This window comes from Nocardia sp. NPDC050712, from assembly GCF_040654295.1.
In the GTDB taxonomy this organism is placed as follows: Bacteria; Actinomycetota; Actinomycetes; order Mycobacteriales; family Mycobacteriaceae; genus Nocardia.
Map to the genome: position 1 here is coordinate 115343 of NZ_JBFAHT010000004.1, position 56418 is coordinate 171760.

The following is a 56418-nucleotide window of genomic DNA, read 5'->3' on the forward strand; positions in this document are numbered from 1 at the left end:
CGGGCGCTGGCCGTGGACGCGCCGGACCCCGACGGCACGGTGCGCCTGGACTTCAACCGGTCGGCGAACCTGCCCTGCGCCTTCACCGATTTCGCGACCTGCCCGATCGCGCCCGAGGAGAACCGGCTGCGGGTCGCCATCGAAGCCGGTGAGCAGCATCCCGGGCTCGGGCGGGGTGATCGGGCGTGAACGTCCCGCTATCGATCCTGGATCTGGCCCCGATCAGCGCCGGTTCCAGCGCGCAGCAGGCGCTGCGCAACACCGTCGATCTGGCCCGGCACGCCGAACAGTGGGGTTACCAGCGGTATTGGCTGGCCGAGCACCACTTCGTCGCGGTGGCCAGCTCGTCCTCGATCACCCTGCTCGGCCTGGTCGCCGCGGCCACCTCGCGGATCCGGGTCGGAACGGCCGCCGTGCAGGTCGGCCACCACACCTCGGCCTCGATCGTGGAGGCGTTCGGTACCGTCGACGCGCTCTACCCGGGCCGGCTCGACCTCGGGCTGGGGCGCTCGGGACACCGCAGGTCCCAGTTCGGCGCGGAGCCGTCGCATCCGAAGCGGGAGCGGCCGGTGGTCGACACCGCGACCGGACGCACCGAGGTGCGCGACGGCGTGGTGATCCCCCCGCCGTTCGACCACGGCCGGATCACCGATCGCTCGCGCTACCTCGCGGGACTGCACGCGCTGCACCAGGAGGGCGCGCAACCGCAGGACTACGCCGAGCAGGTGGACGACATCCGCGCGCTGCTGGCCGGTACCTACACCACGCCGGACGGGCATGCGCTGCACGCGGTTCCGGGTGAGGGCGCGCAGGTGGAGCTGTGGCTGTTCGGCAGCTCGGGCGGCGACAGCGCGCAGATCGCCGGGCGCCTGGGGCTGCCGTTCGCGGCGGCCTATCACGTCGCCCCGGGGACGGCGCTGGACGCGGTCGACTCCTACCGGGCGGCCTTCCGGCCCTCCGCGACGTTGTCCGAGCCCTACGTGGTGCTCTCGGCCGACGTGGTGGTGGCCGAAACCGACGCCGCCGCACAGCGGCTGGCCGCCACCTACGGGCACTGGGTGCACGGCATCCGGGCCGGCGGCGGCGCGCCCCCGTATCCCGACCCGGACGACACCGCTCCGCTCACCGCCGACCAGACCCGCCTGGTCGCCGACCGGACCGCGACCCAGTTCGTCGGCGCGCCCGCCACGGTGACCGAACGCCTGGCCGCCTTGCAGCGGGTCAGCGGAGCGGACGAACTGCTGATCACCAGCGTCACCCACGACCACGCCGACCGGCTGGAGTCGCATCGGCTGCTGGCCGAGGCGTGGGGCGCCCGCGCCGCGCGCGCGGCCTGACGCCGAATGCCCGGGCTCGCCGAGCCCGGGCATTTTGCGTTCAGCTGGGACTGTATCTGACGCCTTGAAAAGGCTGTACACATTCACAATTCTCGCTGTGCACGTTGCCGATCGAGACAAGTACATACATTTGTGCATGTAATATTCGACGCGTGACGACATCTTCCCTCCGGCGCTGGTCGATCGCGGTGCTGGTCATCGCCGCGCTGACCAGCGCCGCACCGGCCCAGGCCACCCCCGCGGGGGAACCGCGGTGGGCCGCACTGCACGACGGCCCGCAGCAGTATCCGGCGATCCACATCGACTGGGACGTCCCCGTCACGATGAGCGACGGCACGGTCCTGAAGGCCAACGTCTTCCGGCCCGCCGACGCCGGCGGGCCGATCAGCACCCCGCTGCCGACGATCCTGAATCTCACGCCCTACACCAAGCTGGTCTCGATGATCGCCCAGACGGCGCAGTCGATTCCCGTGGTCTCCGACGCGGTGACCGGCGTGCTGCGCGACTTCAGCCTGAACGGCACCCCGCTGGAAGGGCTGACCGACCAGACCCGCACCCTCGGCGGCGGTTTCGGGCGCGCCTTCGCGGCGGACGCGAACCTGATCCGCAGCGGGTACGTCCAGGTCGTCGTCGATGTCCGCGGCACCGGCTTCTCCCAGGGCGAATGGGAACCCTGGGGCCCCGCGGACCAGGCCGACACCCCCGAGGTGATCGCCTGGGCGGCGGCCCAGCCGTGGTCGGACGGCCAGGTCGGGATGACGGGCGCCTCCTACTCCGGCATCAACCAGGTGCAGGCCGCGGCCAAGCAACCACCCGCGCTCAAGGCCATCGTCCCCACCGTGCCCGGCAATGACCTGGTGCACGACATGATCGCGCCCGGCGGCGGCGCCATCGGCATCCTCGCGCCGTACCTGCTGGCGGTGAACCTGCTCAAGCTCACCCCGGACCTGGTGGCGCTGGCGCTGGGCCGGTTCGACACGCAGTGGCTGGCCGACCGCCTGCGCGACCCGATGTCGTTCCTGGACATCGCGATCGCGACGCTGGCCACCACCTCCTTCGACGCGATCCCGCCGGAACTGGCACAGGTGCTGGACCCGGCCAGCCCGATCCGGCAGGCCTGGCTCGGGCATCCGGATCGAATCACGGTGCCCACCTTGGTAATCGGCGGCTGGCACGACAACTTCGCCAACGGCGAACCTCGCATCTACCGCGACATCCCGCTACCGCCCGGGCAGAAGCAGCTGATCATGGGCAACAGCTACCACGTCAGCGCCGGGTTCGACATGCGCGGGCGCGACGGCGAACCGCCACGCATCGACGTGCTCACCCGCGCCTGGTTCGACAAGTGGCTCAAGGGCATCGACAACGGCATCGATCGCTACGGCCCGGTCACGATGTGGCAGCAGGGCGGCGGCTGGACCACCGCCGCGGAGTTCCCGCGGCCCGGCCACCCGCATCGCCGGATGTACCTGTCCGCGGCCGCGAGCGGCACCACGGCCACCAGCGTGCACGACGGAAGCCTCACCGCCGCAGCACCTTCGGAGAGCACCCGACTGACCGTCGCGCCCGGCCTTGCGAGCCTGTGCTCCGCCGACGCGGCCCAGGGCACCGCGGGCATCCTGGTGTTCACCGGCTGCGGCAAGGACGCGAGAGTGCAAGAGCTGCAAGGACTTACCTTCACCAGCGCGCCGGTGACCGAAGCCACCACCCTGTCCGGGCCGATCGCGGTGCGCCTGAACACCGTCCACGACGCCACCGACGGCTTCTGGACGGTGACCGTCAACGATGTCGCGCCGGACGGGCGTTCGACCACACTGAGCACCGGGCAGCTGGTGGCCTCGCTGCGCGCCCTGGACGAGAACCGCAGTGCCCGTTCGGACAACGGCGACTACACCGACCCGTACCCGCTCATGTCGCTGGCCCAGCGGCTCCCCGTGGAGCCCGGTCAGGCCACCCGGCTCGACCTCGGACTGGCGCCCACCGACGCCGTGCTGCGCCCCGGACACCGGCTGCGCGTGAACGTCTTCGCGAGCAATTACCCCAAGGGACTGCCGATCCGGCCGTTCCTGGACGCGACCGAGCTGAAACCGCAACACCTGCAACTCGATCCGGCGGAGCCGAGCTACGTCAACGTGCCGATCGCCGGGAACCCCGGCTGGTGACGGCGGTCAGGCGCTGAGCGGCGTCGCCTTGACGCCGTAACCGAGATTGGTGAGCACCTCGCTGGTCGCCTTGGCGAAGTTCAGCGTGATGAAGTGCAGGCACGGCGCGCCCTCGTCGATCAGACGCTGCCCCATCTCGGTGGCGATCTCGATACCGACCTCGCGCACGGCGGCCCGGTTCTCCTCCGGGCCGTCACCGGCTGCCCGGCGCAACCGCTCCAGCACCTGGCCGGGCAGCGGCCGCCCGCACAGCTCCTCGGCGCGCGCGACCGTGCGCAGCGAGGTGACCGGCATCAGCTCGGGAATGATCGGCTTCTCCGCCTCGACCGGATCGAACGCGGCCAGCCGATCGCGCAGCCGCAGATAGTGCTCGACGTCGAAGAACATCTGGGTGATCGAGTACTCCGCGCCCGCACGCAGTTTCGCGGCCAGGAACTCGGTGTCGTGATCCAGGCTCGGAGACCGGTGATGGCCCTGCGGGAACGAGGCCACACCGACGTGGAAATCACCCAGATCGCGCACGATGCGCACCAGCTCCTCGGCATAGGCGACGCCCTGCGGATGCCGCTGCCACTCGCCGAGCGGATCACCCGGCGGATCGCCGCGCAGCACCAGGATGTTCTTGATCCCCGAGTCGGCGTAAGCCCCGACCAGGGACCGCAACTCGGCGACGCTGTGCCCGACCGCGGTCAGGTGCGCCACCGGCAGCAGGATCGTCTCCTGCGCCAGCTGACCGGTCACCCGCACGGTGCGATCGCGAGTGGAACCGCCCGCACCGTAGGTCATGGACACGAAGGCCGGGTGCATGCGTTCGAACTCGCGCACCGCGCGCCACAGCCGGGCCTCGGCGGCGGCGTCGCGCGGCGGATTGAACTCCACCGAGAACGGCACCGCGCGGCCGCCGTGCGCCCGCAGGCTCTGGACGACCGAGGGGGTGCCGGAGACGACCGAACGGCCCCGTGAGTCATCGAAAGTCACCGGTCCAGTGTAGGTGGACCTGCACGTTCGGCCTATTTCCTCCCACATTGCGGGAAAAAGGGATAACCCGGGCGACGGTCGCTCGCGGGTGCGCGCGTATCCTTTTACTGGGCAGTACCCTCGCGGTGACCTGGTCGATATCACGCCTCGACCCCAGCCCGAAAACACCGACTTCCGCCGCGCCGGCACAGCGCGGCCCGTGATCCATTTTGGAGGATGCCCTGTCCGCCGGACCAGGTACCCCGACCCGAACCCTGCCCTCGGCGAACGGATCCGCCGCAGCGACCGGGGCGGGCTTCGTCACCGCGGTGGAAACGGCCCTCACCGAATTCTTCGCCGCCAAGCGCGGCACCGTCGAACCGCTGGGCGCCCCGTTCGTCGAAGCCGCCGAAGCGCTCGAGCAGTTCGTGCTGCGCGGCGGCAAGCGCACCCGCCCGTCCTTCGCCTGGACCGGCTGGCTGGGCGCGGGCGGCGACCCCGCCGGCCCGGAGGCCACCGCGGTGCTCAGCGCCTGCGCCGCACTCGAACTGGTGCAGGCCTGCGCGCTCATCCACGACGACATCATCGACTCCTCGCGCACCCGGCGCCGGTTCCCGACCGTGCACGTCGACTTCGAATCGCGGCACCGCGAGCGCGACTGGGCCGGCGACGCCGCGCACTTCGGCACCAGCGTCGCCATCCTGATCGGCGATCTGGCGCTGGCCTGGGCCGATGACATGGTGCACGCGTCCGGTTTGGACGCCGCCGCCCTCTCCCGCTTCGCCCCGATCTGGGGGCTGATGCGCACCGAGGTGCTGGGCGGGCAGCTGCTCGACATCAACGGCGAGGCCGGCGGTGACGACTCGGTCGAGGCGGCGCTGCGCATCAACCGCTACAAGACCGCCGCCTACACCGTGGAACGCCCGCTGCACCTGGGCGCCGCCCTCGCCGACGCCGACCCCGGGCTGTTCGCCGCCTACCGCGCCTTCGGCACCGATATCGGCATCGCCTTCCAGCTGCGCGACGACCTGCTCGGTGTCTTCGGCGACCCGGCCGTGACGGGCAAGCCCTCCGGCGACGACCTGCGCGAAGGCAAGCGCACCGTGCTGCTGGCCGAGGCCCTGCGCCGCGCCGACGCCACCGACCTGGCCGCCGCCAAGCTGCTGCGCACCAGCATCGGCACCGATCTGAGCGCCGACGAGGTGGAGCGGCTGCGCGCCGTGCTCACCGAACTCGGCGCCGTCGACGATGTGGAATCCCGCATCGCCGACTTGACCGAACGCGGCCTGGCCGCGATCGAAACATCCACCGCAACCACCACCGCGAAACAGTCATTGCGTGCGATGGCACTCGCCGCAACCAGGAGGACCGCATGAAAGCCGTTGTGGGACCAGCCGATCGAGTAATTACCGTCGGCTCGGGCCCCGCCCCGCGCACGACACCCAAGCGCCGCGGTAAGAGCTTCGTGCTCACCGAGCGCCGGATCATGATGGGCGCGGCGCTGCCGGCCCGTCGTGCCATCCGACTACCGAAGTCCTGCGCCGCCCCGGCCTCCGCCGACGAGTAGCGGCCTCTCCCGTCATCCCGGCACGTTCGGCCGGGATCCGGACGCCCACCACCACGGAACCGTCCGGGTCCCGGCTACAGCCATGCCGCGACGACGGCGGATCGCTGAGGAGATTTCGATGAAAACCGTTGCGGGACCGACCGATCGGGTCGTCGTGGTGGGTGCGGGCTTGTCCGGGCTCGCGGCGGCGCTGTACCTGACCGGAGCCGGGCGCACCGTCACCCTGCTCGAGCGCGCCGACCACGTCGGCGGGCGGGTCGGGGTGTATCGCGGGCCTGATTACGAGATCGACTCCGGCGCAACGGTTTTGACCCTGCCGGAACTGGTCGACGACGCGCTCGCGGCGGTCGGCCGCACCGCCGAGTCGTGCGGGCTGCGGATCCAGCAGCTGGCACCGAGCTATCACGCGCGCTTCGCCGACGGCGCCGACCTGCGGGTATACGCCGATGCCGAGACGATGGCCACCGAGGTCGCCCGGGTCTGCGGGCCGGACGAGGCGCGCCGCTACCGGCGGCTGCGGGACTGGCTGGCTCGGATCTACGCGGCCGAATTCACCGAGTTCATGGACACCAACTTCGATTCGCCGCTGGACATGGTGCGGCTGCCGCGCAAGCGGGCCGCGCTGCTGGAGCTGGTGCGGCTCGGCGGTTTCGGCCGCCTCGGCGCGCGGGTCGGGCGGTTCCTGCGGGATCCGCGGCTGGCCCGGCTGTTCACCTTCCAGGCGCTCTACGCCGGAATGCCGCCCAGCGCGGCGCTGGCGGTCTACGGCGCGATCCCGCACATGGACACCTCGCTCGGGGTGTACTTCCCCGAGGGCGGCATGCGCGCCGTCGCCGCGGCGATGGCCCGGGCGTTCACCGAGGCAGGCGGCACGCTGGAGCTGAACACCGAGGTGGTCGGCATCGACTACGCGGGCGGGCGGGCCAGGCGGGTCTGCCTCGCCGACGGCCGCGCCCTGGACTGCGACGCCGTCGTGCTGACCGCCGACCTCGGCTCGATCGAGCGCTTCGGCGTACCCCGCCGCCGGTGGCTGCGCGCCGCGCCGTCCGCGGTGGTCGCGCACGGCACGATTCCGGCCGAGGTAGCCGAGCGCTGGCCGGTGCAGGCACACCACACCATCGACTTCGGCGCGGCCTGGGATCAGACCTTCGCCGAGATCGCCGCCCGCCCGGGTCGCGGCCGGCTGATGAGCGATCCCTCGCTGCTGCTGACCCGGCCCGCGCTCACCGACCCCGGCCTCTACATCGCCCGCGCGGACGGCCGGCACGAGCCGTTCTCGCTGCTCGCGCCCTGCCCGAATCTGGCTGCCGCGGACCTCGATTGGGACCGGCTCGGACCGTCCTATCTGCGCGAGCTGCTGGACCTGCTGGAGCGGCGCGGGTACACCGGCATCGCCGCGCACTTCACCGTCGACCACCTCGACACACCGCGCACCTGGCAGGCGCAGGGCCTGCTGGCGGGCACGCCGTTCTCCGCCGCGCACCTGTTCCGGCAGACCGGTCCGTTCCGTTCGCGCAACCTTCCGCGCTCCAGCGACAACGTGGTTATCGCAGGTTGCGGCACCACGCCGGGCGTGGGCGTGCCCACCGTGCTGCTTTCGGGAAAACTAGCGGCAACCCGGATCACCGGCGCTGCCTGGCCCGCTCCGGATGAAACCGCACCTACCATGGCGCTAGGGTTCGCAGCGAAGCATTAAACTGATCGCCGACCTATTCGCTCGCGGTTGCGACCGCTGACCTTGCCGGGGGGACCGACACCACATGCCATCCCCGGACATGCGCGTCAGCATCGACACCCCGAGCATCCACACCAGCACCGGTCAGACCGTCGCGGCCCCGCGCCCCACGCGGTCCCGGATGCAGACCTACGCCGATTTCGTCCGCAGCCCCGAGGGGCACGCGGCCCTGATGGGTTTCGTCGGCGCCATCATGATCACCTTCGGCGGCTTCGGCGCGGGCAGCGTCCGCAAGGTCGACCCGCTGCTGGAGTCCTGGCACCTGTCCTGGCTGCGCTTCGGGCACGGGCTGGTGCTGTCGAGCATGTTCGTCTGGATCGGCGTGCTGCTCATGATCACCGCGTGGGTACGGCTGGGCCGCACCACCATCGGCACCGGCGACCGGCCCGGCGCCGAGGTCACGCTGAACGAGCTGCGCGCCATCGTCGGCATCTGGGTCTTCCCACTGCTGTTCGCGGCGCCCATGTTCAGCCGCGACGCCTACTCCTACCTGGCCCAGGGCGCGCTGCTGCGCGACGGCTTCGACCCCTACGCGGTCGGCCCGGTCGCCAATCCCGGTGTGCTGCTGGACAATGTGAGCCCGGTCTGGACCACCACCACCGCGCCCTACGGCCCGATCTTCCTGCTGCTCGCCCGCGGCATCACCGCCATCACCGGCGACAACGTCGTCGCGGGCACCATCGGACTGCGCCTGGTCATGCTGCCCGGGCTCGCGCTGATGATGTGGGCGGTGCCGTACATGACCAAGCACCTCGGCGGTAAGCCGACGGTCGCGCTGTGGCTGGCGGTGCTCAACCCACTGGTGCTGATCCACCTGATGGGCGGCGTGCACAACGAGATGCTGATGGTCGGCCTGATGTGCGCGGGCATCGCGCTGGTGCTGGAACGCCACCACGTGGCAGGCATCGTGGTGGTCGCCATCGGCGTCGCGATCAAGGCGACGGCGGGTATCGCGCTGCCCTTCCTGGTGTGGATCTGGATGCTGCACGAGAAGGAGAAGCGGGCCGCCGAACGCCTGGGCAAGGACGAGGACGACCCGGACCTCGTGGATTCGGACGCGGCCCGGCCCTCACCCGACATGCCGCACCCGGCGTTCGTCTTCGCCAAGATCGCGGGCCTGGGCCTGCTGGTCTTCGCGGCCGTCTTCGCCGCCGCCTCGCTGCTCGCCGGTGTCGGCATCGGCTGGCTGCAGGCGTTGCAGGGCTCCAACAAGATCGTCAACTGGCTCTCGCTGCCGACCATCCTGGCGCACATGGTCACCTGGGTGACCCCGCTGGACCGGGCGCCCGTGCTCGAGGTGACCCGCATGATGTGCGCGCTCGCGCTCGCGCTGGCGCTGCTGGTCACCTGGTGGCGGTTCCGGCACAGCGAACGCGAAGCCGTCCTGGGCATCATGATCGCGTTCGTGGCCATCGTCATCCTGTCCCCCGCGGCGCTGCCCTGGTACTACTCCTGGCCGCTGGCGCTGGCCGCCGGCTTCGCGCTGTCGACCACGACGCTGATGGTGCTGGTCGGCCTGTGCACCTGGCTGATGCTGGTCTTCCAGCCGGACGGTTCGATCGGGCTCTACAACGTCTGGCACGTCGCCGCCGCGACCTTCGCCGCCGTGGTGGCCGCGCTGTCGCTGCGCAAGGTGGACCCGCTGCGGTTGCGTGCCACCCCACCGCCCGCGGAAGATCCCGCCCCGCGGCCATGAGCCCGGGCCTCCTCGACACCGCCTACCAGGACTGCCGGCGGATCGCCGCCGCGCACGGGCGCACCTATTTCCTGGCCACCCGGCTGCTGGCGGCACCGCGCCGACCGGCCGTGCACGCGCTGTACGCGTTCGCCCGGCTGGTGGACGACCTCGTCGACGACGCCGGGCAGGTCACCGCCGACCACGGGGCCGCGGGGGAACTCGACCTGATCGAAAAGCGGCTGCGCACGGCCCTGGAGCAGGGCCCGGCCACGGTGTCGGATACGCCGGTGCTGTTCGCGCTGACCGACACGATCACGCGCTATGACATCGCGCCCCAGCACTTCTGGACGTTCCTGGATTCCATGCGCATGGACATCCCCGGCTCGGCGCACTACCGCGACCGCTACGCCGACCTGGCCGAACTACGCGAATACATGCGGGGTTCCGCGGCCGCGATCGGCCTGCAACTGCTGCCGGTGCTCGGCACCGTCGTTCCCCGCGCCGAGGCCGAACCGGCGGCCGCCGCTCTCGGCGAGGCCTTCCAGCTGACGAATTTCCTGCGCGATGTGGCCGAAGACCTGGATCGCGGGCGGGTCTACCTGCCCGCCGAGGATCTCACCGCGTTCGGCGTCGACCGCGAACTGCTCGCGCACTGCCGCCGCACCGGCCGGACCGATCAGCGGGTCCGGCGCGCGCTGGCGCATCTGATCGCGGTCAACCGCGACATCTATCGCCGCGCCGACCCCGGCATCGACCTGCTCGACCCGCGCGTGCGCCCCGCCATCCGCACCGCGAGCGTCCTCTACGCGGGGATACTCACCGAGATCGAACGCCGGGACTACGCCGTCTTCGAGAGCCGGGCCGTGGTCGGGGTGCCCAAGCGCCTGCGGGTCGCGGCGACCCAGCTCGTCCTGCGCTGATCAGAACGGGTCGGCGGCGGCCCGGCGGATGACCTCGCGGGCCAGCGGCCCGTGCAGGGCTTCGATGGGCTTACCGGGCAGGCTGTCGTCCTCGGTGAAGATCCATTCCAGGATCTCCTCGTCGGTGTACTTCGAGTCCCGCATCACGGTGATCAAGCCGGGCAGATGCTTGGTGACGCCGCCGTGCGGGTCGAAGAAGATCTCGGGAACACCGGCGACGCCGCCGCGCCGCAGCGCGATCAGTTCATGATCGCGCAGCATCTGGTGCACTCGGGTCACCGCGACGCCGAGCTTGTCGGCCACTTCGGGCAGTGGCAGCAGGGTCACCGACTCCGGAAGAACATCATCGCTGCAGGGAAAGGCACTCACCCCGATAACGGTAGCCGGTGCTCCCGAGCAGCTTGCGAGACACCCGGCAGTTGCCGAGAAACTGCTCGCGGCAGCCGCGGCTTCCCGCTCGAACACAGTTACCATCGTGGTGGCCGCACGGCGCGGACGATTGTTTTTGGAGGACATCACTTGATCGGGCAGATCCTGGAGGGGCGCTACCGGATTGACGCGCCGATCGCGCGGGGCGGGATGTCGACGGTCTTCCGCGGGGTGGATACCCGGCTGGACCGCCCGGTGGCGATCAAGGTGATGGATCCGAAGTTCGCGGGGGATCCGCAGTTCCTGTCGCGTTTCGAATTCGAGGCCCGCGCGGTCGCGAAACTCAAGCATCCGTCCCTGGTCGCGGTATACGACCAGGGCGTAGACGGCGATTACCCGTTCCTGATCATGGAACTGGTCGTCGGCGGGACCCTGCGGGAACTGCTGCGCGAACGCGGGCCGATGCCCCCGCACGCGGCGCGCGCGGTCGCCGAGCCGGTGCTCGAGGCGATCGGCGTCGCGCACGCGGCGGGGCTGGTGCACCGCGACATCAAGCCGGAGAACGTGCTGATCTCCGACGCCGGTGATGTCAAGATCGCCGATTTCGGTCTGGTCCGGGCCGTCGCGGCCGCCAACACCACCTCGGCGAGCGTGATCCTGGGTACCGCGGCGTATTTATCGCCGGAACAGGTCACCTCCGGGTCGGCCGACGCGCGCAGCGATGTCTACTCCTTCGGCGTGCTGATCTTCGAGCTGCTCACCGGGCGGGTGCCGTTCACCGGGGACACCTCGATCTCGGTGGCCTACCAGCGCATCGAGAAGGACGTGCCGCCGCCGAGCGAGTTCATCGCGGGCGTGCCGCCGGAGTTCGACGATCTGGTCGCCCGGGCCACCGCCCGCGATCCGCTGCATCGGTTCGCCGACGCGCGCGAGATGGCCGCCGAGCTGCGGGCCATCGCCGCCGATCTCGAGCTACCCCCGTATCGCGTGCCCGCGCCGCGGGAGTCGGCCGAGCACCTCAGTGCCGGATTCACCGCCGCCACCGATCTCGGTGGCCGCCAGGCCACCCCACCACCCGCGCCGCAGCCCCGGTACACGCCGGAACCGCAGCACCACACCAAGGTCGTCACCGCGGCGCGCTCGCGGGTGCCCGATTACGGGCCCGACAGCTACGACGACGGCTACGGCGCACCCGACAACGGCTACGACCGCACCGAGGTGCACGAGTACGCGCCGCCGCGCCGCGACGCCCAGCCCTACGGGGCCGGCCCGGTGAAGTCGCGGCGCACCGCCCTGGTGTGGGCCGCGATCGTGGTGGCCCTGACCCTGCTCGTCGGCATCGGCGGCTGGTGGCTCGGCGTCGGCCGGTACTCGCCGGTCCCGCCGGTCGCCGGCATGAACGTCGAGCAGGCGACCGCCGCGCTGCAGGACGCCGGATTCGACACCGAGACCAGGCAGAAGGCCTCCGACACGATTCCGGTCGGCGGCGTCGTCGGCACCGACCCCTCCGCCGGAGCCAAGGTGACCAAGGGGTCGCTGGTGTCGGTGCTGATCTCCAACGGCAAGCCGCGGGTGCCCGAGGTGGAACCCGGCGCCGAGGTCAAGAAGGTCAACCAGCTGATCCGCGACGCGGGCCTGCAACCCATCGACGCGGGCGAGGTCGGCAGCCCGCTGCCCAAGGGCAGCCTGGCGCGGGTCGAGCCCGGCCCCGGCACCGTTCTGCCGATGGGCGCGCAGGTGAAGGTCTACCGCAGCAACGGCGCCCCGCCGGTCAAGCTGCCCGACGTGCGCGGCAAGACCACCGAAGAGGCGACGACCGTGCTGACCAAGGCCGGCCTCAAGGTCAAGAACCAGCGCACCGAGTTCGACAAGTCGATCGAGGCCGGTCAGGTCATCGGGACCGATCCCGAGGCGGGCACCACGATCAACTCCGGTGAGTCGGTGACGTTGATCGTGTCCGACGCGGTGAAGATCCCGTTCCTGGTCGGCTCCAGCGTCGGCGACGCCCGCCAGAAGCTGGTCGCGCTCGGCTTCAAGGTGCAGGTGCAGTCGCTGACCGATTCCGACAGCTCGGTGGTCATCGGCCAGGCGCCCGGTGCGGGCAGCCGGGTCGAGCCGGGCAGCACGATCACCCTGACCGCGCTCCCCTGACAACGAAAGAAGCGGGGCACCTCGGTGCCCCGCTTCGTCGAATACTGGTGTCAGCGCAGCATTTCCGCGACCAAGAACGCGAGCTCCAGCGACTGCTGGGTGTTCAGGCGTGGGTCGCAGGCCGTCTCGTAGCGGTCGTTGAGATCCAGATCCGAGATGTCCTGCGCGCCACCGAGGCATTCGGTGACGTCCTCGCCGGTCAGCTCGATGTGCAGGCCGCCCGGGTGGGTGCCCAGCGCGTGGTGCACCTCGAAGAAGCCCTGCACCTCGTCGACGATGCGGTCGAAGTGGCGGGTCTTGAAACCGGTGGACGCCTCGTGGGTGTTGCCGTGCATCGGGTCGCACTGCCAGATCACCTGGTGGCCGGTGGCCTGTACCTTCTCGATGATCGGCGGCAGGGCGTCGCGCACCTTGCCGTTGCCCATCCGCGAGACGATGGTCAAGCGGCCCGGCTCGTTGTTCGGGTCCAGCCGCTCCACGTACTCCACCGCCTGCTCGGGGGTGGTGCTCGGGCCGATCTTCAGGCCGATCGGGTTCGCCAGCAGCTCCGCGAAGGCGATGTGCGCGCCGTCGAGCTGGCGGGTGCGCTCACCGATCCACAGGAAGTGCGCGGACAGGTCGTAGAGGGTCGGCTCGCCGGTGGCCGGGTTCTCGCCCAGGCGCAGCATCGCGCGCTCGTAATCGAGCACCAGCGCCTCGTGGCTGGCGTAGATGCGCGCGGACTGCAGGCTCGGGTCGTTGACCCGGCAGGCGTTCATGAAGGCCAGGCCGCGGTCGATCTCCTCGGCCAGGGCCTCGTAGCGGGCACCGGCCGGGGACTGGGCGACGAAATCGCGGTTCCAGTCGTGCACCTTGTGCAGGTCGGCCATGCCGGCGCTGGTCAGCGCGCGCACCAGGTTCATCGCGGCGCTGGCGTTGGCGTAGGCGCGGACCAGGCGCGACGGGTCGTGCGCCCGCAGCTTCTGGTCGGCGACCAGCGAGTTGACCATGTCGCCGCGGTAGGAGGTCAGGCCGAGCGCGTCGGTGTCGGAGGACCGCGGCTTGGCGTACTGGCCGGCGATCCGCGCCACCTTCACCACCGGCAGGCTGGCGCCGTAGGTCAGCACCACCGCCATCTGCAGCAGGGTGCGGATATTGCCGCGGATGTGCGGCTCGGTGTTGTCGGCGAAGGTTTCCGCGCAGTCACCACCCTGCAGCAGGAACGCCTCACCGCGCGCCACCTCGGCCAGCCGCGCGCGCAGCTCCTCCACCTCGGCGGGCACACAGATCGGCGGCACGCTCTCCAGCACAGTGCGCATCTTCGCCGCCTGTTCCGGATCCCACGACGGCTGCTGTAGCGCGGGGCGGGCCAACGCGTCGTCCAGCCGCCTGCGCAGTTCCACGGGCAGCGGCGGGAGTTCCGGCAAGCGGTCGATGGGTACGTCGACGGTCCAGTTCACGAGATTCAGAATACGGACCCCTCGGGGGGTGGAGATACCCGGAGGTGGTGCTGGATCGACGCACCTTGGTGTGGGGAATCCGCACCTGGGTGGGGCTTGCGGCAAACGGCGGGCACATCCCGCATAGGGTTGGGGCCAACCGGCACAGGCCACTGTCGACGTGATCCAGGAGAGAGGCGATCTCGCTGAGGTATTTTTATGATTGCGAGTTCATCGAGGACGGCCAGACGATCGACCTGGTGTCGATCGGCGTCGTCTGCGAGGACGGCCGCGAATACTACGCGGTATCAACCGAATTCGATTCGGGGCGGGCCGGGCCGTGGGTGCGCAAGCATGTGTTGCCGCTGTTGCCGCCGCCCGCGTCGCCGCTGTGGCGCAGTCGTGCGCAGATTCGCGACGAGCTCTACAAGTTCCTGGTGCCGCGCTCTACTGTGCAGCCCGAGTTGTGGGCGTGGGTTTCGGCGTATGACCATGTGGCGCTGTGCCAGCTGTGGGGGTCGATGATCGATCTGCCGACCACGTTGCCGCGCTACACCAATGAGTTGCGTCAGCATTGGGAGGCGCATGGTCGCGTGGAGTTGCCGCCGATTCCGCCGGACGCGCACGATGCCCTCGCCGACGCGCGCCACAATCTGGCGAAGTTCGAGGCGATCGAGGCGGCTCGGCGCCGCTGAGCGAGTGCGTGGCGAGGCCCCGAGCCGGTTCCTGCTCGGGGCCTCGTGTTCAGACAGCCGCGGGTGATTCGAGGTCGGCCGGGTGTGGATCGGGGCGGGGCAGCAACAGCGCCGGCAGCAGGGCGGCGAGCGGCACCGCGCACAGGACGGTCAGCACGGCCTGCGGTCCGTGCCGATCGGCGAGTGCGCCGAGCAGCGGCACGAACAACCCGCCCGCGCTGACCGCGAGCCCGAGGGTCACGCCCGCGGCGGTGCCGGGCCGGGCGGGCAGATAGTCCTGGCCGAGTTTGACCACGACGGCGAACGGCAGATTCACGGCCACCCCGGCCAGCACCGCGAACGCCACCGCCGGCTCCGGGTCCGGCACCAGGCGGAGCGCGATCAGCACGGGAACCGCCGCGGCGCAACCGATCCGGATCGTGGGCAGCATCCCGATCCGATCCGCCAGCCGCCCGCCGGCCAGCGTGCCCAGCACGCCGCCGACCAGGAACGCGGTCAGCGCGACACCACCGAGGAAGGGCGTGGCGTCCAGCTGCACGATCCAGTACAGGGCGAGGAACGTGGTGATCCCGATCCCGACGACCGAACGAATAACCGCCACCGCGGTCAGCAGCAGGAACGGCGACCAGCGGTCCCGGCCCAGCGCCTCGGCCCCGATCTCCGGGTACACGCCCCGCCGCTGCTGATGCCGCCACAGGACGAAGGCCATCAGTACCGCGGGCGGGATGAACAGCGCCCCGGCCTCCGCACCCCACGCGAGGAGCGCGGGAGTGATCAGCGCCGGCGCCAGGAAGAAGCCGATGCTGCCGCCCGCGGCGAACAGGCTCATGGCACCGGCACTTCCGCCCGCCGCGCGGCGGGCGTCCCGTCCGGCGGCGGGGTGGAAGGCCGCCACGCCCACCCCCGAAATCAGCAGCAGTGCCCAGACCAGCGGGTACCCGGGTGCCGAACCCGCGAGACCGGCTCCGGTTCCGGCGATCAGCAACCCGGCGGGAGCCAGCCAGAGCAACCGCCGGCGATCGACCAGGATCCCCAGAAACGGCTGCGGCAGCGAGCTTCCCAGCGTCGCCGCCAGCGCGAGACCGGACGCGGCGGCATAGCTGTAGTCCCGCTCCAGCACGAAGAACGGGATGCTCGCGGGCACCAGCCCCTGATAGAAATCGCAGACCACATGCGCGGAAACCCAGTACCGCATACGTTTCCACGCCGACTCGACTTTCAGCATGGAGCCAGCGTAGGAAGCCGAGCGGGTTGCGGGCTTCCGATAAAATGCCAATCTATGTCGGAACTCCGCCACACCATTCCGGCACCGACCACGGTGCGGAGACTCGACCGGGGATCACACATCGCCCGCCACCGGCATACCGAGCATCAACTCGTCTACGCCAGCTCGGGCGCGGCCGAGGTCCGGACCGATAGCGGCCGCTGGATCGCGCCACCGGATCGAGCGATCTGGATTCCCGCCGGGTCCTGGCACGAGCATCAGTTCTACGGCCCCACCCGGTTCCACCTGGTCGCGTTCCCGTCCGAGCGGTCGCGGGACTGGGCTGTGCCGACAGTCGTCGCCACCACCCCGCTGATGCGCGAACTGGTGATCGCCTGCTCGGTGTCCCAGGAACTGCCCGCCGCGGAACACGAACGCATGCAACAGGTCCTGCTCGACCAGTTGCGCCGCAGCCCGCGGCAACAGTTACAGCTGCCCGCCGCCCGCGACGAACGGTTGCGGCAGGCCTGCGCACAGGTGGAACAGGATCTCTCCGTCACGTGGACCCTCGCCGAGCTGGCGCGCCGGGCCGGCGCCGGGGAACGCACCCTGACCAGACTGTTCCGCACCGAACTCGGCATGACCTACCCGCAGTGGCGTACGCAGCTGCGCCTGCACAACGCGGTCCGGTTGCTCGCGGAGGGGCTGCCGGTCACCACCGTCGCCCACCGCTGCGGCTGGGCCACGGCCAGCGCGTTCATCGACGTCTATCGAGCCACCCTCGGTCACACGCCGGGGCGCTCACACCCGCGGACCTGAACGCGCGGGCTCAGAGCAGGAAGGGGAAGACCGTCAGATCGTTGGCGGCGATTCCGGCACCGGCCGCCGCGCCGATTCCGGCGCCCGCACCCGCACCCGCCGTGCTGCCGAGCACCGCGCCGATGACGCCACCGGCGGCCGCGCCGATCAGGACGCCCGGCACCGCACCGACGCCCGCACCGGCACCCGCGCCGATCAGACCGCCGGCGACCGCGCCTACCCCGATGCCGACGACCGCGCCGCCCACACCGCCCAGCCCGGTGCCGAGCGCGGTGCCGATACCGGCGCCCACGGCGGCGCCGTTCTCCTGGGGCGTGTAATACCGGATCGGCTGCGCCGCAACCGGCTGCGCGACCTCGGCGATCGGCTCGCCGACCTCCGGCAGATAGTGCGCGAGCGCCTGAATGACCGGCGGCTGCCGCACTTCGCCGGCAACGGCGTCCAGAACGGGCACGGCCGGCGCGGGCTGCACGGTGCCCGTCGCGGCGACCGGCTGCGCCGACGCGGTGCCAGCCGCGCACACCAGCGTCATCGCCGAGGGCACCGCGACCGCGGCCATCGTCCGAAGCACGGTGGAACCCTCGGACACTCGTCTATGGCGGCCAGAAGTGGTCATCGGAACAGATTAATGAAGCCGACCGCCCGCGGAATCGAAGTATGCGCACCGTCACGAAACCGCGGGATCGTGCGCGAATATGCCTGCCATCACACCTCGGCGCCCCTACCCGCGAACGACGAAGGCCCCGAGTCGTTTCCGACTCGGGGCCTTACGTCTACCGGCCGATCAGTGGCCGGACTTGCCTTCGAGCGCCTTCTGCTGCGCCTTCGCCAGGGCGGCGAGCTGCTTGTGCTCCTCGGCCTCCTCGGCCTCGAAGTGCGCTTCGCTCTCCTGCCACGGATCCGGCCGCAGGAACGAACCGGTGCCCGGCTTGCCGGCGGCACCCAGCTTGTTCATCTTCTTGGGCACCTGCGCGCCCTGGTACTCCAGCGGGAGCGGGTGGCCGTGGTCGTCGACCGGGCCCAGCGGCTGGTGCACCTCGATGTACTCGCCGTGCGGCAGTCGCTTGATCACGCCGGTCTCGATGCCGTGCTCGAGCACCGCGCGGTCGCTGCGCTGCAGACCCAGGCAGAACCGGTAGGCGATGTAGTACGCCAGCGGCGGCACCACCAGCAGGCCGATGCGGCCGGCCCAGGTGGTCGCGTTCAGCGAGATGTCGAACTTCAACGCCAGGATGTCGTTGACGCAGGACAGGGTCAGCACCAGGTAGAACGCGATGGCCATGGAGCCGATCGCGGTCCGCACCGGCACGTCGCGCGGACGCTGCAGCAGGTTGTGCGCCGCGGTGTCGCCGGTGAGCCGCTTCTCGATCCACGGGTAGGCGATCAGCAGCGTGAACACCAGGCCCATGATCATCGCGACCCAGAACACGGCCGGAACCGTGTACCTGCCGAGGTAGAGCTCCCACGGTGGCATCAGACGCGCCATACCGTCGGTCCACATCATGTAGAAGTCGGGCTGTGAACCCGCCGAGACCTGGGATGGGTTGTACGGACCCAGGTTCCAGATCGGGTTGATCTGCAGCACACCGCCCATGATGCCGATGACGCCGAGGGTGAAGGCGAAGAACGCGCCCTGATCGGCGGCGAACACCGGGATGATGCGGGCGCCGACCACGTTGTTCTCGGTGCGGCCCGGTCCGGGGAACTGGGTGTGCTTCTGGTACCAGACCAGCGCCACGTGCGCGGCGATCAGCGCGAGGATGATGCCGGGCAGCAGCAGCACGTGCGCGATGAACAGGCGCGGGATGATGATGGTGCCGGGGAAATCGCCACCGAAGATCAGCCAGTGCATCCAGGTGCCGACGATCGGGATACCCATGGTGATACCGCCGAACGCGGCGCGCAGGCCGGTACCGGAGAGCAGATCGTCGGGCAGCGAGTAACCGAAGAAGCCTTCGAACATCGCCAGGATCAGCAGCAGCGAGCCGATCACCCAGTTCGCCTCACGCGGCTTGCGGAACGCGCCGGTGAAGAAGATGCGGAACAGGTGCACGATGATCGACGCCGCGAACAGCAGCGCGGCCCAGTGATGCACCTGGCGGACGAACAGGCCGCCACGCACCTCGAAGGAGATCTCCAGCGAGGTCTCGTAGGCGCGCGACATGGTGACGCCGCGCAGCGGCTGGTAGGCGCCGTTGTAGACGACCTCGCTCATCGACGGATCGAAGAACAGGGTCAGGTACACACCCGACAGCAGCAGGATGATGAAGCAGTACAGCGCGATCTCACCCAGCAGGAACGACCAGTGCGTCGGGAAGACCTTGTTGATCGACCGCTTCGCGAACGCCGCGGCGCGATACCGCTCGTCCATCTCGTTGGCTTGGGCTCCAGCAGCAGGACTCATGAACGACGCTCCCAGAAGGCCGGTCCGAGCGGCTCGATGAAGTCGCCGGCAGCGACCAGGTAGCCCTCGGAGTTGACGGTGATCGGCAGCTGCGGCAGCGCGCGAGCGGCAGGACCGAAGACCGGCTTGCCCCACTCGGTCGCCAGGAACTGCGACTGGTGGCAGGGGCACAGAATCCGGTTGGTCTGCTGCTCGAACAGCGAGGTGGGGCAGCCGAGATGGGTGCAGATCTTCGAGTAGGCGAAGTAGTCGCCGTAGTTGAAGCTCTCCTGGCCCTTGCGCTTGATCGCCTTCTCGGCGTCCGCGGTGCGCAGCCGGATCAGCATGACCGAGTTGCGGATACCGCGCAGCGACTGCAGCGTCGCGTGCTCGTCACCGCGCCACTTCTCTTTCCACGGGAACACCGTCTCCATGGAGCCCGCGTCCAGATCCTCCGGGCGCACCAGGACGATGTCCTCGGGGCGGCCGGTGTCGCGGCGGATGTAGATGGTCTCGCCCTCGTGGTCCGGGGTCCAGCCGGAGACCCACAGCGGCGACTTGTCGCCCTTGGCCCACGGGTTCTTGATCAGACCACCGGCGAAGACCAGCAGCGAACCGACGCCGAGGATGCCGAGACCGGCGCCCGCGGTTCGGGTGATCATCTTGCGGCGGGCCAGCGTGGAGGTTTCCAGCGAGTCGCTGAGCTGGGCCACCAGGGTGCGGCGCTCGACCTCGGGCGACGGCCCGTCGTGCCGGTCCTGGATGGACAGCTCGGCGGGGATGAACTTCTTGCGGATCAGCACCACCGCGACGCCGATGACCAGCACCGCGATACCGAAGGTGAGACCGACCAGCGGGGTGAACAGCGCGTAGGTGGAGTGACCCTCCTCGTTCTTGCCCTTGAATTCCCAAGGCCAGAACAGGAACACGCCCACCAGGGCGGCCGCGGAGATCGCGGAGACGGCGAACCAGAAGCTCACCTCGCGCTCGGCGCGCTTCTCGGCCCGGGTGCCCGGGATCGGGAAACGCTCGCGGCGGTAGGCGACGTCGACGCCGTCGCGCAGGGTGCCGAGCTTGACCAGCTCGTCCCGCGACATCGCGTCGAGTTCGGCCTCGGTGTAATCACGATTGACATCGAGCTCGTGCGTCACTGCCGCCAGCTCGTTGTCATGGCCCTCATCCGGCCGACCCATGTCGTTTGGCTCCTTGTCGGTCATGATCGGGATCCGATCCACATCGCGGCACCGACGATCGCGACGATGCCGATCACCCACGCGGCCAGACCCTCGGTCGCGGGACCGAAACCACCCAGGTCCCAGCCGCCGGGCGCGGATTCCTCGTCGGCGTTGCGGACGTAGGCGACGATGTCGCGCTTCTCCTCCGGCGTCAGCTGCCGGTCGGAGAACTTCGGCATGTTCTCGGGGCCGGTGAGCATCGCGGCGTAGATCTGCTGCTCGTTGGCCTCGTTCAACGGCGGCGCGTACTTACCGGAGGACAGCGCGCCGCCCCGGCCGGTGAAGTTGTGGCAGGAGGCGCAGTTCATCCGGAACAGCTCCGAACCGCGGGCGACGTCGGGGCCGCGCAGCGATTCCTGCGCGATCTCGCCGTTGGCGTCGCGCACGACGCTCGGGCCGCCGCCGTTGGCGGCGATGTAGGCCATCAGCGCGTCGGTCTGCGCGGCGTCGAACTTCTCCGGCTTGCGCGGGGCCTGAGCCTGGTTGGCGGCCAGCGGCATACGGCCGGTCGACACCTGGAAGTACACCGCCGCGTCGCCGACGCCGATGAGGCTCGGACCGCGGTCGTTGATGCCCTGCAGGTTGGCGCCGTGGCAGGTGATGCAGGACGTGTCGTAGAGCTGCTTGCCCTCGCGGATCAGCGCCGACTGGTCTTCGTGGGCCGTGGCGACCTGCGGCTCCGGCGTGAGGGCCGTGGCCAGGAAACCGGCTCCGACGAGACCGATCAGCAGCGCGAGTCCGCCAGCGATGCGCCTACGGAGCCGCCGCTGCTTACGGACCTTGGAAGCATTGCCATTCCCGGGGCTGGCGGGCTCTGGCGCTGACGGGGGAGATGAACTCATCTGTGTCCCTTTGGAGTAGACGGAACCGACGTGTACGAAGCTGGGGTCTCGCCCGCTCAGCGGACGAAGTAGATCGTGGCGAACAGCCCGATCCAGACGATGTCGACGAAGTGCCAGTAGTACGAGACCACGATCGCGGCGGTCGCCTGCGCGGGAGTGAACTTACTGACCTTGGTACGCAGCAGCAGGAACACGAACGCGATCAGGCCGCCGATCACGTGCAGGCCGTGGAAGCCGGTGGTCATGTAGAAGACCGAACCGTAGGCGCTGCTGGAGATCGAGGTGCCCTCGTGGACCAGGTGGTAGTACTCGTAGCCCTGACCGGCCACGAAGAACGCGCCCATCGCCAGGGTGATGACGTACCAGCGGCGCAGGCCGAACACGTCGCCGCGCTCGGCCGCGAACACGCCCATCTGGCAGGTGAACGAGGAAGCGACCAGCACCGCCGTGACCGGCACGGCGAGGGTCAGATTCAGCTCGGTCGGCTCCGGCGGCCAGTTGCCGTGTGCCTGCGCGCGCGCGACGAAATACATGGCGAACAGGCCGGCAAAGAACATCAGCTCGCTGGACAGCCAGATGATGGTACCGACGCTGACCATGTTGGGCCGGTTCAGCGAATGCACACGCTGAGTAATGGCCGATCCTGGGGTGCCTACTGCGGTCGTCACGCCGGTAAGTATGACTCGTCGTAGTACGACACAAGTACCCGGGTGCGAAACTTGTCGGTCCGTGTCGGAAAACGCACGGACAGAGCGGCTCTCACCCCGGCGTCGGCGTGTCTGTGTTTACGCAGGACGCGCGGGTGTTTGCGCAGGATGAACGCGCCAAGCATGACAGGCTGCGCTGAGGAATTGCTGAGATGGAGGTCTCTGTGGCTGGACTGTTTCGACGGCTGTTCGGACGGGCCGCACCGGCCGCGTTGGATCCGGACCGGTCGGATCTGGTGGTCGTCGTCGCGAGTTTCGATGACGCGGAGGCGTGTTCGGCGGCGCTGGGACGCGCGACCGGGTGGGTCCCGGAGGCGCCCGCGGTCCTGCGTCATCATCTGCGAATTCCCGCCGACCAGGTCGGGCGTGTCCGGGAGATCGCCGCGCAGGACGGATACCGGCCCGGGGTCACCGAGCCGACCGGCGACGACGACCTCGAAGCCCTGGTCCTGCAGCGGGTCCAGGTGCTCGACGCCCTGCATTGCGCACAGGAGAAATCCCGGATGGCCGGGCTCGCGCAGCGCCACGACGGCAGCGCCGACGGCTGGGACGCGCTGCAGCCCAGCGCCGAACCCGGGGAATAAGGGCTGGCCCGATAGGCTGCATCGGGACAGACTGGTGGGTGTACCAGTAATAGGAGTAAAGGACATGAGCGTGCGCAGCTGGCCACAGGTATTGGGGACCCTCGCCGATGGCGATGACCTGGCGGCCGACGACACGACCTGGGCGATGAACGAGATCATGTCCGACAACGCGACCTCGGCGCAGATCGCCGCGTTCGGTGTCGCGATGAAGATCAAGGGCCCGACGCCCGCCGAGCTCGGCGGCCTGGCCTCGGGGATGCTCTCGCACGCGCGCCTGGTGCACGTCGACGGTGACGCCGTCGACATCGTCGGCACCGGCGGGGACCGCTCCGGCTCGGTGAACATCTCCACCATGTCCTCGATCGTGGTCGCCGCGGCGGGTGTGCCCGTGGTCAAGCACGGCAACCGCGCCGCCTCGTCCAAGAGCGGCGGCGCCGACGTCCTCGAAGCGCTCGGCGTGAAGCTGAATCTCGGCCCCGAGGCCGTAGCCACCTGTGTGCGCGAGGCCGGCATCGGCTTCTGTTTCGCCCCGGTGTTTCATCCGGCCCTGCGCTTCGCGGGTGCGGCCCGTAAAGAAATAGGCATCCCCACCGTCTTCAACATCCTCGGCCCGCTGACCAACCCGGCGCAGCCGCGCGCGGGCCTGGTCGGCTGCGCCTTCGCCGACCTGATCCCGGTGATCGCCGGTGTCTTCGCCGAACGCGGCGCCAGCGCCCTGGTGGTGCGCGGCAACGACGGCCTGGACGAGATCACCACCTCCGACACCACCGCCGCCTGGATCGTCTCCGGCGGCAGCCTGCGCGAAACCGTCATCGACCCGACCCGCCTCGGCATCCCGCGCGTCCACCTGGATGCCCTGCGCGGCGGCGACGCCGAGACCAACGCGGGTATCGCCCGCGCGGTCTTCGCCGGCGAGGCCGGTCCGGTCCGCGACGCGGTGCTGGTCAACTCCGCCGCCGCGATCGTCGCCTACGACTGGTCACGCGGTGACGGCGATCCCGGCGCCGATATCCACGCGGCCCTCGCCGCCGGCCTCGAACGCGCCGCCGCCGCCATCGACACCGGGAAATCGGCCGCGCTGCTGGACAGCTGGGCCAAGCTCACCAACACCCTCGGCGAGAACTGAACTCGCACAGGTACTTCCAGGGGTTCGGCGCCTGCGCACGCCGGACGAGTTCCGAGCCCGGGGCTACTCCCCCAGCGAGAAACCGGCCTCTACATCGCGCTGGAGTAGGACTTGAAGGCGATGTGGGTGGTGGTGCGCAGGACGCCGGGGACCTTGTCGATGCCGGCGGTGACCACCTCGGCGATCTTCTCGTGGTCGCGGACGCGGACGATCGCGATCAGGTCGACGTCGCCGGCGCAGGAGTAGACCTCGGTGACGCCGGCGGTGTCGGCGACGGCCTGGGCGGTCTCGGGGATCCGGCCGTTTTCGGCGTGGATGAGCACGATCGCGTTAATCATGGTGGTCAGCCTAGTTGGCCGAGGTACTCCGCTCCCGCGAGTTCGGTACGCGCGGCCGCCTCGGCCTGCTCGGCCCACGTCAGCCAGCGCGCCGCCCCGAACAGCGGTTCCCAGTACCCCGCGGTACTGCGCACGATCCGCACCCCCGGGCGCGCCAGCCAGCGCACCACCAACCCGATCTCCTCGGGGGAACCGCCCAGCAGCGGCGGTCCATCGATCGAGGGGTCGGCCGGAACGGACTGTGGGCCTGCGCCGGACGAGTTGTCGGCCCCCCGGGAGCTGTCGCCGCCGGACGACAGCGGAACCAGTGCCCCAGCGGGTGGGCCCACCGCAACCCCTTCGGGAAGCACCGTCTCGGCCGACGCCACGAGGTACTCCACCACCGGCATGGGCGAGACCCCGCGCCCGGCATTGCCCGCGCCCGCGAGGCGCCCGTATCTGATGACCGAGAATTCCCAGCCGCCCGCGCCGTCGGGGTGTGCGGCGACCAGTTCGGGGACGCGGGCGATGGCGGCGAGGCGCTGGGTGCGGGCCAGCGCCCGCACCACGGCGACCGCGCGGTCGCGCAGCCGGGCGGCGGCTTCGAAATGCTCGGCGCGGGAGTAGGTTTCGAGCTGGTCGAGGATCGCGCGCAGCGTGGTGTCGGACCGGCCGGCGAACAGCTCGCGCACGGCCGTGGCGGCGGGCGCGTATTCCGTTGTATCCATGGGTATTTCGGAGAATCGCGCGGCGGGGCAGCCGCCGACCACCGCGGGCGGGCAGTCGTGCACCCCCGCCCGGGTCAGCCGGGTGGTGCAGGTGCGCAGGCCCGCGTGTTCGGCGACGGTCGCCGCGATGTCGGTGGCGTCGAGCCGGGAGTTGAACGGCCCCAGGGCATCCCGGTTCGGTGTGCGCACCACGGCGAACCGCGGGAACGGCTCGTCGGTCAGCGTCAGCCACCAGGCCTTCTTGGGAAACTTCGAGCGCCGGTTGTAGGGCGGCGCGTGCGCGACGAGCAGGCGCAGTTCCCGCACCCCGGCTTCGAGGCCGTGCGCGCAGACGACATGGTCGACGCGCGTCGCGAGCGCGACCATCTCCTTCATCCGCCCGCGCGTCTCCGAACCGGTGAAGTAGTTCCGTACGCGACGGCGCAGATTCACCGCGGTGCCTATATAGAGGACTTCGTCCGAAGGACCCCGGAACAGGTACACGCCGGGACTGGCCGGCAGATCGGTGGCGAACACCCGCTTGGCCCGCTGCCCGGTGCTGACATCGGGCAGATAGTCGAGCAACTCGGTAAGACTGTGCACGCCCTGGTTCCCGACCCGGCCGATCAGCGCGTGCAGCACGTCGACGGTGGCGCGGGCGTCGTCCAGCGCGCGGTGCGTGGGCCGGGTGCTCGCGCCGAGCACCTGCGCGAGCACCCCGAGCCGGACCGAGGGCGCCTCGTCGCGGGTGAGTACCCGGCGGGCCAGCTTCACCGTGCACAGCACCGGCGGATTCGGCCACGGGGTTTCGCAGCGGACGGCGGCGGCCTTGAGGAACGCGGTGTCGAACCGCGCGTTGTGCGCGACCAGCACCGCGCCCCTGGCGAATTCGAGGAACCCGGGCAGCACCTGCTCGATCCGCGGCGCGTCGTAGACCATGGCGTGCGTGATGCCGGTGATGTGCACGACCTGCGGCGGGATCTCGCGCCCCGGGTTGACCAGCGTCGCGAACTCGCCGAGCACCTCACCGCCGCGCACCCGGACCGCGCCGATCTCGGTGATGGCGTCGCCATCGGGGCTGGTCCCAGTGGTTTCCAGGTCGACGATCACGAAAGTTGTCTCGTAGAGCGGGGTATCGAGCTCATCGAAGGCCAGCTGCTTGGCGAGCGGGCGAGGCGATTCGGCGCTGGGCACGGCGTGCAGCGTAGAGGCAGGCACCGACAAGCTCGCCGATCCGCGAAAGCCCAGGACAATTGGTTGAGCCCACAACAAACGACACGGGGAAACTGCCGAATTCCGCGCGAGGATTTCGCTTTGATGCCCGCAATTTGATCTAGGTAATCAAAATGTGATGCAGGTCACATCCGACACCGGTCTAAATAAACGCCCCGGGCGTGTCGAGCTTCGCGAAAGTCTCGGCACGGCGTGTCACCGGAGTTTTGGTCATCTGACCGGTCCGGAGCTGCCGAGTAGGACCGCACTATCTTGGCTACCTGCGTTAACACGCCATACCGGGTCCCTATCGTGGCCGGTCCCAGCCCCGCGACGCGCCGGTGAACGAGCCGAGAACACAGAGATAAATGCTCGTGTTTATCGTTTCGTGATCCGTGTGAGATATCTCGCAGGCAAACCCCCGGGAAATTCCGACACGCCCCCAATTCCGACCGGTACGGCTTTACAAAGACCCGTGATGTGTTCGTAACCTTTTCGAGACCTCACGGAGTCCGCCGCATCGGAGCCGTTCACGGAAACGGTGCGGACGGTACGCAGTCCGCAGCACCAGACCGGGTGCCGCGTCGTGGGGCAGATTGGACGAAACGCATCATGGCGAACACCACCGTCAAGCGCGGGGCGCGGCGTGCCGTTGCCGCCGGAGCCGTCGGCGCTGCCACCATCGGCGCGATCCTCCTGCCCGCGGCCCCCGCGTCGGCACAGCCCGTCACCATCCCCGGAGTGGGCACCTTCGAGGTCCCGAACGAAATCCCGATCCCGGCGGGCATTCCCGGCCTCGAGGTGCCCAATCCCGCACCCGCGCCGTTCACCCCGCCCGCCCCGGTGAAGACCGCGGGCGAGATCGCCCTGGAGGCGGCCGAATCCAAGATCGGCGCACCGTACGTCTACGGCGCGGCGGGCCCGAGCTCCTTCGACTGCTCGGGTCTGGTCCAGTGGGCCTACCGCCAGGCCGGCATGGAGTTGCCGCGCACCAGCGGCGCCCAGCTCTCGGCCGGCAGCCCGGTCTCGATCGACGACCTGCAGCCCGGCGACGTGGTGTCGTTCTACGGCGGCGGCCACTCCGGCCTGTACGCGGGCAACGGCAACGTCGTGCACGCCTCCACCTCGGGTGTTCCGGTGAAGGTCGCCTCGATGTCGGAAATGCCGTTCGCCGGCGCGCGCCGGTACTGACCGGGCTGGGCGACAAGCACTTCCAAGTCGCCGGATCGCCATCGGGCGATCCGGCGACCTCGGCAAGATACCCGGCCGGGGTGTGACCAGTTCGTTCCCTACTGGACACGGACCCGGGCCGTTCCGTAACCTAATCGAGACCTAATCGCTCAAGGGAGAGAACGGGGCACCGCAGGCCGTGGCCGCATACAGAACACTCCGCACGAATCGTGTTGTGGGAGGGGTACTTGCGGCGGGAATCCTGGCCGCGACCGTCTGCATCGGACCGGCCGGAGCCGACCCGGTAGCGATGCCCGCCACCGCCGGTGAAGCGGTGCAGAAGATGATCGAGCTATCCCGCGAGTCCGAAAAGCTCAACGAGGAAGCGCTCAACGCGCAATCCGATCTCGACGCCAAGCTCGCCGTCCAGCGCGATGCCGATACCGCGCTCTCCGCCAAGCGCAGCACGCTCGACGCGGCCCGCGACGAGGTCCGCAAATTTCAGCCGGTGATCGACCGCACCGCCATCGCGACCTATCAGGGCGCGAAGACCAACCGCATGTTCGCGGTGCTGACCAGTGACTCGCCGCAGCAGCTGCTCGATCAGATGTCGGTGCTCGACGTGATGACCGCGCAGACCACCGATCAGCTCAAGCAATTCAAGAAGGCCACCGACGCCGCCTCGGCCGCCGAGAACGCCGCCCGCGCCGCCTCCGACGCCGCGCACGACGCCGCCGCCAAGTCCGACAAGGTGCGCGCCGACGTCGAACACAAGCGCACCGAGCTCGGCGGCGCCATCACCCAGGTGGTCGAGGCCTGGACCGGCCTGTCGACGAAAGACAAGGCCGCGTGGGCGGGTTCGCCCTTCCCGCCCGGCTTCGACCGCGACACCCTGCTCCAGGGCCTGGTCCCCGGCAGCGGCACCAGCGCGCTGGCCGCGGGCCTGACCCGGGTCGGCGACCCCTACGTCTGGGGCGCGACCGGGCCGAACCAGTTCGACTGCTCGGGCCTGGTGCAGTGGGCCTTCAAGCAGGTCGGCAAGACCGTGCCGCGCACCAGCTCGCAGCAGGCCAACTTCGGCACGCCGGTTTCCAAGGACGAATTGCTGCCCGGCGACGTGGTGTTCTTCTACCCCGAGATCTCCCATGTGGGCATCTACGCGGGCAACGGACTCATGCTGCACGCCTCCACCTTCGGCATTCCGGTCGCCGTGGCGCCGATGTCGTCCACGCCCTACCACTCCGCTCGGCGATACTGATTCGCTATGCAGCGATGGCGCCGGGTCCGACACTGGTGCGGCGCGCGGCGGCGTGGCCAGTTCGCGCTCACCTTCGCGATGGTGACCGTGCTGACCGGCGCCTGTGGCGCGCTGCTGGTCGCACCGAACTGGGTGCTGCCGAAAGTCTCGCCGGATCGGCTGGGTGCGGCGCGGGCCGTGGCCGCCGACGATCCGCGGCTGGCGGCGGTGCGCGCGACGATGGCACCGTTCGGCGAACTCACCGCCGTCCGGGTGGCCACCGGCAGCGGGCAGGAATCCCTGGTGGTCGGGCATGCCGGGCAGCGGGCCGAGATGGACGTGCTGGCCGCTGAACTCGCACCGGCGACCGACTCGATCACCGAGCTGTGGGGCGCCGGGTGGGCGCGCTCCGCGCTGGTGGTCGTCGCCTCGAACCCCTCGGAATTCGCCGCGCTGGTGCGCTCGGGCAACCTGCTCGCCTCCGAGGTCGCCGCCGCCGCGGTCGCCGACCCGTACCTGCCCGGAACCCGGCCGACCGGGCAGCGCGTGGTCTTCAGCCCCGACGCCGGGCGCCGCCTCACCCCCGCCGGCCTGCGCACCGTGCTGCGCCACGAGCTGACGCACCTGGCCGCCCGCGCCGACACCGTCGACGGCGCGCCGCAGTGGCTGCTCGAGGGTTTCGCCGAGTACGCCGCGCACCGCGGCGGCACCGAGCGCTTCGCCGAGATCGCCCCGACGCTGAACACCCGGCTGCGTACCGGCGCGACGCCGGTCGACCTGCCCGCCGACAGCTCCTTCACCGGTCCCGACGCCGCCGCGGCCTACGAACAGGCTTGGTCGGTCTGCGCTTTCGTCGCCGCGACCTACGGCGAACCCCGGCTGGTCCAGCTCTACCGCGGCCTCGCGGCGGGCAAGCAGACCCCCGAATCCGAGGATCGGATCCTGCGCGAGGTGCTCGGCGCGGACCGCGCGAGCGTCACCGCCGCCTGGCGCTCCTGGCTCGGCGCCGAATCCGCCTAGCCCGACGACGGGTTTTCGGCCCGGTGATCCGGACACAGTAGGTTGTTCGGTTATGGCCCGAACTCTGCTGGTTACCAATGATTTCCCGCCACGGCCGGGCGGTATCCAGTCCTATCTGCAGGCGCTGACCGGGCAGTTACCGCCCGACGACCTGGTCGTCTACGCCCCGCGCTGGAAGGGCGACAGCCATCTGAAGTTCGACGCCAAGCAGAAGTTCCAGGTGGTCCGCCATCCGACCACGCTCATGCTGCCCACCCCGCTGGTAGCGCGCCGCGCCGCACGCCTGCTGCGCACCGAGAAGTGCGACACCGTCTGGTTCGGCGCGGCCGCCCCGCTGGCGCTGCTGTCGCCGGTGCTGCGCCGGGCGGGCGCCGAGCGCATCCTGGCGAGCACGCACGGGCACGAGGTCGGCTGGTCGATGCTGCCGGGCGCCCGGCAGTCGCTGCGCGCGATCGGCGAGCACACCGATGTCGTCACCTATGTCAGCCGGTACACCCGTGGGCGTTTCGCGTCCGCGTTCGGCCCGAACGCGGCGCTGGAGTACTTGCCGCCGGGGGTGGACACCGAGGTGTTCCGGCCGGATCCGGCGGCGCGCGCGGAACTGCGCCAGCGCTACGGGCTCGGCGATCGGCCCACGATCCTGTGCCTGTCGCGCCTGGTGCCGCGCAAGGGTCAGGACGCGTTGATCGTGGCGATGCGCACGATCCGCGAGCAGATCGACGGCGCGGTGCTCGTGATCGCGGGCGGCGGGCCCTACGAGGACAAGCTGCGCGCCCTGGCGACCGCGCTCGGCGTGGAGAACGACGTCCTGTTCACCGGCCGTGTCCCCTCCGGTGAACTCGCCGCGCACCACACCCTGGCCGATGTCTTCGCCATGCCGTGCCGCACCCGCGGCGCCGGGCTGGACGTGGAGGGTCTGGGCATCGTCTACCTGGAAGCCTCCGCGTCCGGAGTTCCGGTGGTGGCGGGCAACTCCGGCGGCGCGCCGGAGACCGTGATCGAAGGCAAGACCGGTCGCGTCGTCAACGGCCGCGACACCGACGACATCGCCAAGGCCATCGTCGCTGTCCTCGCCGACCGCGATGCCGCCGCCCGGATGGGCGTCGAGGGCCGCGCCTGGGTGGAACAGCAGTGGCGCTGGGACAGCTTGGGCGCGCGCCTGCGGCACCTACTGCACTGAACCGGGCTGTGTCGTAATCCACTACGCTCACGGATGTGAGCAGTATTCAGGTCGCGGACCAGACATTTGTCGCCGCTTCGGGCGCCACGGTCGCCGAAATCCTCGGCGGGCCGACGAACTGGCGCCGGTGGTGGCCCGACCTCAGCCTGCAGGTCGGGGAGGACCGGGGCGAGAAGGGCATTCGCTGGATCGTGAGCGGCGCGCTGGAGGGCACCATGGAGGTGTGGCTGCAGGACATGCTGGACGGGGTGATCCTGCACTACTTCCTGCACGCCGAACCGCGCGACGCGGTCGCCGGAAAGCGGCTGGCGTCGGTGATCCGGGCCCGCCGGGTGGCGGGTAAGGAGATGGCCTTCGAGATCAAGGCGCGGCTGGAGGCGGGGCGTCCCGCGGGCGTGGCCCCGGCCTGCTGATGGCCGACCGGACAGAGAGGTCCATCCTCATCGAGGCGCCCGCACAGCGGGTGATGGCCGTCATCGCCGATCTGGAGTCCTACCCCGAATGGGTGTCGGCGGCGAAATCGGTGGAGGTGCTGGAGAAGGGGCCCGACGGCCGCGCTCGCACCGCCCGTTTCGTGCTCGACGCCGGCGTCGTCAAGGACACCTACGTGCTGGCCTACACCTGGCGCCCGGACGATCGCGCGGTCAGCTGGCGGCTGACCAGCGGTGATTTACAGAAGGCCCAGGACGGCACCTACGAGCTGCGCGACACACCCGAGGGCGGCACCGAGGTGATCTATCAGCTCACCGTCGATCTGAACATCCCGATGATCGGCATGTTCAAGCGCAAGGCCGAGAAGGTGATCACCGATACCGCCCTCAAGGAATTGAAGAAGCGGGTGGAAGGCTGACCGCCGTGACCCGGGTGGAGCTGTTCGTCGGCAAGGGCGGGGTCGGTAAGACGACCCTGGCGTGCGCCACCGCGATGTCCTACGCGCGTGCCGGGCAGCGGGTACTGATCGCCTCGCTGGATCAGGCGCATTCGCTCGGCGACGCGCTGGGCGTGCGGTTCGCGCACGATCCGGGCACGGTCACCGGAATCGCCCGGGTGGCACCGAATCTGGACGCCATCGAGGTGGATTCCCTTGCGCTGCTGGAAGATCGGTTCCACGACGTGGTGCGGATGCTGGCCACCGGCGGCAAGCACGAGCACGGCCTCGATCTGGCCGCGCTGGACCCGGCCGAGCTGACCGGCCTGCCCGGCGTGCAGGAACTGCTGATGCTGATCGAGCTGACGCAGTTCGCCGAGGAGGACGACTGGGACGTGCTGGTCGTGGACTGCCCGCCCTCGGCCGACATGCTGCGCATCGTCACCGCGCCCGACACTCTGCTCGGCTATTTGGAACGGATCTGGCCGCCGCACGCGCGCGCCCTGAGCGCCGCCGGCCTGGACCTGCGGCGCGCGGTGCTCGCCGCGACCGTGAACAAGATCGTCGCCGCCGTCACCGAGGTGCGTGACCTGCTGGCCGACCACGCGCGCACCGGCGCGAAACTGGTGACCGGCGCCGAACGGGTCGCCGTCGCCGAGACCGAGCGGGTGCGGTCCGCGGCCGCGCTGCTCGGGTTGCGCCTGGACGCGGTGCTCGTCAACAAGGTGCTGCCCGCGGTGCCGCCCGCCGACTCCGCGCACCCGGCGATCCACTGGTATCTGGCCCGCCGCGCCGAGCAGGTCCGGGTCGTCGAGGAGCTCTACGAGCGCTTCGACGGTGATGTCCGGGTGCTGATCGCCGAGCACAGCGGCGCCGAGCCGGTCGGCCTGGCCGCCCTGTCGGTGCTGTCCTACTCGGTGGACGCCGCGACGCCACCGGGCGACAATCTGCCGGAGGTTCGCACAAGTTCCGGTGAACCGGTGGTTCGATGGGAGTCGGGCACCGGCCTGCATTCGGTCTACACGTTGCGGATGCACCTGCCCGTCGTCGATCCGGCGACGCTGCGACTGGGACGAGTGGAGGACGATGTGATCGTGGGAGCGGACGGGGTCCGGCGCCGGGTGCGCCTGGCGCCGGTGTTGCGGCGGTGCACAGTCGACGGCGCCGAACTCGACGGAAAACACCTGGTACTGCGGTTCGTTCCGGATCCGGAGCTCTGGCCGCGATGACCGAGCAGCAGAAACCGGGTGCCGCGCACGACGCGCACGGTGACGGATTCGGGGAATTCGCCGAGGAATTGAAGCAGCTGGCCGAGGCCGTGCTGGAGCGGGTGGAGCCGGTGCTGCGGCGCACGGCCGCCGAGGGCCAGCCGCAGTGGTCGAGTTGTCACTGGTGCCCGGTGTGCGCGGCGGCGGCGCTGGTGCGCGGGGAACACCACGACGTGGTGGCCGCGGTCGCCGAGCACGGCACCGCGATCGTGACGGTGTTGCGCGAGGCGCTGGCCGGCATCCCGGTCGAGCCGGTGCTGCCGGACCCCGAAGACGCTCCCCCGCAGCAGGATTCGCCCGCGGACGAGGCGAGCCCGCCGCCGGCCGAGGAGCCGGAGCGGCGCGCGCCGGGGCGCAAGCGCTCCCGGTACATCAAAATTCCCGTGACGTTCAAGGCATGACGCGCAAGATTGCCGGTGCCCTTCCCCTGACGGTCGGAATCGACGTCGGCGGCACCAATATTCGCGCCTCGGTGGTGGACGCCGAGGGCCAGGTGCTCGACACCGTGGCGGCGCCGACCCCGCATTCCGCGCGCGCCCTGGAGGACGCCCTGGCCCGCTCGGTGCGCGAACTGTGCGCGCGCCATCCGATCGGCGCGGTCGGGCTGGCCGTGGCCGGGTTCATCACCAGCGACCGCACCACCGTCCGGTTCGCGCCGCATCTGCCGTGGAAGGACACACCGGTCGCCAAGCGGCTCACCGATCGCCTGGAACTGCCGGTCATCCTCGAGCACGACGCCAACGCCGCCGCCTGGGCCGAGTATCGCTTCGGCGCGGCCACCGGCGGCCACAACGTGGTGCTCATCGCGATCGGCACCGGCATCGGCGCGGCACTGCTGATCGAGGGCAAGCTGTATCGCGGCACGCACGGCGTCGCACCGGAACTGGGTCATCTGCAGGTCGTCCCGCAGGGCCGGGCCTGCCCGTGCGGCAAGCAGGGCTGCTGGGAACGGTATTGCAGCGGAACGGCATTGGCCGACACGGCGATTGAGCTGCTGGCCACCGATCCGGTCAGCTCCACGGTGCTGGCGCGCGAGGTCTACCGCGATCCGGGGTCGCTGACCGGGCGCCGGGTCGCGGGCGCAGCCCAGGACGGTGACCCGATCGCCGTCGCCGCGATGGCCGACTTCGCCCGCTGGCTGGGCCTGGGCCTGGCCTTCGTCGGCGACATCTTCGATCCGGATCTGATGGTGATCGCCGGCGGCGTGAGCTCCTCGGCCGGGCTCTTCCTCGACGAGGCCCGGGAGGAGTACGCCCGCGCCGTCACCGGTGCGGGCCATCGCCCGCTGGCCCGGATCCGCACCACGCAGCTGGGTGAGGCGGCCGGCATGATCGGCGCCGCCGAGCTGGCGCGCGCCGTGCTCGTCGACACCGAGCACCGTCCCTCCCGCGTAGGCTGATTTTCTCGCACATACATTCGAACAAGCCGCGGCGCTCACAGCCGCTGCTCCGAATGTGGTGAGATAGCCCTCTGCAGGTTGGATGTGATCTGCGACCACCGGTAAAGTCGGCAGCTGACGCAGGTGCCCGCAACTTATCCCGGTCCGGGGGAAGGACGTCATGTTCTACTGGCTGCTGAAATTCGTCCTGGTGGGGCCGTTCATCACCTTCTACAACCGCCCGACGGTAGAAGGTGCGGAGAACATCCCGTCGGACGGTCCGGCCATCCTCGCGGGTAACCATCTCTCCTTCGCGGACTGGCTTTTCGCGCCGCTGACCAGCAAGCGCCGCATCAATTACCTGGCCAAGGCCGAGTACTTCAACACCCCGGGCCTCAAGGGCGCTTTCCAGAAGTGGTTCTTCACCACCACCGGCCAGTACCCGATCGACCGCACCGGGGCCGACTCCGCCGAGGACGCGCTGAACGCCGCGCGCAAGCTGCTCGACGAGGGCCGCCTGGTCGGCCTGTACCCGGAGGGCACCCGCTCCCCCGACGGCCGCCTCTACAAGGGCAAGACGGGCCTGGCGCGGCTCGCGCTCGAGACCGGCGTTCCCGTCATCCCGGTCGCGGTCATCGGCACCGACAAGGTCAGCCCGCCCGGGCCGTTCCGCTGGAAGCGCCAGAAGGTCACCATCCGGTACGGCAAGGCGATCGATTTCTCGCGCTACGAGGGCATGGGCGGCAACCGCTTCGTCGAGCGCGCCGTCACCGACGAGGTCATGTACGACCTGATGCAGCTCACCGGTCAGGAATACGTCGACGTCTACGCGCACAGCCTGAAGAAGGGCGTGCCGAGCGATTCCCGCCCGGATGCCGCGCGCATCCCGGACACCGCCGCCGGCTGAGCCGGCCGCCGTTCGAACCGACGCGAAAGGCCCCGAATCCACCTGGATTCGGGGCCTTTCGCAGGTCAGTGGCGCCTCAGTCGAACGCGCACTTGGACCACAGTTCGAAGGGGCCGGAGACGTTGTAGACCCCGGTCGCGGTCTTGATCGCCTTGGATTCGGCTTCGGTGGTGGTGGAGCCCCAGTCCGAGCCCCAGCCGCCGTTCTGGCCGAAGGCCAGCGCGACGCAGCCGTTGCGGGACCAGATCGGGTTCGGGCAGCCGGTGCCGCAGTCCGAGAGCACCTGGCTGGTGGCCGATTCCTCGCTGATGGTCGAGCGCACCCAGACGACCTGGTTGGTGTCCTCCTTGTAGGTGGCCGCGATCCAGGTGTCCCGCTTGCTCGAGGTGCTCGAGGTCGGCGAGGGGGTGGTGGTCTCGAAGGTGGGCGACGGGCTCGACGACGAGGAGGACGTCGAGGTGGTGGTCGAGGCGGTGATATCGGGATCGTCCTTGTTGCTTCGGATCACCAGTACGCCGACCACGCCGACGATCGCGACGACACCGATCAGGACCGCGACGATGATCGCGGCCATCTTTCCGCCGCCACCGCCGCCCGACGGGCCACCCGGGCCGTACGGCGGCGGCTGGTAAGGCGGGCCCGGGGGCGGGTACTGGCCTTGCTGGTACTGCGGACCCGACTGATACTGCGGACCCGACTGGTACGGATCGCCCTGGTAGGGCTGGGTCGGCTGATAGGGCTGACCCGGTTGTTGCTCGCCGGGATATTGCCCGTGCGGGTATGACATTGCGTCCCCCGGTTCGTGTTTCGACATCAAGAGCGGCACTACACTATCTGTCCCTATATCTACTGGCGAGCCAGTGCCGTATCACCAGTATCGGACGCAAGTCGCTGCGACACATACCCTTCCGCTCGGCGGATGACCTCGGTCACACGCCAAGCGAACGGTAAGTCGGTTTTATGGTGCGGCGGCGAGGATGCCAGCATGTTCAAGAAATTGCTGGCCGCCGCGGGAGTGGGCGGCGCCGAGGTCGAGACCGAACTGTTCACCCCCGGTGTGCAGCCCGGCGGCGTCGCCGAAGGGGTGATCCGGTTGCGCGGCGGGAAGGTCGCTCAGGACATCGCCGAGATCGCGGTGGAGTTCGTGACCCGGGTCGAGCACGAGCACGACGACCACGAGGGCGTGCGCGAGCACGGCTTCGGGCGCACCTGGGTGCAGGGCCCGTTCCGGCTGGAGTCCGGCGGCTTCGCCGAATTCCGTTTCGGCGCGCGCGCACCGATGGAAACCCCCATCACCTTCTACAACGGGCGGGTGCTGCCCGGCACCTGGGTGGCCCTGCGCACCGTCGTCGACGTGCAGGGCGCGGTCGACGCCACCGACACCGACCCGATCGGCGTCGGCGCGCTGCCTGCCCAGCACGTGCTGCTGGAGGCGATCGAACGCCTGGGCTTCGGCTTGCGCAGTGCCGACGTGGAATTCGGGCGGATCTACCACAGCACCCAGACGCTGCCGTTCTATCAGGAGATCGAATTCGCCGGCTCGCATCGGTATCCGCAGCTGACCCAGCTCGAGGTCACCTTCGTGCCGAACGAGCAGGGCATGAGCGTGGTACTCGAGGCCGACAAGCGCGGCGGCGTGTTCTCGGAGAGCCGCGACGTCCTGGACGCACTGTGGGTCGACTATGCCGCGCTGGGCCAGCGGGATTGGGCCGGCGAACTGCACCACCGTCTGGCCGGCCTGGCCTCGCGCCGCTGATAGCGTGGGCACGACGCCGGCGGGATCCACGGTAGGGGTGGGTTCGGCGCCGGCGCGCGAGTGAGGTGAGCATGGTCCGCCGCGGTACCGGTGGTCGAGTAGTGCAACTGCCCAAGCGGACCTTGGCGGACGGGGGCGGGGTCCCACCGACGGGCAAGCTGGTGCGCGGCGCGAAGCTGGCGGGCGTCCCGGTGGCCTTCGCCGGGCGGCGGATGGCCGGTGTCGGCAAACGCGCCCTGGGCCGGTCGGTGGACGAGGTGGATCGCGAGATCCGGCAGCGCACCGCACAGCACCTGTTCGAGGTGCTCGGCGAATTGAAGGGCTGTGTCGCCAAGCTCGGGCAGTTGCTCGCGGTGTACGAGTTCGTGCTGCCGGACGAGGTGGCCGCGCCCTACCGGGAAGCGCTCGGGCGGCTCCAGGATTCGGCCCCGGCCATGCTGCCCGCCACCGTGCACGGCGTGCTGGCCACGCACATCGGCCCGGACTGGCGTTCGCGGTTCCGGGAGTTCGACGATCGGCGGCCCGCGGCGGCCTCGGTGGGCCAGGTGCATCGCGCGGTCTGGCACGACGGCCGCCCGGTCGCGGTCAAGGTGATGTATCCCGGCGCCCGCCAAGCGATCTACGACGACCTGCAAGCGCTGCGCCGGATCGGCCCGCTGTTCTCGGCGCTGCTGCCCGGCGCCGACACCAAGGCCGTCATCGAGGCGCTGTGCAGTTACATCCGCGAGGAACTGGACTACGCGCTGGAGGCCACCCACCAGCGCGCCTTCGCCGCGGCCTACGCCGACGACCCGGATTTCGTGGTGCCCCGGGTCCTGGCCCAGTACGGCGACGTGCTGATCACCGAGTGGCTGGAAGGCATCTCGCTGTCCCGCCTGATCGCGCCGGGCGCGGCGCCCGGCAGCCGGTTGCGAGCCGAGCGGGATCGCATCGGCCTGCTCATCCTGCGCTTCCTGCTCTCCGGCCCGGCCCGCGCCGGATTGCTCTACGGCGACCCGCATCCCGGCAACTTCCGGATCATGCCCGACGGCCGCCTGGGCGTCGTCGACTTCGGCGCCTGCGCACCCTGGCCGCCCGGCTACCTCGCCATGGCCAAGGACTTCGCGCCGGCGCTGCTGGCCTGCACGCCGGCCGAACTGGAAGCGGCCATCCGGCGCAACGGCTACATCGCGCCGGGCCGCGATCTCGACATCGAGACCGTGGTCGCCCGGCTCACCCCGGTGCGCGACGCGGTCATCGCCCCGACCATCGACCTCACCCCCGACTGGCTGCGCACCCACCTGCGCGCGGTGACCGATCTGCGCGTCACCAATGTCATCCGCCAGCTCACCATGCCCTCCCAGCACACCCCCGTGGCCCGCACCGCCCTCGGCGGTCTCGGCGTGCTCGGCCAGCTGCGCGCCGAACTCCCGCTGCGCGCGGAGTTCACGCGCTGGTTCCCGGAGATCGTCGACACCGTCGAACCGGACCGCCCGCCCCGCACCTGACCCCTCGGGAGGCACTGCGGCGGACCAGTATTCGCGCAGGTCAGCCGGGGTCGCAATGGGGCCGTTGGCGCACACCGAAGTTCGGGTGGCCGCAACCACTCCGGCTGTGGTTAAGTTTCGATCCATGAGCACGCCGCGCACTGTCTCCGCCGCCGAATTTCTACCTCGCGACACCGCGGATGTGGTTCGCACGGTGCGGGATTCGAGGGATCGTGCCGAGCAGCTGATGGTGCGCGGCGGTGAGCAGCTCGACGACGGGTTGTCCTTACCGGATCAGCGCACGGTCGTCTCGCTGCGGCGGATGAACTCGGTGCTCGACATCAACCTGGGTCGGCGCACCGTGCGGGTGCAGGCCGGCGCCAAACTGTCCGATATCGATCGGCGGCTCGGGGCGCACGGCCTCGGTCTGCCGATCGTCGGCGATCACCGCGACATCACCGCCGGCGGGTTCGCCTCGGTCGGCGGCGTGAGCAGCGCCTCGCACAAGTACGGCCTGTTCATCGATCAGATCGTGGATCTGGAATACGTGGATCCGGACGGGCGCATCGGCACCTGCGGCCGCCAGCACCACACCGAGCGGTTCCATCGGATCCTCGGCGCGGGCGGGCGCGCGGGCATCATCACCGCGCTCACCCTGGACGCCGTCGATATCGACAAGGACCACACCTGGCTCACCACCGACGCCGACCGGTTCCTGGATTTCGACTCCTTCATCGAACACGCGCACGCCGAGATCGTGCGGCCGGGCAACGCCGCGCTGCAGGTCGGGCGCTGGGTGGACACCGCGCCGCTGAAGGTCTCGCGGCCGGTCGGCACCGGGCAGGTGCAGCTGGGCACGGTGCGCTTCGGCCAGTGGTCCAGCCTCTACCCCGCCACCCCGACCCGGTCGCTGCGGGCTCGCCGGGAGGTCGGCACGCGCACCCGGAAGTCGTTGGGCGCCATCGCCTCCGCCGCCAGCGGCAAGGCCGGCATGCCGGTGCGCAACGCCGCGGCGGGCGCGCTCATGTTCGCCCCGAAGGTGCTGACCCTGCGCGACGCGGAGTATCTCGCCGACACCGTGATCAGCTCCTCCGAGCGCGGCGCGGCCTACCGCGTCGGCGTTTTCGCGCCGCTGGCCAACTACACCTCGGTCTTCTACCGGCTGCACGATCTGTTCGCCGGCCACCGGGAACGCACCGGCTGCTTCACCGTGATCTCGGCCATGACCTACGGGGTGCGCTCGAAATACCTGCAGGCCCAGGCGGCAACCCGGAATCTGCCCACCGACGACCACGCGCTGATCACCTTCACCTGTCGGCTGCGTCCCTCGGCGCTGCCCTCGGAGTTGTTGCGCGACATCGTCTCCGGAATCGATGAGATCTGCACCTCCGAACACGCCCTGAGATACGAGTCGGCGGATTAGACTCCACTCACGCCGCGATTAGTCGCCAAGGGGTTGCTCTTCCGCCCCTGACGGTCGCGAGCGAACTTCGGCACTGTCGGCGGGGTGTCGATGCGTTAGATCAGCGTTCCACTGAGGTGAAAGTTGCTGTTCCGATGCTCGAATTTCGCCCCGCTCCCCTGCCGTCGTTGCGCAAAAAGCTCGGCGCCGAGCTACTCCGCAGGTCCGACCGCGACCAGGAGTGTCCCGCCGATTCTCTCGGGGGCCTGCGGATCCTGGTCACCGACGCCTGCTCGGAGGTCGGCCGGGCCACCGCGGCCCGGCTCGCGGCCCGCGGCGCCCAACTCGTCCTCGTCGCGCCGCGCAGTGACCAGCTGGTCATCACGTGCGAGTCGATCGTCGCCGCCGGCGGGCTGGCCCGCTGGTACCGCTGCGACCTCTCCGCGCTCGGTGACGTCGACCAGCTGGTCCGCTGGACGCTCACCGAGTGCGGCACCGTCGACGTGCTGGTCAACAATGCCGGCCGCCCGCAGCGCCGGCCGCTCGCGCAATCCCTGGACCGCTTCCGCGACTATCAGCGCATGATGGCCGCCAACTACTTCGGCCCGCTGCGCCTGACGCTGGGCCTGCTGCCGGCGATGCTGCAATCGGGTTCCGGTCAGGTCGTCAACGTGGGTCCGTGGAACCGCGACACCGGCGCCGCACCGCACTTCGCCTCCTACGCCGCCGCCCAGGCCGCCTGGACGACCTTCGGCCGCTCCGCCGACGCCGAGTTGTCCGCGCACGGCATCCAGGTCAGCGCGGTCCAGTACCCCGCCACCGATGCGGTCGCACCCGGCACCCAGTTCGGCCACGAGTACGCCCTGGACCCCGTGGGCGCGGCCAGCGCCGTCGAGACGGTCATTCGCACCCACCCGGGCCGGATCGAGCCGCGCCTGGCCCGCACCCTGCGCAATCTCGCGGGCGTCGCCCCGCGCTCCACCAACCGTTTCCGCCAGGCCCTGGGCATCTGACCCGGAAACGGCGAAGCGCCCCACCGGAATCCGATGGGGCGCTTCGAAGCGAGTCAGCTCAGTGCTTTTCCGGGCCGAGGTAGTACTCGAAGACCAGACCACCCGCGGCGACGAGCACGGACGCCACGCCGATCGCGATCAGCCAGTACTGGAAGAACGCCAGGCCCAGCGCGGTCACCGAACCGGCGGCGGCCAGCGAGATGGGCCAGAAGCTACCGGGCGAGAAGAAGCCCAGATCGCCGGCGCCGTCCACGATCTCGGCATCCTCGTAGTCCTCGGGACGCAGGTCCAGACGACGGGCCACGAACCGGAAGTAGGTGCCGATGATCAGCGACAGGCCCGCGGTCAGCACGATCGCGGTGGTGCCCGCCCACTCGATGCCGGTCCGGGACTGCGCGGTGAAGAACCCGTAGATCACGCCGGTGATCACGAAGAACACAGTGAGCAGTTCGAAAATACGCGCTTCGATCTTCATGTCAGACCAATCCTCACTTGGCTTCGGTCGCGCTCTTGACCGTGCGGTCGGAGTTGAACGGCTGCGTCGACGTCGCAACCGGCGACTCGCCGATGGACGCGAGCGCTTCGGCGTTGGTCTTGCCCGCCTGGCGTGCCTCGATGTACTTGACGAACTTCTCCGGCGACACGGCGCGCACCTCGAAGTTCATCATCGAGTGGAAGGTGCCGCACATTTCCGCGCAGCGACCGACGAACGCGCCTTCCTTCTCGATCTTGGTGATCTGGAAGACGTTGTCCGACTGGTTTTCCTTCGGGTTCGGAATCACGTCGCGCTTGAACAGGAACTCCGGCACCCAGAAGGCGTGGATGACGTCCGCGGCGGCGAGCTGGAACTCGATGACCCGGTTGGTCGGCAGCACCAGGACCGGGATCTCCTGGGTGGAGCCGATCGTCTCGATCTTGTCGTAGTGCAGGTAGGACAGGATGTCGTTGGCCGGCTTGCCGTGGATCGGGCCCGGCTGCGGATGACCCTTGTCGTTCTTGAGCTCCTTGTAGCCCTCGAGCTGCTCCTGCGCGCGGGCCTCACGGCTGGTGTCGATGCCGTCGTACTTGAAGCCGTCCTTGAAGTCGACATCGCGGTAGCCGAACTTCCAGTTCCACTGGAAGGCGGTCACATCGACGGTGACGTCGGGATCGGCGACCTTCTCGTGCACGTAGTTCTGCACGACCACGGTGAAGTAGAACAGCACCGCGATGATGACGAACGGGATCGCCGTGTAGGTGAGCTCCAGCGGCACGTTGTAGCCGGTCTGGCGCGGGAACTCCGGGGAGTCCTTCTTCTTGCGGTGGAAGGCGACCGTCCAGAAGGTCAGACCCCACACCAGCACACCCATCGCGAGCGCGGCCAGGACCGACCAGGTCCACAGCTCCCGCATCCGGGTGGCCTGCGGCGTGACACCCGAGGGCCAGCCGAACCGCAGCCAAACATTGTCGATCGAGCAGCCCGAGACGAGCATCGCGGTGATCCCGAGGGACACCGCCAGCCCGGCCCGCCGAAGGAGCCGGCCCTGCCGACCCTTCACGGGTCGGGCCCCGATCTCTTCGCTCGCCTTGTGCGCCACGCTCACGCCTTCCTGGTCGCCACACATGTCCGACATCTGCGCCGTCGGGGTGCGATCTCCCGGCGGCACTTCCTAAGCACGTTTCAGGGCCTTCGCACGGCACGAACTTGCGCACACGCCAGCTGAGAAGGACCTGAGTACTACGCAGCGTAGACCAAACCGGCGCACAGTTTTGCGTCGGGTCGCGTTCGACACTCCGCCGATACCGAACCGCAAGTGCCCCATCGGTGCCCCCTGCGGCAAAAGCGCTGGACACAGGGTCGGTGCGACTCGTCAGCCGCAGGCGGACACAACATTTCGGTTCCCGGTACGGCATACTCGGGGACGAGATTCGTCCTGTGCGCCCCTCGCCCGAGGGCACAGCCAGCCAATGAGGAAACGAGGTCGCCGACGCCGTGTGTGGACTGCTCGGATTTCTGACATCTGATGCGGCAACCGACGATGCCGGGGGACGGCAGCCGACGGAGTCGGCGGGGTGGGCGAACACTGTGCAGCAGGTGTACGACGCCTTGCACTGTGTGCGGCACCGCGGCCCGGACGAACGTGGCACCTGGCACGACGACCACATCATCTTCGGGTTCAACCGCCTGTCGATCATCGACATCGAGCACTCGCACCAGCCGCTGCGCTGGGGTCCGCCGGAGAATCGGGAGCGCTACGCGCTCACCTTCAACGGCGAGATCTACAACTACATCGAGTTGCGCGCGGAACTGAGCAAGGCGCACGGCGCCGAGTTCCCCGACGATCAGATGTTCCTGACCGAGGGCGACAGCGAGACCATCGCGGCGGCCTTCCACTACTGGGGCCCCGACGCGGTGCGCAAGCTGCGGGGCATGTTCGCGTTCGCGATCTGGGACACCGAGACCCAGGATCTGTTCATCGCCCGCGACCCGTTCGGCATCAAGCCGCTGTTCCTGGCGACCGGCCCCGGCGGCACCGCGTTCGGCAGCGAGAAGAAGAGCCTGCTGCAACTGCTGCCCGCGCTCGGATTGAGCGATGAGCTGGATCCGCGGGCGCTCGAGCACTACACGGTGCTCCAGTACGTGCCGGAACCGGAGACCCTGCACAAGGACATCCGGCGGCTCGAGTCCGGCAGCTACGCCACCATCCGGGCGGGCCAGGCGCCGCGAATCAGCCGGTACTTCCACCCGAACTTCAAGGTGCGCCCGTTCGCGGCCGGGTCCGAGCAGGCGCGCTACCGCGAGATCGCCGAGGCGCTGGAGGATTCCGTCGCCAAGCACATGCGCGCGGATGTCACCGTCGGCTCGTTCCTGTCCGGCGGCATCGACTCCACCGCCATCGCGGCGCTGGCCATCCGGCACAACCCGAAGCTGATCACCTTCACCGCGGCGTTCGAACGCGAGGGCTACTCCGAGGCCGACGTGGCCGCCGAGAGCGCCGAGGCGATCGGCGCCCGCCACATCGTGCGCACCGTCTCGCCCGCCGAGTTCGCCGCCGCCATCCCCGAGATCGTCTGGTACCTCGACGATCCGGTGGCCGACCCGGCGCTGGTGCCGCTGTACTTCGTGGCCAAGGAGGCGCGCAAGCACGTCAAGGTGGTGCTCTCCGGTGAGGGCGCGGACGAGCTGTTCGGCGGCTACACCATCTACCGGGAGCCGCTGTCGCTCAAGCCGTTCGAATATCTGCCCCGGGGTGTGCGCAAGCTCGCCGGGCGGCTCTCGGACCGCATCCCCGACGGCACCCGCGGCAAGAGCCTGCTGCACCGCGGCTCGCTCACCCTGGAGGAGCGCTACTACGGCAACGCCCGCAGCTTCAGCGACGCCCAGCTGCGTTCGGTGCTGCGCGAATTCCGCCCGGAATGGACCCATCAGGACGTCACCGCCCCGATCTACGCGCAGTCGCGCGGCTGGGACCCGGTGGCGCGCATGCAGCACCTGGACCTGTTCACCTGGCTGCGCGGCGACATCCTGGTCAAGGCCGACAAGATGACCATGGCCAACTCGCTGGAACTGCGGGTGCCGTTCCTGGACTCCGCGGTCCGCGAGGTCGCCGAGCAGGTGCCCTTCGAGCAGAAGATCACCAAGGACACCACCAAATACGCACTGCGCCAGGCGCTCGAGGGCATCGTCCCCGGCCATGTCCTGCACCGCGCCAAGCTCGGCTTCCCGGTCCCGATGCGGCACTGGCTGCGCGGCACCGAGCTCTACGACTGGGCCCAGCAGACCATCGCCGACTCCCAGACCGATCACCTGCTGGACAAGGCCGCCATCAAGGGCATGCTCGACGACCACCGCGCCGGCCGCTCGGATCATAGCCGCCGGCTGTGGACCCTGCTGGTGTTCATGGTGTGGCACGGCATCTTCGTCGAGGATCGCATCAAGCCCGACATCCAGGAGCCGGTGTACCCGGTCTCGCTGTAGTCCCCGAACAGCGAAGTGCCCCCCGGCTTTCGAGCCGGGGGGCACTTTTCGCTCAGTTCGTCAGAGCAGCGGCTTGATCTCGTCCGCCGCCTCCGCGCCGTAGGCGCCGGTGAGGCGCTCCAGGGCGTCGTCCTTGTTCAGGGTCCACTCCTGGGTACCCATGGTCTCGAGGACCAGCACGGCGATCAGGGAGCCCAGCTGGGCGGAACGCTCCAGGCTCAGACCGGCGGTGTGGCCGGTCAGGAACCCGGCGCGGAACGCGTCGCCGACACCGGTCGGCTCCACCCGGCCGCGATCCGGGACCACGCCCACGTGCACCTCGGTGCCGTCGTGGTCCACGATCTTGACGCCCTGCGCGCCCAGGGTGGTCACCCGGATGCCGACCTTGGCCGCGACCTCTTCCTCGCTCAGCCCGGTCTTCTGCAGCAGCAGCGCCCACTCGTACTTGTTGGTGAAAAGGTAGGCGGCGCCCTCGATCAGGCGCACCGCCTGATCACCGTCGAGGCGGGCCAGCTGCTGCGACGGGTCGGCCGCGAACGGGATGCCCGCCTCGCGGCTCTCCTCGGTGTGTTTGAGCATGGCCTCGGGGTCGTTGGCGCCGACCAGCACCAGATCCAGCGCGTTGTTCTCGGCCAGATCGGTGATGGAGATGTCGCGGGCCTCGCTCATCGCACCCGGGTAGAACGAGGCGATCTGCGCCATGTCCTCGTCGGTAGTGCAGACGAAGCGCGCGGTGTGCGCCTTCTCCGAGACGAGCACGGTCGAGCAGTCGACGCCGTTGCCCTCGAGCCAGGCACGGTATTCGGCGAAATCCGCGCCGACCGCGCCCACGAGCAGCGGGCGCTGGTTCAGCAGGCCCATCGCGTAGGCGATGTTGCCGGCCACGCCACCGCGGCGCAGCTGCAAATCATCGACGAGGAAGCTCAGCGAGACGTGGTCGAGCTGATCGGCCAGCAGCGCATCGGCGAATCGCCCGGGAAAACGCATGAGATGGTCGGTCGCGATGGACGCGGACACGGCGATAGACACGAGCTAAAGGCCCTTCGAACGGTGGGTGGACGGCACAAGGTGAGGACGGGAAATTTCCCGTCCTCACCGTATCAATCTCAGCTCAGTTGAAGGAGTCGCCGCAGGCGCAAGAACCCGTGGCGTTCGGGTTGTCGATGGTGAAGCCCTGCTTCTCGATGGTGTCGACGAAGTCGATCGAGGCACCCTGCACGTACGGGGCGCTCATCCGGTCGATGGCCAGCTTGACGCCGTTGAAGTCGGCGACGAGATCGCCGTCGAGCGAGCGATCGTCGAAGAAGAGCTGGTAGCGCAGGCCGGCACAGCCGCCCGGCTGCACGGCGATGCGCAGCGCCAGATCGTCGCGGCCTTCCTGCTCCAGCAGCGCCTTCGCCTTGATCGCGGCGGCCTCGGTCAGGATCGCGCCGTGAGTTTCGGTTTCGGTCTCGTTCTGCACAGTCATGAACTCTCCTAAAGGGACAGCTGTGGTCAACCCGTGAACAGCGCACGGCTCGTGGTCCTCAACACCACTCAGCGGGCTGCTATTCCCTATCTTGCCACCACGGTACTCGGACAGAACATCCGCTCCGGGAGTTTCCGGGACCCGCGCGTTTCCGACTGCGTCCCGCATCGAATAGCCTGGTCGGTGTGAAATTGTTCCGTCGCGGCGAGTCCAGCAGCACCGACGCGACCGCCGACACACCGGCGGACGCGAACGGCAGCGTGGCCGCTGATACCCGCAACTCGTCCACCGTCACCCTGGGTAAAGGGCGTCCGACACCGAAACGTCGTGACGCACAAGGGAAACGGCGCGGCCCGGTCGCGCCCGCCCCGCTGACCTCCAAGGAGGCCCGGGCCCGCCGCAAGGCCACCCGCGGCACCAAGACGGACCGCAAGGCGGCCTCCGCCGAGCGCCGGCTGGCCGCGCAGGACCGCCGCGCGCGCATGCTCGCCGGTGAGGACAAGTACCTGCTGCCCCGCGATCAGGGCCCGGTCCGCGCCTACGTGCGTGACCTGGTCGACGCCCGGCGCAACCTGGTCGGACTGTTCATGCCGATGGCGCTGGTGCTGATCCTGTCCACCTTCGTGCTGCCCGCGTACCAGACAATTGTGACCTTGGTCATGCTGGTGATGATGCTCTTCATGATCATCGAGGGCGTCATCCTCGGACGCCTGATCAACAACCGGGTGCGCGAGCGATTCCCCGAGACCATCGACGGCGGCGCCAAGCTCGGCTGGTACGCCTTCGTGCGGGCCTCGCAGATCCGCAAGATGCGTGCCCCGAAGCCGCGCGTCAGCCCCGGCGACGCGATCTGAGCCTCGAACAGCGACAGGCCCTTCCGAACTTCGGAAGGGCCTGTTTTCGTTTATGGGGCTTGGCGGAGCCGCGCGGCGGCTCAGTGGTGATCCGCCGCACGACCGTTGAGCGCGATCAGGTCACACCGCAGGCGCTGCACATCGCGGTCCACGACATTCGACGAGCCGGCCAGCTCGCGGCCGCGGATCGCGAGGAAGCCGAACACCGCGAGCACGGCCAGGGTGAGGAGCACGGCGATCATGACAGCACCGCCCCACCGGAATAGGCGCGGATCGCGTTGAGTTCGTTCTGGACACGCTGTGCGTCGCGGTCCAGCTGCTCGGCTCCGGCCCGGTTGCGGCCGGAGGCGACGACCCCGAGGGCCAGGATGGCAATGGCGAGAATCAGAAAAGTAAGCATGGCAGTAATTTTGCGCTCGATGAATTCCCGCCGAAAGTGGCTGGACTGTCATTGTGCGCAAAGATTCAGCCAGGTACGCTGAGACCATGTTGTCGAAGGTCGCCGTGGTGCTCGCCACGCGGGTCGCCATGTTCGAATTCGGTGTCATCTGCGAGGTTTTCGGCCTGGACCGGACCGCCGATGGCATCCCGCCCTTCGACTTCAAGGTCTGCGGCGTCGAACCCGGCGTCGGCCTGCCCTCCTCCACCCCGGGCGTCACCATCACCCCCGCCTACGGTCTCGAGGAAGTAGCGAAGGCCGATCTCGTCGCCCTGCCGGCCTTCCCCGCCGCCGCCATGGACAATATCGATCCCGCCGTCATCGAGGCCGTGCGCAGCGCCCACGACGCGGGCGCGATCATCCTCACCGTCTGCTCCGGCGCCTTCCTCGCGGGCGCGGCCGGCCTGCTCGACGGCCGCAAATGCACCACGCACTGGCGCTACGTCGACGAACTCGCCCGGCGCTTCCCCGAGGCCACCGTCGACCCGGACGTCCTGTTCGTCGACGCGGGCAACCTGATCACCAGCGCCGGCACCGCCGCCGGCATCGACGCCTGCCTGCACCTGGTCCGGCGCGAGATCGGCAGCGCCGCCGCCAATTCCATCGCCCGCCGCATGGTCGTGCCGCCGCAGCGCGACGGCGGCCAGCGCCAGTTCATCGAACGCCCGGTCCCCGCCTGCACCACCGACAGCATGCGCAGCACCCTGCAGTGGCTCAACGAGAACCTCGACCACCCGCACACCATCGAGGACCTCGCCGCCCGCTCGATGATGTCCACCCGCACCTTCGCCCGCCGCTTCGCCGCCGAAACCGGCACCACCCCGGTCAAATGGCTGACCAACCAGCGCGTGCTCTACGCCAAGCATCTGCTCGAGGAAACCGACCACAGCCTCGAATACATCGCCACCCGCGCCGGTTTCGGCTCCGGAGCCCTCTTGCGTCACCACTTCCAGCGCCTCGTCGGCATCGCGCCCACCGAGTACCGCCGCCGCTTCGGCCCGGTCAGCACGGTCCCGGAGTAAATCGCCTGATACGGGACGTCACCGAGGACACTCCTCGGCGGTGTCCCGCTTCCCGTGGGTCGACACCCACGAAACGTTGTCCGACCGGGGTGCTGATCCGCGGCGCTCGCGGGCGGATCGGTGCAGGTGCGGTGGTTGGTAGCGTGCAGACGTGGACAAGGGTGACGGGAGTGCGCAGGGGCGGACATTGGTGCTCGGTGGGGCCCGGTCGGGGAAATCGGCTTTCGCGGAGACGCTGGCGGGAGCCGCGGGGGCGGTGCGGTATGTGGCGACGTCGGTGCCGGATCCGGCGGATCGGGATTTCGCCGAGCGGATCGCGGGCCATCGGGAGCGACGGCCGGCGGCGTGGCGGGTGGTCGAGAGTGTGGATCCGGCAGGGGTGCTGCGAGCGGATCCCGTTGCGGGGGCGACGTTGATCGATGACATCGGCACCTGGCTGACCGCTCGGATCGATGCGCGACAGGCGTGGGAGTCGCCGCGCGGCACGATCACGCCGGAGTGCGACGAGTTGGTCGCGGCGGTGGCGGACTACGCGCGTCGGCTGGTGATCGTGAGTCCGGAGGTCGGGATGGGCGTCATCCCCGCGACCCGGTCGGGGCGGCTGTTCCGCGACGAGATCGGCACGCTGAATCAGCGGCTCGCCGCGGTGTGTGACGAGGCGTTCCTCATCGTCGCGGGCCTCCCCCTGCGGCTCAAATAGCCAGCAGGCAAGATTGGGCGGCGAAGTCAGTGCGGCGATGGCCGCGCCCCGACCCGAGAGGCTCGACAGTGACACACGGATTCGGACCGGTTGCGCCCCCGGACGCGGAGATTCGAGCCGCGGCCGCACAGCGGCAGACGCAGCTGACGAAGCCCGGCGGGGCGCTCGGCCGGCTCGAAGAGCTGGGCAACTGGGTCGCGGCCTGCCAGGGTGTGTGCCCACCGAAGCAGTTCGAGCGCGCGCGGGTCGTGGTGTTCGCCGGGGATCACGGGGTGGCGCGGCACGGGGTCTCGGCCTACCCGAGTGAGGTGACCGCGCAGATGGTCGCCAACTTCCTCGGCGGCGGCGCGGCGGTGAACGCGCTCGCGGCGGTCGCCGGGGCGACGGTGCGGGTCGCCGACATCTCCGTCGACGCCGACACCGACCCGGCCGTCGGCAAGCACAAGGTGCGCCGCTCCAGCGGCTCCATCGACCGCGAGGACGCCCTCACCGCCGAGGAAGTCGAGGCCGCGCTCGCCGCCGGCAAGGCGATCGCCGACGAGGAAATCGACGCGGGCGCTGATCTTCTCATCGCCGGCGACATGGGCATCGGCAACACCACCCCCGCCACCGTGCTCATCGCCACCCTCACCGACAAGGAACCGGTCGCCGCCGTCGGCCGCGGCACCGGCGTCGACGACGAGGGCTGGGCCCGCAAGGTCGCCGCCATCCGCGACGGCATGCGCCGCGCCCGCCCGGTCGCCAAGGACCCGGTCGACCTGCTCCGCGTCGCCGCGGGCGCCGACTTCGCCGCCCTCACCGGCTTCCTCGCCCAGGCCGCCACCCGCCGCACCCCGGTCATCCTCGACGGCGTCGTGGTCACCGCCGCCGCCCTGGTCGCCGAGGACCTCGCCGCCGGCGCCGCCGCCTGGTGGCTGGCCGGCCACCGCTCCACCGAACCCGCCCATATCCTGGCACTGAATCACCTGCGCCTCGAACCGCTCATCGACCTGAACATGCGCCTCGGCGAAGGTTCCGGCGCTCTCACCGCCCTCCCCCTGCTCCGCGCCGCGGTCGCCGCCCTGGCCGAGATGTCGACCTTCGCGGAGGCGGGCGTCAGCACCGCCGATCCCGAAGCCGACGTCAGCACGCCCGAAGCGCCCCTCGACCTGAACAAGTCATGAACCTGCTGCACCGACTGCCCGAGATCGCAGTCCTCAGAGACCGCTGCCGCGCGGTGGCCGCCCTCGACGCGGTCCTCGCCCCCGACTGGGCGGACCGCTGCTTCTCCTTCGATTCCGCCTGGGACGACGGGCAGGAACTGGCCTCGATTCGCGACGGCTCCGGCAACGACTGGTTCATCGTCTTCACCGAAGCCGGTTGCTACGGCCGTGGTTTCGACCACGAGGCCCCGGCCACCGCGCACTTGTTCGACGCCGTGCCCGCGGCCTTCCGCCCCTTCGTCGACGAACCGGCCTTCGCCGACTTCGACGGTTCGCCACGGGCCACCGTGTGTTTCTGGCGCGAGCCGGGCGATGACGCCTGGGGCATCTCGGGCACGGACAGCGGCGCGGACGAACTGCTCGAGGTGCTGGTCGACGGCACTCCCGAGGCGTACCGGCGCTGGGCGGCCGACTATTACGAAGCCGAACTCGATCCCACCGCCGTGCGGCACGTCTTCGAACTGCGCCCACTGACCGCTGTCGTGCTGTCCGGCCTGAACCCGGACCCCGACCTGAACGCCCTGGGCCCGGACCTGGTCGGAATCGGTTATCCCCGTTGAGCATTCGCGCGGATATCGGGTCGGTCCGGGGCATACCGTGACCGGGATCCGGCTGGCGTTCTCCTGGTTGACCGTCCTGCCCGTGTGGGGCCCGGACGACGTCGACCGGCGGATGGCGGGACGCGCCATCGCGCTTGCGCCGCTGGTCGGAGCCGCGCTCGGCCTCGGCGCGGCCGGGCTGCTGTGGCTGCTGACGACCGCCGGGGCGAGTGCCCTGCTGAGCGGTTTCCTGGTCGTGGCGGCACTGGCGCTGATCACCCGGGGCATGCACCTGGACGGCCTGGCCGACACCTTCGACGGGCTCGGCAGCTACGGCCCGCCGGAGCGCGCCCGCCAGATCATGAAGAGCGGGGGCGCGGGCCCGTTCGGCGTGGCCGCGATCCTGTTCTCGGTGGGTGTGCAGGCGGTTTCGTTCGCGGCGCTGGCCGAGGCGCACCGCTGGTTCGCGGTCGGCCTCGCGGTGACGGTGGGCCGGGTCGTGGTGGTGCCGGCGTGCCGGCGGGGCCTGGCGGCGGCGCCGGACACCGGATTCGGCGCGCTGGTGGCCGCGACTCAGCGTATGTGGATCGGCGCGGGCTGGACGGCGCTCGCGGTGTTGCTGGCGCTGTTCGCGGTGCCGGGACGGCCGTGGCTGGGACCACTGGTGGTGCTGTGCGCGGCCGGTCTGTCGGCACTGCTGGTGCGGCACGCCGCGCGCCGATTCGGGGGCCTGTCGGGCGATGTGCTCGGTGCTGCGCTGGAGGTGTCGGTCGCCTGCGCCGCGGCCGGATTCTCGCTGCACGCATAGGGTTCGACCCTCGGCCATTGTGCTGCTGGCCACATATCCGGCCGCCACCATGTGTTTGCCCGTGATTTTCCGCCGCTGCCCTGCTGACCGTCTGGGTCGGGACTTAAGGTGTCAGCATGTCTTCCGAGCGCCTCTATTTCCGACAGCTGCTGTCCGGGCGGGATTACGCCGTGGGTGATCCGATCGCGACGCAGATGCGCAATTTCGCGTACCTGATCGGCGACCGGGAGACCGGCGACTGCGTGGTGGTCGATCCCGCCTACGCCGCCGCCGATCTCGCCGATATCGCCGAGGGTGACGGGCTGCGGCTCACCGGCGTGCTCGCGACGCATCACCATCCCGATCACGTCGGCGGCTCGATGATGGGCTTCACGCTGCGCGGGGTGCGCGAGCTGCTCGAAAAGACCAGCGTGCCAGTCCATGTCAACAACCAGGAGCTGTCCTGGGTGGCCAACGTCACCGGGATCGCGCCGAGCGAACTGACCGGCCACGAGCACGGCGACAAGATCACCGTCGGCGCCTTCGACATCGAGTTACTCCACACCCCGGGGCACACGCCGGGCAGCCAGTGCTTCCTGTTCGACGGCCGGCTCATCGCCGGCGACACGCTTTTCGTGGACGGCTGCGGCCGCACCGATTTCCCCGGCGGCGATTCCGACGAGATGTTCCGCAGCCTGCGCTACCTGGCCGGCCTGAAGAGCGATCCGGTGGTCTACCCCGGCCACTGGTATTCGCAGGAACCCAGCGCGGCGCTGTCCCACATCAAGGACAACAACTACGTCATGCGCCCGCAGACGCTGGATCAGTGGCAGATGCTGATGCCGGGCTGAAACACGAACGGGCCAGGCGCGAAAGCGCCTGGCCCGTCCGGGAGAAAGCTCAAGCCATCGGGTTCATCCACCCGTGGATATCGGCGAAGGTACCGCGCTGGATACCGGTCAGCGTGTCACGCAGCGCCATGGTGACCTCACCGGGCTGCCCGCCGCCGATGGTGAATTCACCCTCCGCGGAGTGCACCGACCCGACCGGCGTGATGACGGCGGCGGTGCCGCAGCCGAACGCCTCGGTGATCTCGCCGGATTCGGCGCCCTTGCGCCATTCCTCGACCGAGACCAGGCGCTCTTCGACCTTGAACCCGGAGTCGGCGGCCAGCGTCAGCAGCGAATCGCGGGTGATGCCGGGCAGCAGCGAGCCGGACAGCGACGGCGTCACCAGCCGCGCCTCCGAACCGGACCCGTAGACGAAGAACAGGTTGTTGGTGCCCATCTCCTCGACGTAGCGGCGCTCGACGGCGTCGAGCCAGACCACCTGGTCGCAGCCGTGCTCGGAGGCCTGCGCCTGGGCCAGCAGCGAGGCCGCGTAGTTGCCCGCGACCTTCGCCTCGCCGGTGCCGCCCGGAGCCGCGCGCACGTATTCGTTGGACAGCCACACCTTGACCGGCTTGACCCCGCCCTTGAAGTACGCGCCCGCCGGCGAGGCCAGCAGCAGGTACTTGTAGGCGTCGGCCGGCTTCACGCCGACACCGACCTCGGTCGCCAGCAGGAACGGGCGCAGGTACAGCGAATCCTCGCCGCCGGCGGCGGGCACCCAGCGCTCGTCGACCTCGAGTAGCTGGCGCACCGATTCGATGAACAGCTCCTCCGGCAGTTCGGCCATCGCCATGCGACGGGCCGAGCGCTGGAAACGGGCGGCGTTGGCGTCGATGCGGAAGCAGGAGACGCTGCCGTCGGCCTGCCGGTAGGCCTTCAGGCCCTCGAAGATGGCCTGACCGTAGTGGAACACCATGGTCGCCGGGTCCATCGTCAGCGGACCGTAGGGCTCGACGCGGGCGTCGCCCCACTGCCCGTCGGCGTAATCGATCGACACCATGTGGTCGGAGAAATACCGGCCGAACCCGGGAGCCGCCAGAATTTCCTGTACCCGCTGCGCCGGAACGGGCGCAGGATTAGGGATACGGGTGAACTGTGCGGCAACGGTCATGACGCAGATCCTAACTCTGTCCGATTTTCCCGGCACGTCCTGCTGGGCGCGCCGTACGAGCCGAGGTTCGCCTACTCGGTGTAGGTCCCGCAACCCGCCGCCGCGCACCTGGCATCCCGGGCAGCAACACCCGGCTCCGGCCCGGTCTTGCTGAGCAGATAGCCATGCTCGGCGGGTTACGCGGTGCGCGCCTCGACGAACGGCGGCTTGACGACCTCGCAGCGCAACCGGCGGCCGCGCACGTCGACCTCGACCTCGTCGCCGGGGGTCAGCCCGGCGTCGGTGTCGAGCAGGGCGAGCGCGATTCCGATCTTGAGCGACGGGGAGAACGTGCCCGAGGTGGTCTCGCCGACGGGCGCGCCGTCGCGCAGCACGGTCTGGCCTTGCCGCAGCACGCCGCGGTCCAGCGCCTTGAGCCCCATCAGCAGCCGGCGCGGCCCGTCGGCCTTCTCCTCGGCCAGCGCCTCCTTGCCCCAGAACTCCGGCTTCTTCCAGCCGACGGCCCAGCCCGCGCGGGCCTGCACCGGCGAGATCTCCAGGGACAGTTCGTGTCCGTGCAGCGGGTAACCCATCTCGGTGCGCAGCGTGTCGCGCGCGCCGAGACCGGCGGGCTGACCACCGGCGGCACGCACCTGCTCGGTCAGCGCGCGGAACAGCGCGGCGGCGTCGTCCCAGCGCGGCAGCAGTTCGTAGCCGTGCTCGCCGGTGTAGCCGGTGCGGCACACCCGAACGGGACGACCGCCCCACTCCGCGTCGGCGTAGGCCATGTACTCGAGTTCGGTGGGCAGGCCGAGCGCGGTCAGCACCTCGGCGGATTTCGGCCCCTGCACCGCGAATACCGCGTACTCGCGGTGCTCGTCGGTCACGGTGATGCCCGCCGGCGCCAGCTTCTGCAATTCGGCGACCACGGTCGCGGTGTTCGCGGCGTTCGGCACCAGGAAGATCTCGTCGTCACCGACGTAGTAGGCGATCAGATCGTCGATGACACCGCCGTCCGGCGTGCAGCACAGCGTGTACTGCGCCTTGCCCGGCCGGATCCGGCCCAGGTCGTTGGTCAGCGCCGAGTTCACGAAATCTCGCGCGCCCGCACCGCGCACCGTGGCCTTGCCCAGATGGCTGACATCGAACAGGCCGACGGTGCCGCGCACCGCCTGATGCTCGGCGACCGTTCCCGCGTAGGACACCGGCATCTCCCAGCCACCGAAGGGCGCGAAAGTCGCTCCGAGCTCGACGTGGACGGCGTGGATGGGGCCCTGCAGCAGGTTCGTATCGGTCACCTGGCGAGCTTAACCGGGCACCGCGGGCCGCGGCTGCGCACTGCCGGATCACCCTGCGCCGTCGGCCGTTCGCCGCACCGCGTGTCCGGTGTGCTCGCCGCGAACAAGATCGCACCGGACAGTAATCTGAGCCGCATGACCGCTGTCGCAGATCGCTCACTCGGACCGGAACTGACCCGCATCCAGACCATCAATCCCGACACCGACGTCCTGGTGATCGGGTTGACGTCCTCGGAGAACGGCCCGTCCATCGTTCCCGAGGACTTGTTCGGCGATGTGCTGACCGAGGAGGTCCGCGCGGAGCTGCTGGATCAGCTCGGCGCGGTCGGCGCGAAGGGCAAGGCCGAGGAGCTGACCCGGGTGCCCGCGCCGGCCGGCCTGGACGGCGTCTCCAGTGTGCTCGCGGTCGGTCTCGGCTCCGCCGAGAAGATCGACGAGGAGCAGGTGCGCAAGTCGGCCGGTGTCGCCGCGCGCTCGCTGTCGGGCACCGAGCTGGTGGCCACGACGCTGGGCGGCGTCGATCTCGGCGCGGCCGCGGAGGGCTTCTACCTCGGCGCCTACACCTTCACCCCGTTCAAGTCCGCCAAGTCCGCGCCCAAGCCCGACGAGCAGCCGGTGGCGCGCGTCGAATTCCTGGTCCCCGACGCGGATTACGGCGAGAACACGCTGCTGCGCGCCCAGCTGACGGCCGAAGCCGTCGCTACCGCACGGGATTTCGTGAACACCCCGCCCAGTCACCTCTACCCCGCCGAGTTCGCCGACCGCACCCGCCTGCTCGCCGAGGCGGCCGGGATCGAGGTCGAGGTACTCGACGAACATGCTTTGGCCGCAGGCGGTTTCGGCGGCATCCTCGGCGTCGGCAAGGGTTCCTCGCGCCCGCCGCGGCTGGTCCGCCTGACCTACTCCGGCGGCCCGAAGAAGGTCGCGCTGGTCGGCAAGGGCATCACCTTCGACACCGGCGGCATCTCCATCAAGCCCGCGCAGAACATGGAGAACATGACCTCGGACATGGCCGGCGCCGCCGCGGTCGTGGCCACTACGCTGCTGGCCGCGCGCCTGGGCGTGCCGATCACGGTGACCGCGACGGTGCCGATGGCCGAGAACATGCCCTCGGCCACCGCGCAGCGGCCCGGCGACGTGCTCACCCAGTACGGCGGCACCACCGTCGAGGTGATCAACACCGACGCCGAGGGCCGGCTCATCCTGGCCGACGCCATGGTCCGGGCCTGCGAGGACGACCCGCAGTACCTCATCGACGTGGCCACCCTCACCGGCGCGCAGATGGTCGCGCTGGGCACCCGCACCCCGGGCGTGATGGGCACCGAGGAGTTCCGCGACCGCGTCGCGTTCATCTCCCGCGCGGTCGGCGAGAACGGCTGGG

Annotated in this window: 55 protein-coding genes and 1 pseudogene (2 of these 56 only partly in view); 36 read left to right on the top strand and 20 right to left on the bottom strand. The window is 69.7% G+C overall.

Annotation, left to right across the window (positions count from 1 at the left end; genetic code table 11):
* The 3 genes from AB0H76_RS28650 to AB0H76_RS28660 form a co-directional block, all read left to right on the top strand.
* Positions 1 to 189, top strand: partial view of a DUF1684 domain-containing protein gene (locus tag AB0H76_RS28650; RefSeq protein WP_357330124.1) — the final stretch only. It extends 624 nt beyond the left edge of the window; the window shows 189 of its 813 coding nt (coding positions 625-813); its start codon lies off the left edge, out of view; the stop codon is at positions 187 to 189.
* A complete protein-coding gene (locus tag AB0H76_RS28655; protein ID WP_357330125.1) occupies positions 186 to 1337 on the top strand; it encodes an LLM class flavin-dependent oxidoreductase in 1152 nt (383 codons plus the stop codon). The genes AB0H76_RS28650 and AB0H76_RS28655 overlap by 4 nt, the downstream gene beginning before the upstream one ends.
* Positions 1338 to 1489: 152 nt before the next feature.
* Positions 1490 to 3499, top strand: coding sequence for a CocE/NonD family hydrolase (locus AB0H76_RS28660; protein ID WP_357330127.1), 2010 nt, complete (start codon positions 1490 to 1492; stop codon positions 3497 to 3499).
* Between the two features lie 6 nt (positions 3500 to 3505).
* Here AB0H76_RS28660 and AB0H76_RS28665 read toward each other — a convergent pair whose 3' ends face one another.
* On the bottom strand, positions 3506 to 4477 hold the full coding sequence (locus tag AB0H76_RS28665; protein WP_357330129.1) for a methylenetetrahydrofolate reductase: 972 nt from the start codon (positions 4475 to 4477) through the stop codon (positions 3506 to 3508).
* 254 nt (positions 4478 to 4731) lie between these two features.
* Here AB0H76_RS28665 and AB0H76_RS28670 point away from each other — a divergent pair, with 254 nt between their 5' ends.
* The 5 genes from AB0H76_RS28670 (at position 4732) to AB0H76_RS28690 (ending at position 10356) form a co-directional block, all read left to right on the top strand.
* On the top strand, positions 4732 to 5832 hold the full coding sequence (locus AB0H76_RS28670) for a polyprenyl synthetase family protein (protein ID WP_357330909.1): 1101 nt from the start codon (positions 4732 to 4734) through the stop codon (positions 5830 to 5832).
* Entirely contained in the window at positions 5829 to 6023 is a 195-nt protein-coding gene (locus tag AB0H76_RS28675) for a hypothetical protein (RefSeq protein WP_357330131.1), read from the top strand. The genes AB0H76_RS28670 and AB0H76_RS28675 overlap by 4 nt, the downstream gene beginning before the upstream one ends.
* Before the next feature lie 118 nt (positions 6024 to 6141).
* Positions 6142 to 7719, top strand: coding sequence for a phytoene desaturase family protein (gene crtI / locus AB0H76_RS28680; RefSeq protein ID WP_357330133.1), 1578 nt, complete (start codon positions 6142 to 6144; stop codon positions 7717 to 7719).
* Between the two features lie 160 nt (positions 7720 to 7879).
* Positions 7880 to 9454 carry an alpha-(1->6)-mannopyranosyltransferase A gene (locus tag AB0H76_RS28685; RefSeq protein WP_357330910.1) on the top strand — a complete coding sequence of 525 codons (1575 nt, stop codon included), beginning with the start codon at positions 7880 to 7882 and terminating at the stop codon, positions 9452 to 9454.
* Complete coding sequence (locus AB0H76_RS28690; RefSeq protein WP_357330134.1) at positions 9451 to 10356, top strand: phytoene/squalene synthase family protein; 906 nt, start codon at positions 9451 to 9453, stop codon at positions 10354 to 10356. The genes AB0H76_RS28685 and AB0H76_RS28690 overlap by 4 nt, the downstream gene beginning before the upstream one ends.
* Here AB0H76_RS28690 and AB0H76_RS28695 read toward each other — a convergent pair whose 3' ends face one another.
* Positions 10357 to 10725 (bottom strand): Rv2175c family DNA-binding protein, encoded by a 369-nt coding sequence (locus AB0H76_RS28695; protein WP_357330135.1) that lies wholly within the window; start codon positions 10723 to 10725, stop codon positions 10357 to 10359.
* A gap of 150 nt (positions 10726 to 10875) precedes the next feature.
* Between AB0H76_RS28695 and pknB the strand changes: the two genes are divergently transcribed.
* The gene (gene pknB, locus AB0H76_RS28700) at positions 10876 to 12876 is read left to right on the top strand and encodes a Stk1 family PASTA domain-containing Ser/Thr kinase (RefSeq protein WP_357330136.1); all 2001 of its coding nucleotides are present in this window, start codon (positions 10876 to 10878) and stop codon (positions 12874 to 12876) included.
* A 50-nt stretch (positions 12877 to 12926) separates the two neighbouring features.
* Here pknB and AB0H76_RS28705 read toward each other — a convergent pair whose 3' ends face one another.
* On the bottom strand, positions 12927 to 14315 hold the full coding sequence (locus AB0H76_RS28705; RefSeq protein WP_357330137.1) for a class II 3-deoxy-7-phosphoheptulonate synthase: 1389 nt from the start codon (positions 14313 to 14315) through the stop codon (positions 12927 to 12929).
* Between the two features lie 185 nt (positions 14316 to 14500).
* On the opposite strand from AB0H76_RS28705, the gene AB0H76_RS28710 reads away from it, so the two are divergent.
* Positions 14501 to 14989, top strand: a complete 489-nt coding sequence (locus AB0H76_RS28710; RefSeq protein ID WP_357330911.1) for a polyadenylate-specific 3'-exoribonuclease AS — start codon at positions 14501 to 14503, stop codon at positions 14987 to 14989.
* A 49-nt stretch (positions 14990 to 15038) separates the two neighbouring features.
* Here AB0H76_RS28710 and AB0H76_RS28715 read toward each other — a convergent pair whose 3' ends face one another.
* Positions 15039 to 16214 (bottom strand): MFS transporter, encoded by a 1176-nt coding sequence (locus AB0H76_RS28715; protein WP_357330138.1) that lies wholly within the window; start codon positions 16212 to 16214, stop codon positions 15039 to 15041.
* Between the two features lie 54 nt (positions 16215 to 16268).
* On the opposite strand from AB0H76_RS28715, the gene AB0H76_RS28720 reads away from it, so the two are divergent.
* The gene (locus AB0H76_RS28720; protein WP_357330139.1) at positions 16269 to 17012 is read left to right on the top strand and encodes a helix-turn-helix transcriptional regulator; all 744 of its coding nucleotides are present in this window, start codon (positions 16269 to 16271) and stop codon (positions 17010 to 17012) included.
* Between the two features lie 10 nt (positions 17013 to 17022).
* Here AB0H76_RS28720 and AB0H76_RS28725 read toward each other — a convergent pair whose 3' ends face one another.
* The 5 genes from AB0H76_RS28725 to AB0H76_RS28745 all read right to left on the bottom strand — a co-directional run bounded on the left by AB0H76_RS28725 (position 17023) and on the right by AB0H76_RS28745 (position 22140).
* On the bottom strand, positions 17023 to 17628 hold the full coding sequence (locus tag AB0H76_RS28725; protein WP_357330140.1) for a hypothetical protein: 606 nt from the start codon (positions 17626 to 17628) through the stop codon (positions 17023 to 17025).
* Between the two features lie 168 nt (positions 17629 to 17796).
* Positions 17797 to 19416 carry a ubiquinol-cytochrome c reductase cytochrome b subunit gene (locus tag AB0H76_RS28730; protein WP_357330141.1) on the bottom strand — a complete coding sequence of 540 codons (1620 nt, stop codon included), beginning with the start codon at positions 19414 to 19416 and terminating at the stop codon, positions 17797 to 17799.
* Positions 19413 to 20588, bottom strand: coding sequence for a ubiquinol-cytochrome c reductase iron-sulfur subunit (locus AB0H76_RS28735; RefSeq protein ID WP_357330142.1), 1176 nt, complete (start codon positions 20586 to 20588; stop codon positions 19413 to 19415). Before AB0H76_RS28735 ends, AB0H76_RS28730 begins: the two co-directional genes overlap by 4 nt.
* A 20-nt stretch (positions 20589 to 20608) precedes the next feature.
* Positions 20609 to 21472 (bottom strand): cytochrome c, encoded by an 864-nt coding sequence (locus tag AB0H76_RS28740; RefSeq protein WP_357330143.1) that lies wholly within the window; start codon positions 21470 to 21472, stop codon positions 20609 to 20611.
* A 56-nt stretch (positions 21473 to 21528) separates the two neighbouring features.
* Complete coding sequence (locus AB0H76_RS28745) at positions 21529 to 22140, bottom strand: heme-copper oxidase subunit III (protein WP_357330144.1); 612 nt, start codon at positions 22138 to 22140, stop codon at positions 21529 to 21531.
* A gap of 191 nt (positions 22141 to 22331) precedes the next feature.
* Here AB0H76_RS28745 and AB0H76_RS28750 point away from each other — a divergent pair, with 191 nt between their 5' ends.
* Both AB0H76_RS28750 and trpD read left to right on the top strand, forming a co-directional pair.
* Positions 22332 to 22763 (top strand): ribonuclease E inhibitor RraB, encoded by a 432-nt coding sequence (locus AB0H76_RS28750; RefSeq protein WP_357330145.1) that lies wholly within the window; start codon positions 22332 to 22334, stop codon positions 22761 to 22763.
* 64 nt (positions 22764 to 22827) lie between these two features.
* Positions 22828 to 23889, top strand: coding sequence for an anthranilate phosphoribosyltransferase (trpD, locus tag AB0H76_RS28755; RefSeq protein WP_357330146.1), 1062 nt, complete (start codon positions 22828 to 22830; stop codon positions 23887 to 23889).
* Positions 23890 to 23952: 63 nt separating this feature from the next.
* Here trpD and AB0H76_RS28760 read toward each other — a convergent pair.
* Both AB0H76_RS28760 and AB0H76_RS28765 read right to left on the bottom strand, forming a co-directional pair.
* Positions 23953 to 24227, bottom strand: a pseudogene (locus tag AB0H76_RS28760) (Lrp/AsnC ligand binding domain-containing protein).
* A 5-nt stretch (positions 24228 to 24232) separates the two neighbouring features.
* A complete protein-coding gene (locus AB0H76_RS28765) occupies positions 24233 to 26107 on the bottom strand; it encodes a DEDD exonuclease domain-containing protein (protein WP_357330147.1) in 1875 nt (624 codons plus the stop codon).
* A gap of 630 nt (positions 26108 to 26737) precedes the next feature.
* Here AB0H76_RS28765 and AB0H76_RS28770 point away from each other — a divergent pair.
* From AB0H76_RS28770 to AB0H76_RS28815, 10 genes are all read left to right on the top strand, one after another.
* A complete protein-coding gene (locus AB0H76_RS28770) occupies positions 26738 to 27316 on the top strand; it encodes a C40 family peptidase (RefSeq protein ID WP_357330148.1) in 579 nt (192 codons plus the stop codon).
* Positions 27317 to 27530: 214 nt separating this feature from the next.
* Positions 27531 to 28553, top strand: a complete 1023-nt coding sequence (locus AB0H76_RS28775; RefSeq protein WP_357330149.1) for an NlpC/P60 family protein — start codon at positions 27531 to 27533, stop codon at positions 28551 to 28553.
* Between the two features lie 6 nt (positions 28554 to 28559).
* Positions 28560 to 29552, top strand: a complete 993-nt coding sequence (locus tag AB0H76_RS28780) for a hypothetical protein (protein ID WP_357330150.1) — start codon at positions 28560 to 28562, stop codon at positions 29550 to 29552.
* Positions 29553 to 29604: 52 nt separating this feature from the next.
* Positions 29605 to 30732: a glycosyltransferase family 4 protein gene (locus AB0H76_RS28785; protein WP_357330151.1), complete on the top strand. Its 1128-nt coding sequence runs from the start codon at positions 29605 to 29607 to the stop codon at positions 30730 to 30732.
* 35 nt (positions 30733 to 30767) lie between these two features.
* Complete coding sequence (locus AB0H76_RS28790; RefSeq protein ID WP_357330152.1) at positions 30768 to 31145, top strand: polyketide cyclase / dehydrase and lipid transport; 378 nt, start codon at positions 30768 to 30770, stop codon at positions 31143 to 31145.
* Entirely contained in the window at positions 31145 to 31582 is a 438-nt protein-coding gene (locus AB0H76_RS28795) for an SRPBCC family protein (protein ID WP_357330153.1), read from the top strand. The genes AB0H76_RS28790 and AB0H76_RS28795 overlap by 1 nt, the downstream gene beginning before the upstream one ends.
* A gap of 5 nt (positions 31583 to 31587) precedes the next feature.
* Positions 31588 to 32829 carry an ArsA family ATPase gene (locus AB0H76_RS28800; RefSeq protein ID WP_357330154.1) on the top strand — a complete coding sequence of 414 codons (1242 nt, stop codon included), beginning with the start codon at positions 31588 to 31590 and terminating at the stop codon, positions 32827 to 32829.
* On the top strand, positions 32826 to 33269 hold the full coding sequence (locus AB0H76_RS28805; RefSeq protein WP_357330155.1) for a hypothetical protein: 444 nt from the start codon (positions 32826 to 32828) through the stop codon (positions 33267 to 33269). The genes AB0H76_RS28800 and AB0H76_RS28805 overlap by 4 nt, the downstream gene beginning before the upstream one ends.
* Positions 33266 to 34267, top strand: a complete 1002-nt coding sequence (locus AB0H76_RS28810) for an ROK family protein (protein ID WP_357330156.1) — start codon at positions 33266 to 33268, stop codon at positions 34265 to 34267. Before AB0H76_RS28805 ends, AB0H76_RS28810 begins: the two co-directional genes overlap by 4 nt.
* A gap of 160 nt (positions 34268 to 34427) precedes the next feature.
* A complete protein-coding gene (locus tag AB0H76_RS28815; RefSeq protein WP_357330157.1) occupies positions 34428 to 35153 on the top strand; it encodes a lysophospholipid acyltransferase family protein in 726 nt (241 codons plus the stop codon).
* A gap of 76 nt (positions 35154 to 35229) precedes the next feature.
* Here the strand turns inward: AB0H76_RS28815 and AB0H76_RS28820 are convergent, their stop codons facing one another.
* Entirely contained in the window at positions 35230 to 35940 is a 711-nt protein-coding gene (locus AB0H76_RS28820; RefSeq protein ID WP_357330158.1) for a DUF4189 domain-containing protein, read from the bottom strand.
* A 198-nt stretch (positions 35941 to 36138) separates the two neighbouring features.
* On the opposite strand from AB0H76_RS28820, the gene AB0H76_RS28825 reads away from it, so the two are divergent.
* From AB0H76_RS28825 to AB0H76_RS28840, 4 genes are all read left to right on the top strand, one after another.
* Positions 36139 to 36909: a sporulation protein gene (locus AB0H76_RS28825; RefSeq protein ID WP_357330159.1), complete on the top strand. Its 771-nt coding sequence runs from the start codon at positions 36139 to 36141 to the stop codon at positions 36907 to 36909.
* Between the two features lie 71 nt (positions 36910 to 36980).
* Complete coding sequence (locus tag AB0H76_RS28830; protein ID WP_357330160.1) at positions 36981 to 38396, top strand: AarF/ABC1/UbiB kinase family protein; 1416 nt, start codon at positions 36981 to 36983, stop codon at positions 38394 to 38396.
* A gap of 124 nt (positions 38397 to 38520) precedes the next feature.
* Positions 38521 to 39798, top strand: coding sequence for an FAD-binding oxidoreductase (locus AB0H76_RS28835; protein ID WP_357330161.1), 1278 nt, complete (start codon positions 38521 to 38523; stop codon positions 39796 to 39798).
* A 134-nt stretch (positions 39799 to 39932) separates the two neighbouring features.
* The gene (locus AB0H76_RS28840; RefSeq protein ID WP_357330162.1) at positions 39933 to 40790 is read left to right on the top strand and encodes an SDR family NAD(P)-dependent oxidoreductase; all 858 of its coding nucleotides are present in this window, start codon (positions 39933 to 39935) and stop codon (positions 40788 to 40790) included.
* 58 nt (positions 40791 to 40848) lie between these two features.
* On the opposite strand, the gene AB0H76_RS28845 is transcribed toward AB0H76_RS28840, so the two are convergent.
* Together AB0H76_RS28845 and AB0H76_RS28850 are read right to left on the bottom strand one after the other, a co-directional pair.
* Positions 40849 to 41265 carry a cytochrome c oxidase subunit 4 gene (locus tag AB0H76_RS28845; RefSeq protein WP_357330163.1) on the bottom strand — a complete coding sequence of 139 codons (417 nt, stop codon included), beginning with the start codon at positions 41263 to 41265 and terminating at the stop codon, positions 40849 to 40851.
* Between the two features lie 13 nt (positions 41266 to 41278).
* Positions 41279 to 42328, bottom strand: a complete 1050-nt coding sequence (locus AB0H76_RS28850) for a cytochrome c oxidase subunit II (RefSeq protein WP_357330912.1) — start codon at positions 42326 to 42328, stop codon at positions 41279 to 41281.
* Between the two features lie 434 nt (positions 42329 to 42762).
* On the opposite strand from AB0H76_RS28850, the gene asnB reads away from it, so the two are divergent.
* On the top strand, positions 42763 to 44748 hold the full coding sequence (gene asnB, locus AB0H76_RS28855) for an asparagine synthase (glutamine-hydrolyzing) (protein ID WP_357330164.1): 1986 nt from the start codon (positions 42763 to 42765) through the stop codon (positions 44746 to 44748).
* Between the two features lie 60 nt (positions 44749 to 44808).
* On the opposite strand, the gene AB0H76_RS28860 is transcribed toward asnB, so the two are convergent.
* Positions 44809 to 45777 (bottom strand): carbohydrate kinase family protein, encoded by a 969-nt coding sequence (locus AB0H76_RS28860; protein WP_357330165.1) that lies wholly within the window; start codon positions 45775 to 45777, stop codon positions 44809 to 44811.
* Between the two features lie 82 nt (positions 45778 to 45859).
* On the bottom strand, positions 45860 to 46216 hold the full coding sequence (locus tag AB0H76_RS28865) for an iron-sulfur cluster assembly accessory protein (protein ID WP_357330166.1): 357 nt from the start codon (positions 46214 to 46216) through the stop codon (positions 45860 to 45862).
* Between the two features lie 185 nt (positions 46217 to 46401).
* Here AB0H76_RS28865 and AB0H76_RS28870 point away from each other — a divergent pair, with 185 nt between their 5' ends.
* Positions 46402 to 47070 carry a DUF3043 domain-containing protein gene (locus AB0H76_RS28870; protein ID WP_357330167.1) on the top strand — a complete coding sequence of 223 codons (669 nt, stop codon included), beginning with the start codon at positions 46402 to 46404 and terminating at the stop codon, positions 47068 to 47070.
* 80 nt (positions 47071 to 47150) lie between these two features.
* Here AB0H76_RS28870 and AB0H76_RS28875 read toward each other — a convergent pair whose 3' ends face one another.
* Together AB0H76_RS28875 and AB0H76_RS28880 are read right to left on the bottom strand one after the other, a co-directional pair.
* Positions 47151 to 47312 carry a hypothetical protein gene (locus AB0H76_RS28875; RefSeq protein ID WP_357330168.1) on the bottom strand — a complete coding sequence of 54 codons (162 nt, stop codon included), beginning with the start codon at positions 47310 to 47312 and terminating at the stop codon, positions 47151 to 47153.
* A complete protein-coding gene (locus AB0H76_RS28880) occupies positions 47309 to 47470 on the bottom strand; it encodes a hypothetical protein (protein ID WP_357330169.1) in 162 nt (53 codons plus the stop codon). Before AB0H76_RS28880 ends, AB0H76_RS28875 begins: the two co-directional genes overlap by 4 nt.
* Positions 47471 to 47556: 86 nt before the next feature.
* Between AB0H76_RS28880 and AB0H76_RS28885 the strand changes: the two genes are divergently transcribed.
* The 6 genes from AB0H76_RS28885 (at position 47557) to AB0H76_RS28910 (ending at position 52610) form a co-directional block, all read left to right on the top strand.
* Entirely contained in the window at positions 47557 to 48531 is a 975-nt protein-coding gene (locus tag AB0H76_RS28885) for a helix-turn-helix domain-containing protein (RefSeq protein ID WP_357330170.1), read from the top strand.
* Positions 48532 to 48682: 151 nt separating this feature from the next.
* Complete coding sequence (gene cobU / locus AB0H76_RS28890; RefSeq protein WP_357330171.1) at positions 48683 to 49231, top strand: bifunctional adenosylcobinamide kinase/adenosylcobinamide-phosphate guanylyltransferase; 549 nt, start codon at positions 48683 to 48685, stop codon at positions 49229 to 49231.
* A gap of 68 nt (positions 49232 to 49299) precedes the next feature.
* Positions 49300 to 50394: a nicotinate-nucleotide--dimethylbenzimidazole phosphoribosyltransferase gene (gene cobT, locus AB0H76_RS28895; RefSeq protein ID WP_357330172.1), complete on the top strand. Its 1095-nt coding sequence runs from the start codon at positions 49300 to 49302 to the stop codon at positions 50392 to 50394.
* Positions 50391 to 50993 carry a hypothetical protein gene (locus AB0H76_RS28900; RefSeq protein ID WP_357330173.1) on the top strand — a complete coding sequence of 201 codons (603 nt, stop codon included), beginning with the start codon at positions 50391 to 50393 and terminating at the stop codon, positions 50991 to 50993. Before cobT ends, AB0H76_RS28900 begins: the two co-directional genes overlap by 4 nt.
* A 37-nt stretch (positions 50994 to 51030) precedes the next feature.
* Positions 51031 to 51780, top strand: coding sequence for an adenosylcobinamide-GDP ribazoletransferase (locus tag AB0H76_RS28905; protein ID WP_357330174.1), 750 nt, complete (start codon positions 51031 to 51033; stop codon positions 51778 to 51780).
* A gap of 116 nt (positions 51781 to 51896) precedes the next feature.
* Positions 51897 to 52610, top strand: coding sequence for an MBL fold metallo-hydrolase (locus AB0H76_RS28910; RefSeq protein WP_357330175.1), 714 nt, complete (start codon positions 51897 to 51899; stop codon positions 52608 to 52610).
* A 49-nt stretch (positions 52611 to 52659) separates the two neighbouring features.
* Here AB0H76_RS28910 and AB0H76_RS28915 read toward each other — a convergent pair whose 3' ends face one another.
* Positions 52660 to 53760, bottom strand: coding sequence for a branched-chain amino acid aminotransferase (locus AB0H76_RS28915; protein WP_357330176.1), 1101 nt, complete (start codon positions 53758 to 53760; stop codon positions 52660 to 52662).
* 176 nt (positions 53761 to 53936) lie between these two features.
* Positions 53937 to 55037: a glycine cleavage system aminomethyltransferase GcvT gene (gene gcvT / locus AB0H76_RS28920; RefSeq protein ID WP_357330177.1), complete on the bottom strand. Its 1101-nt coding sequence runs from the start codon at positions 55035 to 55037 to the stop codon at positions 53937 to 53939.
* Between the two features lie 135 nt (positions 55038 to 55172).
* Here gcvT and AB0H76_RS28925 point away from each other — a divergent pair, with 135 nt between their 5' ends.
* On the top strand, positions 55173 to 56418 hold the 5' portion of the coding sequence (locus AB0H76_RS28925; RefSeq protein ID WP_357330178.1) for a leucyl aminopeptidase. Its footprint extends 269 nt past the window's final position; the window shows 1246 of its 1515 coding nt (coding positions 1-1246); its start codon is at positions 55173 to 55175; its stop codon lies off the right edge, out of view.

Coding starts and splice junctions, on each gene's coding strand:
- AB0H76_RS28675 (WP_357330131.1), top strand. CDS start 5,829: ATGAAAGCCGTTGTGGGACCAGCCGATCGAGTAATTACCGTCGGCTCG.
- crtI (WP_357330133.1), top strand. CDS start 6,142: ATGAAAACCGTTGCGGGACCGACCGATCGGGTCGTCGTGGTGGGTGCG.
- AB0H76_RS28685 (WP_357330910.1), top strand. CDS start 7,880: ATGCAGACCTACGCCGATTTCGTCCGCAGCCCCGAGGGGCACGCGGCC.
- AB0H76_RS28690 (WP_357330134.1), top strand. CDS start 9,451: ATGAGCCCGGGCCTCCTCGACACCGCCTACCAGGACTGCCGGCGGATC.
- AB0H76_RS28715 (WP_357330138.1), bottom strand. CDS start 16,214: ATGCTGAAAGTCGAGTCGGCGTGGAAACGTATGCGGTACTGGGTTTCC.
- AB0H76_RS28720 (WP_357330139.1), top strand. CDS start 16,269: ATGTCGGAACTCCGCCACACCATTCCGGCACCGACCACGGTGCGGAGA.
- AB0H76_RS28725 (WP_357330140.1), bottom strand. CDS start 17,628: ATGACCACTTCTGGCCGCCATAGACGAGTGTCCGAGGGTTCCACCGTG.
- AB0H76_RS28730 (WP_357330141.1), bottom strand. CDS start 19,416: ATGAGTCCTGCTGCTGGAGCCCAAGCCAACGAGATGGACGAGCGGTAT.
- AB0H76_RS28735 (WP_357330142.1), bottom strand. CDS start 20,588: ATGGGTCGGCCGGATGAGGGCCATGACAACGAGCTGGCGGCAGTGACG.
- AB0H76_RS28740 (WP_357330143.1), bottom strand. CDS start 21,472: ATGAGTTCATCTCCCCCGTCAGCGCCAGAGCCCGCCAGCCCCGGGAAT.
- AB0H76_RS28750 (WP_357330145.1), top strand. CDS start 22,332: ATGGAGGTCTCTGTGGCTGGACTGTTTCGACGGCTGTTCGGACGGGCC.
- trpD (WP_357330146.1), top strand. CDS start 22,828: ATGAGCGTGCGCAGCTGGCCACAGGTATTGGGGACCCTCGCCGATGGC.
- AB0H76_RS28770 (WP_357330148.1), top strand. CDS start 26,738: ATGGCGAACACCACCGTCAAGCGCGGGGCGCGGCGTGCCGTTGCCGCC.
- AB0H76_RS28780 (WP_357330150.1), top strand. CDS start 28,560: ATGCAGCGATGGCGCCGGGTCCGACACTGGTGCGGCGCGCGGCGGCGT.
- AB0H76_RS28785 (WP_357330151.1), top strand. CDS start 29,605: ATGGCCCGAACTCTGCTGGTTACCAATGATTTCCCGCCACGGCCGGGC.
- AB0H76_RS28795 (WP_357330153.1), top strand. CDS start 31,145: ATGGCCGACCGGACAGAGAGGTCCATCCTCATCGAGGCGCCCGCACAG.
- AB0H76_RS28805 (WP_357330155.1), top strand. CDS start 32,826: ATGACCGAGCAGCAGAAACCGGGTGCCGCGCACGACGCGCACGGTGAC.
- AB0H76_RS28810 (WP_357330156.1), top strand. CDS start 33,266: ATGACGCGCAAGATTGCCGGTGCCCTTCCCCTGACGGTCGGAATCGAC.
- AB0H76_RS28815 (WP_357330157.1), top strand. CDS start 34,428: ATGTTCTACTGGCTGCTGAAATTCGTCCTGGTGGGGCCGTTCATCACC.
- AB0H76_RS28820 (WP_357330158.1), bottom strand. CDS start 35,940: ATGTCATACCCGCACGGGCAATATCCCGGCGAGCAACAACCGGGTCAG.
- AB0H76_RS28825 (WP_357330159.1), top strand. CDS start 36,139: ATGTTCAAGAAATTGCTGGCCGCCGCGGGAGTGGGCGGCGCCGAGGTC.
- AB0H76_RS28830 (WP_357330160.1), top strand. CDS start 36,981: ATGGTCCGCCGCGGTACCGGTGGTCGAGTAGTGCAACTGCCCAAGCGG.
- AB0H76_RS28835 (WP_357330161.1), top strand. CDS start 38,521: ATGAGCACGCCGCGCACTGTCTCCGCCGCCGAATTTCTACCTCGCGAC.
- AB0H76_RS28840 (WP_357330162.1), top strand. CDS start 39,933: ATGCTCGAATTTCGCCCCGCTCCCCTGCCGTCGTTGCGCAAAAAGCTC.
- AB0H76_RS28845 (WP_357330163.1), bottom strand. CDS start 41,265: ATGAAGATCGAAGCGCGTATTTTCGAACTGCTCACTGTGTTCTTCGTG.
- AB0H76_RS28865 (WP_357330166.1), bottom strand. CDS start 46,216: ATGACTGTGCAGAACGAGACCGAAACCGAAACTCACGGCGCGATCCTG.
- AB0H76_RS28875 (WP_357330168.1), bottom strand. CDS start 47,312: ATGATCGCCGTGCTCCTCACCCTGGCCGTGCTCGCGGTGTTCGGCTTC.
- AB0H76_RS28880 (WP_357330169.1), bottom strand. CDS start 47,470: ATGCTTACTTTTCTGATTCTCGCCATTGCCATCCTGGCCCTCGGGGTC.
- AB0H76_RS28885 (WP_357330170.1), top strand. CDS start 47,557: ATGTTGTCGAAGGTCGCCGTGGTGCTCGCCACGCGGGTCGCCATGTTC.
- AB0H76_RS28900 (WP_357330173.1), top strand. CDS start 50,391: ATGAACCTGCTGCACCGACTGCCCGAGATCGCAGTCCTCAGAGACCGC.
- AB0H76_RS28910 (WP_357330175.1), top strand. CDS start 51,897: ATGTCTTCCGAGCGCCTCTATTTCCGACAGCTGCTGTCCGGGCGGGAT.
- AB0H76_RS28915 (WP_357330176.1), bottom strand. CDS start 53,760: ATGACCGTTGCCGCACAGTTCACCCGTATCCCTAATCCTGCGCCCGTT.